The organism is Psychrobacillus sp. PGGUH221, from assembly GCF_042055255.1.
In the GTDB taxonomy this organism is placed as follows: Bacteria; Bacillota; Bacilli; order Bacillales_A; family Planococcaceae; genus Psychrobacillus.
The window spans coordinates 692,056-749,726 of record NZ_JAQMHQ010000001.1; the positions used below are offsets into that span (position 1 = coordinate 692,056).

The following is a 57,671-nucleotide window of genomic DNA, read 5'->3' on the forward strand; positions in this document are numbered from 1 at the left end:
GCCAAAAAGCCGATTTCATGTTAATGACATTACGTCCAACAGTGGATGAACTTCAAGAACTAGAAGCAAAGTTTAATAAATTAACAATTGCGGATTTTACAATCCCTGCTTACTCTTATGTTTCTGTAGTTGAATTGTCTAATTATCTTGCTGGCGAATCTAACGAGGATCCATATCAAAATCCACATGTACGTGCTCGTTTATACCCAGAGCTTCAACGTTCACAATACATTTGCTTCTATCCGATGGACAAGCGTCGCGATGGCAATGATAACTGGTATATGCTTTCTATGGATGATCGCCGTGCATTAATGGCTAGTCACGGGAAAATCGGCCGCGGTTATGCAGGAAAAGTAAAACAAATTATATCTGGTTCTGTCGGATTCGATGATTTCGAATGGGGCGTTACTTTATTCTCAGATGATGTACTTCAATTTAAAAAATTAGTATATGAAATGCGTTTTGACGAAGTAAGTGCTCGTTATGCAGAATTCGGTTCATTCTTCATCGGTACCATTCTTGCAGGAGAAAAACGCTTAGAGTTTTTCAATATTTAATCGTTACAAAAAGCTGCAGCTTATGCAGCTTTTTTTATTTAGCATCCATGCATTTCGGTATGATGATAGATCTCCTTGCATAGTGTAGTGTAGGAGGTGATGCGTTGGCAGTAATCCAATACAATGATAAACAACTGGATTTACTAGCAAGGCTAATGCGTGCTGAGGCAGAGGGTGAAGGCGATCTGGAATGCTTATGGTAGGGAATGTCGGAGTGAACCGAGTTCTTGTCTACTGCCTAGATTTCAAAGATATCCGTAACCTGGAAGAAATGGTTTTTCAAAGTCCTGGTGGATTTGAAGCAATACAAAAATCCTATTTTTATCAACGAGCACGGGATTCTTATAGCTAAACGGGTTGTTCAAGGCGAACGCTTTTATCCTGCAGAACGCTCATTATGAATTTTTGAACCCCCAGGCGATTGTCCTCCCCAATGGTATAACCAATGGAACGCCGGACGTTATAAAGCACATTGCTTCTACTCTCCTACAACTACAGATTGTCCAAATATCTAAAAAGAAAGGATGTATGAATGGTTCAATATTATTGGTACCCTGGAGGCTATCCACAACCACAACCACAACAACAGCAACAAATGACCCCACCAAACATTCAACCAACCACACCCGCAGCCGCTCGTCAGGAAGAATCCTACATTGAAAACATTTTAAGAATGAACAAAGGAAAGCTTGGTACCTTTTATTTCACTTTCGAAAATAATAAGGAATGGAACGCCAAAGTGATTAAAGGCTATATCGAAGCTGCTGGTCGAGATCATGTCATTCTTAGTGATCCTAGCGGAAAAAGATACTTAATGCTTATGATTTACTTAGATTATGTAACATTTGATGAGGAAATCAACTACAATTTATAAAATGAAAAGCTTATCCGTTTTCAAGGATAAGCTTTTTAATTTGAACTCGACTAACGAATTGGTATCTCTTATACAATTATAGAATATCTCACTTTAAGGATAACTATGTGAAATGGTCTCGGTTATGTGGATATTGGTCTTGATTATGCTAGAATTAGTCTCGCTCCTGGACAAATTAGTCTCGTTTATCGGTGAACTTGTCTCGTTCCGCCATTTTCTAATAGTTTCTAGAAAATAATTACAAGCCAAGAAGTCTCGAGAATAAATTCTGAAAATTTACTGCATGTGATGAATTTTTAGATTATGATTACTAACAGGGAGGGAATTACATGGAAACTTTCTTAGCAATTTTGCCATTGATTTTTTGGTTATTGATTTTTGTAGTGATAATTATTGCCATTGTTCGGGCTACAAAAAGATCGAATAGAAGAAGAATCCTTGAATTGGAAGAAGAAAATAAACGACTTAAAGAGAATCAAAATATATAAATAAAAATGGAATATTAAACGGGTCAGCTCATTTAAATGGGCTGTTTTTTGTTGTAAAAAAACACCGCTATAGGCGGTGTTAAAATGAATGTTAAGATAGTATTCAACTTAGCGTTTAAAATTACCTGTCTTTTCAATACATAACGGGGATGATTATTTTTGGCCTTCCAATTAATTAACTTGCATATTTTACTGCAGCAACGATTAACATGATCCATCCGACTAAAAACGCTACGCCACCGATTGGTGTGATGGCACCAAGAACACTAATACCTGATAAGCTCAATACGTATAGGCTTCCGGAGAATAAAATGATTCCTACTAAAATAAGATAACCTGCAGTATTCAAGGATGACACATGACCGATTAATTTTTCACTCATCAATATGCCAATTGCCACTAGTGCAAGTGCATGAAACATTTGATACTGTACAGCAGTTTCCCAAGTAGCTAAATATTTTTCTGATAAAGTTGCTTTTAAAGCATGTGCACCAAATGCCCCTAGTGCAACCGAAAGAAATCCATTGATAGCCCCTGCAATGATAAATAATTTCATATTGACCTCCTACTTTCTATTAAAAATCAAATAATGATTCTCCATTTGCATCGTCTTCTTTTAATACACTCGATTGCGTAGATACTTTTGGAGCTGTTGGAACCGTGCTTAAAACAGGAGGTAAAGTTGCCGAGGAATCTAACACGACATCACATAATGCACGAATCGCAACTAATGCCTCTCTTGTCGATTGTTCATTCGTTTCCATTTTTGCTTTATGCACTTGTTTTTCTATTTGCATTAATATTTGTTCACTAGAAATCATTTCTTATGACCCTCCCCTTGCTTCGGTTCAAATTTCAAGCACTCCATCCCAGATGTACGTTTCACCAATACAGACGGAAGCTCTTTCGTTTTAAACCCATAAGCCCTACAGCCACGTGGATGACCTGCATCCCATGTAGTAAAAAAGTGTCGGCATTTAAAACAGTTTACGGCCAATTCACTCCCCCACTTTCCATTCCATATACTAGCATAACTAGAGGCAAAAATCGATTGGCTTCTCTCCCCATGCTGCTAGCTGTGCATTTATTTTAGAATAGGGCTTGCTTCCAAAAAAACCTCTATGTGCACTGAGTGGGCTCGGGTGTGGGGCTTCTAGAATAACATGCTTACTTGTATCTATCAGTTTCTTTTTTAGTTGTGCCGGCTTACCCCACAAGACAAAAATGATCGGCTCTTCTCTATCAGATAGCTTAGTTATAATGGTATCCGTGAGTACTTCCCACCCCTGTCCTTTATGTGAATTAGCCTCTCCTGCACGAACCGTTAAAACCGTGTTGAGCAATAATACTCCTTGTTTTGCCCAGCTTTCTAAATAACCACTTGTAGGAAGAGGACAACCGATATCTTCCAAAAGTTCTTTGAACATATTGCGTAAGCTTGGTGGAATCGCAACTCCTGGCTTTACAGAAAAACTCATACCATGGGCTTGTCCCGGCCCGTGATACGGATCTTGACCAAGAATTACTACCTTCACTTCGTTAAAAGGCGTGGCACGAAGAGCACTTCCGATATCCACCCGTGCTGGATAAATAGTATGTTCTGTGTACTCCTTGTCTAGAAAGTCGTTTAGTTTTAAGAAGTATGACTTACTACGTTCTTCGTCTAATATTTCTTTCCAAGTTGTCATGACACATCACTCCTTAAATTCAACCTGTACATCAAAATCTACCAATCCGAACATTTCTTTTACAGATGTTGCAGCATTTTCTTCTGCAAGTTGCAATAGACCTTGTCCTGTTGCCTCTTCTATCATCATTTCCTTGGCAGTTTCAGCAAGCTCGTATGCTTCTTCTATATCCGCTTTTTCACGGAATAATCCTTCATAAGAAAATACTTCTACTTGATCAAATAAAATTTCTGGTCCTCCTAAAAATTGAGCTTTAGGTAATGTTAGTTCTGCAGTTTTATTTTTCTCATCCACTTTTATATCAGCATTTGTTACTTGAGAGAAGTCCACTCCTGCTTTTACCGAACCAGGGACAACTACGAGTAATTGTCTTTTTGTTCCTGGCAAATCAATACCGATTTCTTTTCCAAATACCGCGTTATCTTGTCGTTCAATAATTACTTTTGTAAATGCTTGAGCAGTCGATAATTCATTCAAGGCTTGTACCTGCTCCAGAAACGATCCTTTGCTTTCCGTGAATGTACTTCCTTTTATTGCCCAAAAAGCAGCAAATGGTAAGGCAGCTAATAATAGAAGAACAGCAATAACTAAAACCATAAAAGTTTTAAAACGCAGATTGGATAAAACACGCGGTACCTTCCAAAATCCGAATCCTTTTCTAGTTGGATTTTCTACAATGGTAGCTGCTGATTCTTTCTGTGCTTTTAACTCTTCTAATAGTTTTTCCATTTCACGAATTTTTTTATCGTCGTTTCGCATGTCATCCCCTCTTTTCCTCTTAATCTCTTACGTTTAACAGTACCGAAAAGTTTCTATATTAACAACTATCCAATACATGATAGGATAATAAAAAGGAGACATGCAAATGGCCGATTTACATTTTCGTGAAAAACTAAAAAATATAGAAAAAGCTGCTAGTACGTCGAATGAAGTTCCAGAAAAAGCTAAAAATATTGGAATGGGTTGCTTTACTTTGGGAATGATTCTATTAATAGCATTTCTTATCTTTTTAGCATTTTCTTTATTTATAAACGGAATACTCATAGGATCTAGTATTTGTTTTATCATTGCAATTATTTTAGTATTTGTTTTAATTAAATTATGGACTGCTCCAAAACTACCTTAAACAAAATAATGATCTAATCTGTTATAATTAAAAATATTATATAATGCAAAGAAAAAGGAGAAATTACACCATGTCTATCAAAAAAACATTAACGATTGCAGGCTCTGATACTTCAGGCGGCGCTGGAATACAAGCAGATTTAAAAACGTTCCAAGAGCATGGAACTTACGGAATGAACGTATTAACTGTTATTGCTACGATGGATCCTGACAATGGATGGAGCCACGGAGTATACTCTATTCCCGTTGAGGAAATTAAGCGTCAAGCAAAAACAGCATTATCAACAGATGTTGATGCTATAAAAACAGGAATGTTAAGTACAGAAGAAATTATCGAGACAGCTGGTAATATTATTGAAGAATCTGGAGTAAGCAGTGTTGTTATAGATCCGGTGATGGTTTGTAAAGGTGAGGATGAAGTGTTGAACCCTGGTACTGTGGATGCAATGATCGAGTTTTTACTTCCACGTGCTTTAGTTGTGACACCTAATCTGTTCGAAGCTGGACAACTTTCTGGACTTGGCGCATTAAAAACTGTGGAAGACATGAAAGCTGCTGCCGAAAAAATACATGCACTTGGTGCAAAAAATGTTGTAGTTAAGGGCGGTAAACAATTAGCACATGAAAAAGCAGTAGACTTATTCTATGATGGACAAACTCACACATTATTAGAAACAGAAAAAACAGAAACAACTTACAATCATGGTGCTGGTTGCACATTCGCTGCTGCAATTACAGCAAACTTAGCAAATGGACTGACAGTGTCGGATGCAGTATTCGAAGCAAAAGAATTTGTTTCTGCAGCAATTACACATGGTTGGAAACTAAACCAATACGTTGGACCTGTTCTTCACGGAGCGAAAGGTAAATTCGGTGCACCCGAAGTTACCACTACTATCGTTTAATATTATTTCTAATTTCTCGCAAAGTCTCTTTGGCTTTGCGAGTTTTTTGTTTTGATCATTAATAGCTCAATCATTCGCATCAAAAACATTTTTTCATTATACTAATAAAAGACAGTATGCTAGGAGGCTATTTAAAAATGGAACTTGTCCATGTAGAGCAGTTACAAGAGCTTTTAAATAATTTTGCAAACGAAGATGTTTATATACATTTAGAAACAACGAATGGTGCTTATGCAACTCATTTTAATGAGAATGTTTTTAATGCAGGTGCTTTTATTCGCAATGTGGTTATACGTTATGAACTTGGAAAAGTAGCCGGTGAGGCACCACATCGAGTTGGCCTTAAACTTCCGCACGGTTGGGTTTATGCCCAAGGAATCACACATTATGAGTTAGATGAGCATGGTCGATTATTAATGGCAGGTCATGATCAAAGCGGAAAACTTGCAGTTGCACTTCAAATTAGCAGAACACCATTCACTTATTAAGGAGGAATTGAAATGACTTTACCAATGGAACGACACGTTTTGGTCGTATTCCCTCATCCAGATGACGAAGCTTTCGGTGTTTCTGGTACGATTGCTACATATATAAAACAGGGAATTCCCGTAACATATGCTTGCTTAACGTTAGGAGAAATGGGAAGAAACTTAGGCAACCCTCCGTTTGCAACACGCGAAACACTACCTCAAATTCGAAAACAAGAACTTCTTGCTTCTGCAAAGTCTATGGGTGTGACAGACCTTCGAATGATGGGTCTTCGAGACAAAACAGTAGAATTTGAAGATGATGAAAAAATGGTAGAACTGATGGAGAATTTAATAAAAGACACAAACCCCTCTCTAGTTATTACATTCTATCCAAACTATGCAGTACATCCTGATCATGACGCTACTGGTCGTGCGATGATACGAGCTGTCCGTCGTATGCCAGAAGAAAAACGTCCTACAGTGTATGCACTTGCGTTTTCAAACAATTCAAGAGAAGTTCTTGGAGAGCCAGACGTAATTCATAATATTAAAGAATCAAAAGAAGAAAAAATGGGTTCCATGAGAGCACATATTTCTCAAACAGCTTGGATGCTCGAGGAAATGGAGAAACGGTTAGCAGATGGTGAACCAGAAGCAGAAAATTGGCTTCATTATGAACGTTTCTATACGTACAATTTTAGTAAAGATTTCGAATAATGGAACATAACGCAATCCTATAGACTTCCCATATTAAATGAATTAATATGTATGAATGATTACACCAAACGCATATTTATTCATTTACAGAAAGTTGGTCTAACACTTTGAAAAAGTTTTCACTGTCTACTTGGTTTCTATTCCTACTACCTTCTATAGTAGGTGTAATATTATTTATGATTCCTTTGCCAATTGAAGGAGCAACACAAATTCCCATTGCTTATTTTGCTAGTCTTCTTGCAGGAGTATTAGAACCAGTTATTCACTGGGTTTCTCTCGTAACAATGTCGATAGCAGCAATAGGTTCAGTGATGTTTTTATTCGTTCCTAAAAAGAATACATTTATTAATAATCTCTTTAAAGTAACCCCATTTTGGACCGTGACTCGTGTCATTGGAGCTATTTTTGCTTATATGATTGTTTTTGAAGTGGGACCGGAAGTCGTTCGTAATGAAAATACAGGTGGAATGTTATTAAGCCCTGATGGTTTGGTGTCCTTCCTATTTACTATTTTCTTGTTTGCGGGATTATTACTACCACTCTTATTGAATTTCGGATTACTAGAGTTTTTTGGTACGATGATGGTGAAAATCATGCGTCCATTGTTCAAACTTCCTGGTCGTTCTGCAGTTGATGCCTTAACTTCATGGGTAGGCGATGGAACAATTGGGGTTTTACTAACAAGCAGACAGTATGAGGAAGGTTACTACACGAAAAAAGAGGCGGCAATTATCGGTTCTACATTTTCAGTAGTATCCATTACATTTTGTATCGTCGTTCTCGAGGAAGTGGGACTATCCAATTACTTTATCCCTTATTACTTGACTGTTTTATTGTGTGGGGTTGTTCTAGCTTTTATTATGCCAAGAATCTATCCACTTGCTGGCAAGGAAGAAAACCATATTGACGGTCGACCGTTAGATTTAGAGGCGGAAAAGCACCCAGAAAATTATAATGCAATTACGCATGGCTTAGAAAATGCATTGAACACTGCGAATCGTAATAGATCTATTTATAAATTCTTTTCAGATGGCTTTAAAAATGTAATTGATATGTATATTGGCGTGGCACCGGTTGTTTTAGCATTCGGTACGATTGCATTAATGCTTGCGGAATATACTTCTGTCTTTACTATACTTGGTAAACCATTTGAGCCTTTGTTAATGCTATTCGGAATTCCTGAAGCTGCAGCAGCAGCACAAACGATGGTCGTTGGATTTGCTGACATGTTCTTGCCTTCTATTTTAGGTGCATCTATTGACTCTGAGATGACTCGTTTCTTTATCGCAACCATGTCTGTTACGCAGTTAATATACATGTCTGAAGTAGGCGGCTTGTTACTCGGCTCGAAAATTCCTGTTAACTTTAAAGATTTAATCGTTATTTTCTTGCTGCGTACACTTATTTCATTCCCTATCATTGCATTAGTTGCACATTTACTATTTTAAAAATCGTACACTTTCAATATTGGTTTCAATCGTTTCAACTTTGAAGGGTTGATTCGTGACTATCATCGCGACCAACCCTTCTTTTATCTGTAATCTTGTGGCGTACGTCAAAAAAAGCAGCGAGTCCTTTTACAAGGAACCCGCTGCTTTTTTCATTGTCAATTTTTCAAGCATATCTTTCGTCATCGCATCTAAATCATATTTATAAGTGAATCCCCACTCTGCTTCTGCTGCTGATGCATCAATCGAATCTGGCCAGCTATCTGCAATCGCTTGACGTACTGGATCTACCTCGTAGTTGATTGTAAATGTCGGAATAACCTTTTTAATAGATGCTGCAATTTGCTCGGGCTCGAAACTCATTGCCGTAACATTAAAAGCGTTACGATGAATTAACTTAGCCCCATCTGCCTCCATTAAATCCACGATAGATTGAAGCGCATCAGGCATATACATCATATCCATGAATGTCCCTGCAGCAATATAGGAAGTGTATTTCCCTTCCTTTAATGCCTTATAATAAATATCTACTGCATAATCGGTTGTACCCCCGCCTGGTAAAGTTTCGTTTGAAATCAAACCTGGAAAACGGACGCTTCGAGTATCTAAACCAAATTTATGAAAGTAATAGTCACAAAGAAGTTCTCCTGATACCTTATTCACTCCATACATAGTAGTTGGACGTTGCAGAGTATCCTGAGGTGTATTCTTTTTAGGTGTTGAAGGTCCAAATGCACCGATAGAACTCGGTGTAAAAAACTGCATATTTAAATCGCGAGAAGCTTCCAGTGCATTCACCAATCCACCCATGTTTAAGTTCCATGCAAGCAACGGCTTAGCTTCTGCAGTAGCCGATAAAAGTGCTGCCATATGAATCATCGTATCTGCTTGAAAATCTTTTGCCAACTCATGCATTTTTTCTCCATCTGTTACATCGAGAATTTTAAACGGTCCACTTTCGGACACTGCTGATGAAATGTTTCTTACATCGGTCGCCAATACATTATCAGCACCATACTCATTTCGAAGTTTTGTGACTAGTTCCGAACCAATCTGTCCTAAAGCACCAGTAACCATTATCTTTTTCATATAACTTTTCTTCCTTTCAAAAACATTTGTATTTATAGAGAGTACACAAATTATCTTAGGAACGTTGATATAACAATATTTTAATAAATTTTATTATACGCTGTTCGTTGGTGATATACAACAAGTGAATTTATTTAGTTTTGTATGTAGCTTATGCAAAAGGTTTAATTTAGAAACAATAGAAAAAGCAGCCATATCAATGGCTGCTTCCGAATTGTCGACAAAAGGTATCGAAAGGCTTTCCTCTAGATATCTCTTTTGACATTATTTATGTATTTTACCGGTGTAAATATTCCCAAATATGACGCTGCGTCAGCATCTCTAACTGTTCACGGTCATTGATTAGACTTATTGTCTTACTAACCCATCAGCTCTAATGATGTGTTTTTATGTAAATCCTTAACTTATATCATTATGTAATCATCCAATATATTGATTGGAGCGGAGGCGGCGACTCCAGCGGGAAAAGCGGGACAGTCGAGTCCCTGGACTGAGCTTTGCGAAGGAAGCGGCTCGGCCCCGCCCGCGGAAAGCGTCCGCCGGGGGCGGAAATCGCAATTCTATTAATCAAATTTTTTATTTTAGATGAAAAAGACTATAGATAAACTCAAAATCCTTAGAGTTTATCTATAGTCTGAAGCAGCAATATAAATGGCTGCTTTCCTTAGTTTTTTTATGAAATTACCCCAAGCTCTTTCCCTACTTTTTCATATATACCTAATGCTTCGTCGAGCATTTCTTTTGTGTGTGCTGCAGTGGGCATGTTCCGAACTCGGCCTGTGCCTTTTGGTACGGTTGGGAAGACGATAGATTTTGCGTATACACCTTCTTCAAATAATCGTTTGGAGAATTGTTGCGTCAGTTTTTCATCTCCAATGATACATGGTGTAATCGGTGTCTCAGAAGCACCAATATTGAAACCAAGTTTAGATAATCCGGCTTTCAAGTAGTCTCCATTTTCCCAAAGCTTATCGTGTAACTCTGTAGAGTCTATAATCATTTGAACAGCAGCTGTAATTGCTGCTACGTCACCAGGTGGTAGGGCTGTGGAAAATAAAAACGGACGGGAACGAACTTTTAACCAGTCGATTAAATCCTTTTTACCTGCAACATATCCACCTACTACTCCGATTGCTTTAGATAACGTTCCGATTTGGAAATCGATTTCTTTCTCTAAACCGAAATGCTTTACAGTTCCTTTCCCTTTTCCTGTAACACCTGACCCGTGTGCGTCGTCAACATACGTAATGAGGTCGAATTCTTTTGCAATTTCTACGATTTCAGGAAGTTTTGCAATATCCCCGTCCATAGAAAATACGCCATCTGTGATGACCATTACTTTATTGTATAAGCCAGATTCAGTTGCCTCTTTTGCTTTTGCACGTAAATCATCCATATCCGAGTGGTTGAAAGCGATTATTTTCGCTTTCGAAAGTCGGCAACCGTCAATAATTGATGCATGGTTTAATTGATCTGAAAGGATCGCATCATTTTTGTCCATAACAGCTGATATTGCGGCCATATTACAGTTAAACCCTGATTGATAGGAAATTGCTGCTTCCGTTCCTTTAAACTCTGCCAGCTTTTTCTCTAGCTTAATATGAAGATCCAAAGTTCCATTAATTGTACGAACTGCTCCTGCTCCTACCCCGTACTTGTCCACCGCGTCTTTTGCAATACGTTTTAGTTCTGGGTTCGTTGCCAGACCCAAGTAATTATTAGAAGATAGGTTTATCAGTTCAGAACCATTTACAGTTATCTTCGCTCCGTTTGGGCCTTCTACTGGGTCGATTTCGTTATATAGCCCTTGGTTTTTCAATGCATCTAAGTTTTCTTTTAAAAAATTGTTTAATACGTTTGACAAGGTCATCTTCCTTTCAAGCGAAATAGTCTTTTCTATCTTACCATGATTAAAGCAAAAATAAAAAAACCGCTGACTAACATCAACGGTTTTGTGTTTGATAGGGAAATGGTTAGTTAAAATATTCTTCCATATTCCTCAAATATCTTAAGTTGATTGAAGCATGCTAATAAGTACCAACAGTCTCTATCATTTTATTTTGCAATTCTGTCCATTTATCTTCATCAATTGCACTATCGTATAGTTTCTTAATAACCTTTAAATCTCCTGCATACGTCGATATATAGTCTTGTGCTAGTTGCATCTCTTCTGAATATCTATGTTTCACTTCTGCAATCTTTTCTTCATTCACTAAGGATTGGTCTATATGAGGAAAGAAGTCAACTATTTCATCCCCTTCTCTTTCAGGCTCGTAAACGTGTGGACTGGTTGCGTCTACCAAACACATTTGTAACTCTGGAACGACAATTCCGTCTACGCTATTTGAATCCAACCCGCACCAAATAAGACGAGTATCTAATCCATGTTTCGTAGCTTCTTCTCCAAAGCTTTTGATGAAAGAAGACTTTCCACTACCAGGTAATCCCTTTATAAACAAACGAGACTTTAAGTTTTTAGAAATGGATTGTAACGTATCCTTAGCACCTACTGGAGTAAGTGATCCCATTAAACGATGCGTTACTGTTGGTTTCTTTTGTAGTGCTACATTACCAATCGCTGTCTTTTTTAATTGTGTCAGCAAATTGTTTATGCCATCCCATTGAATAGCAGGATGTGTGAGTTGCTCCCACTCATCATGAATTACCTTTGCACGACTTAATGCTTGGAGCCCTTTTGTTAACCATACCTCATTCGCAATTTGCTTATCACGAACGAGTGGACCGATATCATGAAGTTTTCTTTCATCGTAAGCATTATAATAAGGCACCCACTCATGTCCTGCGCCATAATAAGATGGATCTAAAGTATCTGTTTGTATATAAAGGGTTTTAGTATCCGTAATATACACTCCATCCAATACATCCTCTTGAAGGGGATCATAAAACCACTCCATATTATTCCCTCTTCGTAATGCTACATAGCCAATTTCCTTCAATATTTCTGTCAGTCGATAAGAGGTCGGTCCCTTTAAAAAGTAAACTTTTTTAGCTTCGTGTATGATTTCTTTATAAAAACTCTTAACTCCTTGGCCCGTATACGATTTCCCTATATAGTGTGTAATAGTACCGTTCATATCATCATCCTCTCTATCTTTCATTCAATGGATAATGTATGCTCACAAAAGTAGAATTATGAAAAAAAGCACTAAAAATCATTCCTGATTTTCAGCGCTTACTTTTGCGAATGGTAATGTATAGCCACATATTTTAAATAATAACTTTTGAGAGAGGGGCAAAGCATAGTGAACCAATTGTCCGAGTAATAATGCAATAATTACAGTACCTACTCCAACTGGTCCTCCAAGAGCCCACCCGACAAAGCCCACAATCACTTCTATGCCTGTCCGTACTTTTTTTATACTCCATCCCGTTTTTGCCATGATTAACAACATGAGAGAATCTCGCGGTCCAGCCCCCACATTAGGAGATACATAGACACCGACACCAATGGCCATGACAATCACTCCGAGTATGAAAATAATAAGTTGACCTATAAAACTAGTGATGTCTGGCAATAACCAATTAAACATATCTATGAAGGAACCAATGAAAAGTATATTTAGCCAGGTTCCTAATTGGGGCAATTTCTTCGTACCAATCATTGTTACGATCACGATAAATATACCTGTAAGTATAGCCCATGTTCCAATCGATAACCCTAAGTGTCTATATAGCCCAACATGCAAAACATCCCATGGACTTATCCCAAATTGTTGTCCTTTAATTGTCATCGAAATGCCTAACGACATGATCGTAACGCCTGCCACAAAAAATGCCCAGCGCCAAATTAATTCCTTTTTCATCAATAATCAACTCGTTTCATCTTTAAAAAACTATAATTTTAATTATATCTTTCTAGAGATGAAAAGCTAATCTTTTTCATTTTTACTTATTGCAGCAACTTTTCCTTTTGTCATTTTAAGCAAATCGGCTAACGTAAGTTTTACTTGGAGTCCTATTTTCCCACCACTTACAATGATAAACTCCATGTTATTAGCACTTATGTCAACAAGAGTAGGAAATAGTTTTTTCATTCCGAAGGGGGAGCATCCACCTCTTATATATCCTGTAGTCTGTAGCAAATCCTTTAGTGGTAGCAATTCTACTTTTTTCTCCCCTACTACTTTTGCTACTTCCTTTAAATTTAGTTCTTTATCTACTGGTATAATACAAACAAAATATTTTTGTGGTCCTGCGGTGACAATTAATGTTTTGAACACAACAAAAACGGGGTAGCCAATTTTTTTAGCTACAGATACCCCGTCTACTTGATCTCCTGTTAACTCATATTCAATTAAATCAAACGATATTTTTTGCTGTTCCAACATTCGAACAGCATTTGTTTTGTTTTTCTTCACCATATTTTGTTACTCCTAAGCTATTCGAAAGAAACTAGGCTGCATATCTGTAAAACCATTGCGTTTCATTTGTACTTGATAGGAATATTTGGCAATTGCCTGTTCTATTAATCGTTTTTTCTGTAAGTTCTCCAAATCCTCTTCTAACACTTTTGGAGATTGAAAATCCGCTTGAACAGAGCGATTGAAAACAGCTGCTTCATCTTCGATTTGTCTTTTTACTTCCAACTCTATTTGACGGTTTGCTTCTTGATTTAATATAATCTGTGATTGTACTTGCTGAATTTTTGCAGTCGCGCTAGCAGCAATTCTTACATCCTGTGGAGTTGGATTGGCTGGTTCTAGTGCTGAGCTCCGTACTTTTTCTAAAAGCTCAATTGTTCTTTCAGGTGTTGGTCCACCAATCGTTTGCACAGAAAGGCTTGGTCCTTTAATGTCCAGAATATTTTGCTGTTTACTAGTAGCACTCTCTATTTGTTGAAATTCACGGACTGCAGCACTTACTTCTGGTGAATCAAGTTCTCTCTCTTTATTTCCTAGTAATAAATCCTCTAATTCTGACAATGTAGGTACTTTCGGTTTAAAATACTCAGCTTGTCTTCGATATGCATCTCCTGCATCTTTACGTTGTATAGCTCTTTTCCTTTCTTCCAAGTTAGCAATCTGATGAGACATACCATTACCAGTAGATTTAACTATATTCATATAGGGTCACCCCTTTCTTAAAATTCTCCTATTTATCATTCTACCACTTTATCTGAATAATCAATCTTACTATAGTCATAAAGTTGTTCAAGCATATTTCTAGGACGAAAGAATCAAAAAAAGATGTTAAAAAAGCCTCTCTTCGACTTTTTTAACATCTTTTCAAGAAATATTGACTTAAAGACTTCTCATGCGACACGCTTCTGCACATTTTAGGCAAGCTTCCGCACATTTTTTACAATGCTCATGGTCGTGTTTCGCACATTCACGAGCACAGCTTTCACATATATCCGCACAAAGTCGACAAATTTCTTTTACAAAAGGGCTATTTGTAGTCATTGCTTGTATCGCAAATGCACAGGCATCCGCACACGCACGGTCTAATTGTATACATCCCGCCATCATTTTAATGTCATCTTCTCTTAAACAAGCATCAAAACATGTATTGCAAGCCTTGAGACATTCTATACAAGCTTCTAGACATTCATCATATTTAGAATTCATGTACTCACCTCCTAATAGTATAATTTCCTATAAAAAATGAGTTCAAACCGAATATGAAGAGTTATTTTGATGTTAGCTCACTTTCTGTTACCCATTTATGATTTTTTACTTCTTCTCCACCAGTCGTTGGAGTGTAATCTACCATATATACAGTAGTTTTTTCAGATGACTCTATTGTTCCTTTTGCTCCATCCATCCCTTCCATATGACTGGCCTCTATTGTGACTTCGGTTCCTGGTTCTAATGTTTTGCGACCAGCATTTTTAATTTCTTCTTGAATGATCCATTTATGGTTCTCTACTTTTTCACCTCCAGTAGTTGGAGTATAAGAAATTACATAAGCAGTCGTATTATAAGCTCCTACAATCGTCGCTTCTGCATCTTTCATGCCATTCATGTGATCCGTTTTCAAAATTGCTTTACTTTCAACCGGGTAGGTCGGATTATCTGCCTCTTTTAAACCAGCAGGAATCACGCCTGAGCTAGAATGATTCATTTCTGAATGGTTCATCTCATGACCCTCAGTTGTACTTGGCTCCTCTTTGTTATTTCCACATGCCACCAACGTAAATATAGTAAATAGCGAAACTAATCCTAACAAAAACTTTATCTTCATCGTATTCCTCCTTATAGCTATTTTTTACCTTTATTAATTTTAATAAAACAAGAAAACTATTCCTTTTATGGATACGAGTTCTTCACAATAGTAATTGCTCGTTAAATTTATTTCTCTAGCTTGACTCGTTGTAATCGTAGAGCATTGAGAACAACCGATACAGAACTGAAAGCCATGGCTGCACCGGCTACCCAAGGTGCCAATAACCCTACTGCCGCAATTGGAATACCTAAAGTATTATAAGCGAATGCCCAAAATAAATTTTGTTTAATATTCTTCATTGTTTTATGACTCATAATGATCGCATCCGCTATACTGTTTAAGTCTCCACGTATCAATGTAATATCTGCCGCTTCCATCGCCACATCTGTCCCTGTTCCAATAGCCATACCGATATCCGCTACTGCCAACGCTGGCGCATCATTAATACCGTCACCAACCATAGCAACTTTCTTGCCACTCTCCTGCAGTTTTTTTACTTCATCCGCTTTTCCCTCAGGAAGTACTTCTGCAATAACATGGTCAATTCCAACCTCTCTACCAATTGCAGTAGCTGTTCTTTCGTTATCACCTGTCATCATAATAACGTCAATATTCATTTCTTTTAACCGTTTAATGGCTTTTTTAGAAGAGTCTTTAATCGTATCAGCGACTGCAATAAGTCCTGCATATGTCCCTTCTATACTTGCTAACATCGCTGTTTTTCCGTTAGCTTCTAATTCCTCCATAACAATTTGAATACCGGAAATGTCCACATTATATTGATTCATTAGCTTTCTGGTTCCTACAATAATCTCTTTTCCATTTATAGTTGTTTTAACGCCATAACCAGGGATAGCCTCAAAGTGTTGAACGCTTTCAAGCTGTATATTACGCGCTTGAATCCCTTGAACAATCGCTTCAGCAAGAGGATGTTCCGACTGTTTCTCCGCTGCACCAATTAAAGCTAAAAATTCTTCTTCATTTACTCCATCAGCTACGATTACATCGGTTAACTCAGGCTTTCCATTAGTTACTGTTCCCGTTTTATCAACAATGACCGTATCAATATGATGAGTAGTTTCTAAATGTTCTCCACCTTTAAATAGGATTCCAAACTCTGCAGCACGACCAGAACCAGCCATAATCGAAGTTGGCGTCGCAAGTCCTAAAGCACAAGGACATGCAATGACTAGAACTGCAATTAGCGCTTCTAATGCAGGTGTAAATTCACCTGGAACAACCCATATAATCCACACTAAAAAGGTAATAATCGCAATACCGATTACTATAGGCACAAACACACCTGAAATTTTATCAGCAAGTCTCTGAATAGGAGCTTTAGAGCCCTGCGCGTCCTCTACCACTTTAATAATTTGAGCAAGAGCAGTGTCTCTGCCAATTTTGGTTGCTTTCATTTTAAGAAAACCATTTTTATTTATAGTAGAACCAAACAATGTATCCCCAATTGTTTTATCTACAGGAATGCTTTCTCCTGTAAGCATTGACTCGTCAACAGCTGTGTTTCCTTCTATTACCTCACCATCGACTGGAATCTTTTCACCAGGCTTTACTAAAATAATTTCCCCTGTGATCACTTCTTCTAGTGGTATTTCTACTTCCGTTTCATTTCTAATGACTAATGCTGTTTTTGCCTGTAATCCCATCAGCTTTTTAATAGCCTCAGAAGATCGTCCTTTAGCTCTAGCTTCAAACAATTTTCCTAATAAAATCAAGGTAATTAATACAGCACTTGTTTCAAAGTAAAGCTGAGCACTATGATGCTCACCTGCCATAATAATCGCTTGATACACACTATAAAAATAGGCAGCGGATGTTCCCATTACGACAAGTACATCCATATTCGCACTTTTATTTCGCAATGCTTTATACGCGCTGACATAAAACTGTTTACCAATGATGAATTGAACAGGTGTAGCTAGCGCCATTTGAACCCACGGATTCATTAGAATGTCGGGCATATAAATGAACGACGTAAATGAAAAATGTCCAACCATAGTCCACAACAAGGGTAAAGATAAAATAGCAGAAAGGATAAATTTTCTTTTTTGTTTCTGTATTGCCTGCTCTCTATAATCTATTGCTTCCTTTTCATTCTCTTTATTGTGTGCCTCATAGCCAAGCTTTTCGACACGAGAAATAATATCCATAACGGAAACTTGAGATGGATTATATTCAACCGTTGCATTTTCGAGAGCTAAATTGACATTAGCACTAGATACACCTTCCAGCTTACTCAGTCCCTTTTCAATTCTCGTTGCACAGGCAGCACACGTCATTCCTGTAATAGCAAACTCCTTTTTCTCTTTGGCAACACCATACCCAAGATCTTGAATTTTCTTTTCGAAATCTTTGTCATTGAGTTTTTCAGGATTAAATTTAATCACTGACTTTTCAAGTGCCAAGTTTACATTTGCCTCTTCCACTCCATCCATTTTCTTTAAGCCTTTTTCAATTCTTGTTGCACAGGCAGCACATGTCATCCCTGTAATTTGAAGACTTGTTTCTTTTAACCCACTTCTCATCCTTTTTCACCTCTTCTTTATATACGGTTAGGGGGTATATTTTAATGTAAGAAAGAGAGTGCTCCAAGAAGCACTCATAATTTATTGAACATCGTATCCTTGATCGTCGATTGTTTCTTTAATTTTTTCTACAGTTACTTTTTCATCGTTAAATGATACATCTACTTTTCCTGATTCTAAATGAACCTTTACTTGTTCAACGCCATCTAACTTCCCAACACTACCTTCTACTGAGTTAACGCAATGACCACATGACATTCCTTGTACTTGTAATGTAACTTGATTTACCATTTAAATTTCCTCCTTTATTTTTTCATTAGTTTTTGTATTGTTACTAACAATTCATCTAGAACTTCGTCGTCACCCTCAGCTAGCCTATCAACCACACAGCCCTTTAAATGACCCTGTAAAAGTACCTTCGCAACACTGTTTAGAGCCGACTGAGTTGCAGAAAGTTGAGTAATGATATCGTCGCAATAGACATCCTTTTCGACCATACCTTTAATTCCTCTTATCTGCCCTTCAATACGATTCAAACGATTCGTTAAGTCTTTTTTTACATGTTCAGGGTGATGACTTTTTCTACAAGAAATGTCAGATGCATTTGTACTTTCTTCTAATACATTGTCCAACTAAGCAACCTCCTATCCTTGCACTTATTATATGATACCTATAAGGGGTATGCAACAAAAAAGATTTATTTTTTGAAAAATCTTCATAAAATGTGTATCAGCAACTCAGAGAATTGAACACGGGTGTGCGCTTGCCGTACGCTACGCATGAGCCTCCGCAGGATGAGTCGCTCCTTCGTCGCTCCCACATCCTTTACGTGGTCTCATTCTTCGCGCTCTTGCGGCCTGTAAGGCGCACATCCTGAAGACATCAAGATGATTTTGAAATAATTTAGAAGCAAACCTACACCCTATTTTCAGGATTATTGATTAACAATACATTTAAATAGAGTCATACTTAATTCGTTATTAAGAGAATTCACTGGCATTCGCGCCTTGCGAGCCGCATGACGTGCCGTATGAGACAGCGAAATGCGCTTGCGCATACAGCGGCTCATGCGGACGTGCGGCCAGCGCGAATGCCTATAGTCGGTAATGTTTTTTTTCAAGATATTATTGGTACACAGAAATCGGAAACACTGATGTGCGCTTGGCTATCGATTAATACTGTATTCTTACCCATCTTTACGTGTCTACAAATTAAACAGTGCTTTTTGTCTTAATAGATGTATTAACTACAAAAATGGCGTTCATATAGTTAAAGCTTTAACTAAAATGAACGCCATTATTTATAACTATGATTAATTAATTATATGCTGGGCATGATTTGCTCCATATAACGCTTAATGGTTTCTTCACTCATTTCGCCTGTAATTATTTTTTCTATTTTCCCCTCTGGGTTTACTAGAAAGGTTGTAGGTAAAGGATTGATATTATAAGTTTCCATTACACTTTTATTATCATCAATTAATACAGGGAAAGTTAAGCCTTTACGATCTACGAACTTTTGAACCTGAAAATCTGATTCACCAATGTTTACTGCTAATATTTGAAGGCCTTGGTCTTTGTATTCTTGATATTGTTTGTCCATGAGAGGGAATTCTCTTTCACATGGTTTACACCAAGTTCCCCAAAAATTTAGAAAGACACCTTGTCCTTTATATTCCGATAATTGATGCTCTTCTCCATTCATATCAACAAGCGCAAAGTCAGGAGCATAATCCCCTACCTGCAATATAGCATTTTTTTCTTTAGTTAAATTTGAATAAATGGTTAAGCAGATAGCTCCAATCAATAATCCTAATATAACTAGACGCATGTAAAACCTTTTTTTCTTTTTATCCATAGTTATCACTATCCTTTCTGGTTTTCTGAGATGCTCCGGGATTTTCTGAGATACACTCGAGATTTTCTGAGATTCACCCGAGATTTTCTGAGATTCCCTCGGGATTTTCTGAGATACTCCCGTGGTTTTCTGAGATTCCTTGAGATTTTCTGAGATACTCCCTGGATTTTCTGAGATTCACCAAGATTTTATTTCCAAATAAAATAGTTATTTACGTTTCCAAAGCATTAGCATCATAATTGTAATAAAAGTAAAAGCTATGAGTGCCAAAAAAGGAATCGTCACAAACCCGAACCAGTTAATGTATTGACCTGAGCATGGAACTCCGCTCGTACACGAACTAAATTCATGCATGGAAGGTATCTTTTGAAGTGCATAATGATAACTAGAAACCAACATCCCTATAACAGACAAAGGTAAAATATACGTATATATTGTTCTGTCATTTCTATAAAAAGCAATACCTAAAAAAATAACAAGAGGATACATCAAAATTCTTTGATACCAACAAAGTGTACATGGTATAAAGCCCATATGTTCGCTGAAGAACAAACTTCCAACCATCGCTATAATGGAGACAACCCATGCAAACAGTAGAGGCTTATTTACCATCAGAAGCCGCCTCATCCACCATCTTCGCTAAATCGTCCATTGTTCCTCCAGTAAATTCTTTTCCGCCGACAAAGATTGTTGGAGTTGCTGTGACACCTAGGCTGTCTGCTGTACTCATATCTTTATCCCATGCTTCTTTGCCTTTGCCTTCTTTAAATGCAAGCATTACTTTTTCTGTTTCCTCAGGATTTGCAACTTCTGCTAATACTGCCTTTAAGAAGTCTTCTGTCATTAAATTCGTTTGCCCAGTTTCTGTTGTTTGATTTGCAAATAATAGGTGATGGAATTCCCAAAACTTTTCATTTCCAAGCTCTTTGTAAACCGTTTCAGCAAATTGTGCAGATGTCGTTGAATCAGCTGCAATAAATGAATAATTCATAAAGTAAAATTTCGCTTTTCCTGTTTCAACTAATTCTTGATTTATTATAGGAAAGAGACTGTTATTGAATTCCCCGCAATGTGGACATTTGTAATCACCGAATTCAACTATTTCAACTGGGGCAGATTCTTCCCCTATAAACGGCTGTCCTTCGTAATTAATATCGACTGCCTTTTCTTTAGCATCCGTTAACACAACAATCGCTATAAGACATACCGCAACTATACCGATCACCCAAAATATTTTCTTAGACATTTAAAAAACACTCCTGATTCAAACTACATTGTGTAGTGTAATATGGTAAAAAATTTACGCTAAAGCGTAAATAAAAAATATACAGATTAAGATAAAAATAGCTAACGACAGGAACGCTTCCCTCACAGGTACCTTCCACTCAACATCCTTTAAGGGATTTAAAATATATTGAATTCGATAATTTACAGATGTATCCGCAAAGGATGCATAGGTAAAAGGCATTTTTTCTTGCTTTCCAACTTTCAATATTTTTAACAATGCACTCCCTAAGTACACAGATGTCTCTTGTTTCTCGATTGCGAATTCATCTGCCAATACTTCCTGAATGATTCTATATTTTTGATTAAACCACTTAAGAATTGGAATATAGCGAATTGTCGAGGAACATAGTGAGAGTAAAAAAATCTTAAATGGATCACGATTTTCTTGATGAAAATTTTCGTGAGCTATTACAGCTTTTAGTTCTTCCTCGTTTAATAGATTAATCAAACCTGTTGAAACGACAATTTTAGGTCGTATAAACCCCATAGTTATTGCGATTGGACTTGGGTAAGAGATGACTAAAATATCCTCTTCTCTACTACCATACATCTTATTCATTTTGGTTGTCAGCTTTTTCTCTCTGTATTGCTGAAACCTTCTTTTCATTCTGGATGCATGTATTATTTGTGACCCCATTTTCCAAAGGACAAGGAGAACGGTATAAACAACAAGTGCATCAAGGACATATTCAAGTGAGGATAATCCAATTGCTTTTAAGGTACTATGACAAACTGCAACTATATTAAACTTAACGTTCCATCCTGCTAACATCGAGATAATATATAGAGCCATTTGAAGAAAGATTATTCCGGAAATGACAAGTGATACGATGAACATAATTGATGATTGACGTTTTGACATAAATTACTTATCCTTTTTTAATTCTTTAATTTTTTTCTCGAGTTTAGCGACTAAATCGTCATCAACGTCTTCTAGTGCATCTAGCATATGACTAACGACAACAGTTCCAAATTCATCCATTAATTCGTTCGTCATTTCCTTTGACTGCGTATGTAAAAACTGATCTCTCGATAGAACTGGTTTATATAATGAAGATCTTCCTTCAGTCCTCTTTTGAAGAATCCCCTTTTCGACCAGTCGATTCATAACAGTCATAACCGTGTTAAAATTGGTCCCCTTTTCACGGTCCAGAACTTGTTGAACATCTTTTATTGTCATTTCAACATCGTTCCATAAGATATCCATTATTTTTGCCTCAAGCGGTCCGAAAAAGCGGTTCAACCCACTTTCATTTTTGTTAAACTTTCGAATCAACACGATTTTATCACCTCACATTACTCATTGTAGTGCAAATATCTTTCGAATGAAAGTGTTTTATACTCAAAAACATTGTAAGATCAACAATTTTATGAATTACATTATAATCTTGATTTTCGTTTACCATCGAATATAATCGATTGTTTGGGGGAACTCCAGAAGCCGCTCAATATGCTATCGATAACATTGTGTTCGATTGGAAAGAAAACGCATTAAAAACGGCACAATCATATGCAGAAACTATGAATATGTCAGATTCAGCTATTTATGATCAATTGATTTCGGAATACGGGGAAAAATTCACTCCGGAAGAAGCACAATACGCAATAGATAATTTATAATAAAAACAAAAACAAACCACCTTCCATATCACTGGTTGGTGGTTTTTCTTTATTCTAATACTACATTTCCATTTACTAAATATCTCTCTACATTAATCAATGTGTAATAATCATCTACCTTTAAAACTCCTGGATTTACTCTCTTAGGTTTTTTATTTGTCTTAAATTCTCTAGCGTAACCTTCTATATACTCTACCAAGACAGTATACTTTTTATCCATCATCTCACCCCTGCTGAATACTATTCGAGATGAGTGTTCTATACTTTAGACCTACACTCTGAATTATCCCTCCACGAAGAATAATTTCCCCTTCCTTCCACATCTTTATAGTTACCTCAGAATTTCTTTTAATCGCTATGTTTATTGTTTCTTCTATTGCGTGTAAATCCCATTCATCTAATTGTGGACGAGGTACTTTCTTTTGTTCTTCATTATAACTTCTTAATCATCTTCAAATGTTCTAGCATCATTATGGTATCCACTTTTTACTTCCTCTATCCTTCACATTGGATAAATCTAATTGGTGATTATCCATCATCTTATCGAAAAATTCTATTTGGATCACCCTATTTTCTAATTGATAAAATATGTAATTAGCAATTCCTCCGAACGATCACGGAGTTGTGTATTCAAATATGAGTTTCGTTCTTCCCATCCCATGTGGATGAAAACATAATCTGATTGTTCTTTGTTCATATTCTCTCGTATCAGTTTCATGTTATGTCGTTTCAAATAAATTTCCGTTTTCTTTAATTCAGATCTAACATTTTTTAAGGCATCTTCAACCAAAGCGATATATGGACGATACAGTTTAAATGGTAGCTTCATTATCAATTTAAGGTAATGTTCTAATCCCTTATTCAACATAGGAAGGTCATACAAAAGAGGTAGGGAATCCTCTTATTTAATACTCATTTCGACGCAATATGTTCCGTATAGGTTTTATGAATACTTGAAAGTCTTTTAAAATATGCTGATACATGTTAGCTCATAATGAAGGAGGATGTTTAATGACAAAATTTGCTTTAAGCCACAAAACACCTAACAAATATGAATCGTACTTCATTACCAATGGACCTCAGGAAGACGGTACCTATATAGTAAGCTACCAACAAACTAATTTTGAAATTCTTCATTTGTCCAACTGTAGTAGTTTAAATGAATGCAGAATAACAATTTCGAATTTTATACTCGAAATATTAAATGAAACTACAAACACTGTTTTTAATCAGCTTTGTAAAAAACCCGGACGTGAAAAAGACCGATGGGACCAATGGAGAGTTTCCCAATTTATATAAACAGGGTCAGCCCCTGTTTAGTTTATGCTGCGTTTAATGTTGTTATTTAACTGCATTTAATATTATTCGAATCCAACCGAAAATTGAAATCCATAATATTATGCTAAAAATTAAGCCATTAAAGAGCCCCACGAAAAACCTGTTCTCCATATTTAACCCACTCCTTATAATGTAAAGGATTGGCAAATGTTTAAGTTTTTAAGCACCTTGGCTAGTTAAATTTTATAACTACTTCACACTTATCAAATATAATTTTCTTGTTTGCAAAAGCCGTCTCATTTCTTGGTGCCAGTAAACTGTGGATGGCACAACTGAGACGGTTGGATTTTCCCTTTGAAGAAAAAGATAGTTACATACTTGTAAAAGATCCATCAGGAAATACCCTTGAAATTATAGCTAAATAAATCATAAGAACGTTATCCCTTTCTACAAAATAACTCGTTCTGTGCTATATTTAAATTCAATGGTTACCCCCGAAAGGATGTATTAAAATGAAGAAAAGTGTAGTAATCGCAGAAAAACCTTCAGTTGCTCGTGACATAGCACGAGTATTGAATTGCCATAAAAAAGGAAACGGCTTCCTAGAAGGCGACAAATACATTGTGACTTGGGCATTAGGACATCTCGTAACACTTGCTGATCCTGAAGCATACGACAGTAAATATAAAACATGGAACTTGGAAGATTTACCTATGCTCCCTAACGACTTAAAGCTTGTCGTGATTAAGCAAACGGGCAAGCAATACAATGCCGTGAAAAGTCAATTAGTCCGTACAGATGTGAGTGATATCATTATCGCAACAGATGCCGGTCGTGAAGGTGAATTAGTAGCAAGGTGGATAATCGACAAAGCTAAAGTAAATAAGCCCATTAAACGTCTTTGGATTTCATCCGTAACAGACAAAGCAATTAAAGAAGGCTTTCAAAATTTAAAACCAGGTAAGGCTTATGAAAACCTTTATCACGCTGCAGTTGCCCGCTCAGAAGCAGATTGGTACATTGGATTAAATGCAACAAGAGCACTTACGAGTAAATTTAATGCACAGTTATCATGTGGACGCGTACAAACCCCAACCGTTGCAATAATAGCGCAAAGAGAAGAAGAAATAAAAAACTTCAAACCCAAAACCTATTATGGAATTGAGGCTCATACAGATCAACAACTAAAACTCACTTGGGTCGATAGTAAAACAAACGATACGCGAACATTTACGAAAGAAAAAGTAGAACAAATAATAGCAAAAATAAATAAGAAGCAAGGTACAGTTGTGGAAGTGGATAAAAAACACAAAAAAAGCTTTGCACCGCAACTCTATGATTTAACCGAATTACAACGCGATGCCAATAAAATATTTGGCTATTCTGCTAAAGAAACGCTTGGTATTATGCAAAAATTGTATGAGCAACATAAGGTGCTAACATACCCACGAACGGATTCCAGATACCTTTCAAGCGATATTGTAGAAACTTTACCAGAACGCTTAAAGTCATGTGGCATTGGACAATACAGACAACTAGCAAACAAAGTTTTACAAAAACCAATTAAAGCAAATAAGGCTTTTGTAGATGATAGTAAAGTATCCGATCATCATGCAATCATCCCAACAGAAGAAATTGTAAATCAAGCAAACTTTACGGACAAAGAACGAAAAATTTATGATTTAGTTGTAAAACGCTTTTTAGCAGTTTTGTTTCCTCCTTTCGAATATGAACAAATCACAGTGAAAGCTGCTATTGGAGATGAAGCATTTGTAGCAAAAGGGAAAACAATTCTCTCATCAGGCTGGAAAGAAGTATATGAAAATCGTTTTGAAGAAGATGACAATGCAGATGATATGAAGGAACAAATACTTCCTCGCATGGAAAAAGGCGATAAATTATCCATTAAATTTGTGACAGAAACTTCTGGTCAAACAAGACCTCCAGCTAGATTTAATGAAGGAACTTTACTTACAGCTATGGAGAATCCAGCAAAATATATGGGTACCCAAGATAAAGAATTGGCAAGAACACTCGATAAGACGGGTGGTCTTGGAACTGTTGCGACAAGAGCAGATATTATTGAGAAGCTGTTTAATTCTTTCCTTATGGAGAAAAAAGGAAAAGATATATATATCACATCAAAAGGGAAACAATTGCTTGATTTAGTTCCAGAGGACTTGAAAACCCCAGCCCTTACTGCGGAGTGGGAGCAAAAGTTAGAAGCAATCGCAAAAGGAAAATTAAACAAAAATGTCTTCATCAGTGAAATGAAAAACTATACAAAAACAATTGTCAGTGACATCAAAAAGAGTGAGAAGAAATTTAAGCATGACAATATCTCCTCGAAGACATGTCCTGATTGCGGTAAACCTATGCTTGAAGTGAATGGTAAAAAAGGTAAAATGCTCGTATGTCAGGATCGTGAATGTGGTCACCGTCAAAATGTAGCAAGAGTGACAAATGCTCGCTGCCCACAATGTAAGAAAAAGCTTGAACTTCGCGGTGAAGGCGAAGGGCAAATTTTCACATGTAAATGTGGCTATCGCGAAAAGCTCTCTGCTTTCAACGAACGTCGTAAAAAAACCTCCGGAGGAAAAGCAGATAAACGAGATGTACAAAAGTATCTGAAAAAGCAAAACAAAGAAGAAGAGCCTGTAAACAATGCGTTAGCAGAAGCTTTAAAGAATTTGAAGTTGTAGTTTAAAAAGAGAGTGACTTTTAAGTCACTCTCTTTTCTTTAGGTTTGTAATTGGTCTCGGTTGTTCTTATTTTGGTCTCGTTATTTAAAAATTGGTTGCGATATTGCATGAATTAGTCTCGGTTTTATTGAAATTAGTCTCGTTCATGCATTTAATGCCAATTTTATTACTTTATCTTAATTGATACAGAACCATCTAAGTAATTAGGATATGCAGTAAAATCCAATCTTACTGGATTTTTGACATCCTTTGCTTCTAAAGTTATTTCTGAAAAATGATATTCTCCATCGCCCGAGGTACCTTGCGTTGGTATATCGACTACTTCTCCGAGTGCGTTCTCACCATCTGTAAAAAGAGAATACATATGGTTTTCCCGTATAGGAGCATATTTTACCTCAAATGAATTACTATGAATCCCCGTAACTTCAATTTTACCTTCGGATGGCTGTTTCAAAACTTTCTTCTTTCCAAAGTCGATTAATAAATAACTATCGTCCTTAGGGAGCGCCTGCACTTTATCGAATTTAAAATAAAGCTCTTTTGGCTCTTTAAAATAATTGCTTTGTATAAAGTAGGTTCTTTCTTTGTTTCCTACTCCCCCAAAACCACTTGTTCCATTTTGAATGGAACTCCAAACTTCACCGTTTTCATCTTCGATTCGCATATCCTCAAACTGTAAGATTTCCATATCATTTTGTTCGTCAAACTCTATAGAAACTGCTACACGTAGAGGATAAACCTTTATTTCTTTCACGAGTATTTTCTGACCATCCATCTCTACTTCTTCATTTAATGAATATACTTTTCCATTCTTCCATTCATTTTTAACAGTGAACGGAACTTGGAAGGTTGTATTTTTACTATCCATTTCTACTTGAAACGTAATCTCAAACTCATTAGAAGTAAATTTCTCTGTCTCTGTAAAAACAAAGCTGAATTTATCTTCCTTCCGGTTTGCATGCTCCTGATTTGGTGAATCGTGTCCAATAGAACCAATTAGACTTCTATCGTCATTTAACAAATCAATTTTATTATAGTTAATATTTTCAATAGAATGAGGGGCTTCTAACGTATAGAAAATCTCTGCTCCCGTTTCATCTATAATCACTCCATCAATCGTAAACGTCATATTGTCTTTTATTTGGCTAACGCCGATTGGCTCGTAATAGTCTTTTTCCATAATTGCTTCTAACCCTTTATCAAACTGAATTAAATGAACAAATCTCTCCATTCCAGGAATAGATGAAACTGCGTTAGCAAATGCAGGAGATACTCGGATAGATGTCACTAATGTAAGCATTAGAATTGCTACTACAGAAAGCATTGAGATTGTTTTTCGACGATTTCTTTTTTTGTTTTTTGCCTTTTCGATGCCTTCTTGTATGGCATCGTTTACCCGCTGTTCAGGAATCTCAATTTGCTCCAATCGCTGTTTTGATTGTATGAGCATTTCTTCTTCTTTTTCATACATGATCTATATCCCCTTTCTCTGTCAGGAAATTTCTCAATGACTTTAGCGCTTTATGAAGTCTCGATTTTACGGTTCCTTCTGGAATTTTTTTTATCTCAGCTATTTCTTTAATTTTTGTATCTTGGAAGTATTTAAGGAATATTAACTGCTGCTCTGCACTAGACAAGGAGGCAATGGCTTCCTCCATTTCTAGATTAGTATTGTCTGTGTAGTAGCCCATTTCTTGTAGAAATTCATTGGAAATATATCGTTTGTTCTTTTTTAAATGATCCTGGCAATAGTTCATCATGATTCGAATAAGCCATGTTTTCATATATTGCGGCTCTTTTACTGTATGTATTTTTTGATAGGCTCTAAATGTAACTTCTTGCAATGCTTCCACTGCGTCATGTTCATTTTTTAGAAAGGCAAATGCTGTATGATATAGTACCTTTTTATGCATCTGTATTAACTGTATAAATGCTTGTTCTTCCCCTTGAATAGCTTTACTCGCTATGTCTAAATCCTCCACGCCAACACCCCATTTCATCCCCTCTTATACATTAGACATTTGAACACCAAAAAAGTTCATTTGTTTTAAAATAAAAAAAACGGATGCCCCAAAAGCTTTGGAGACATCCTTCTATCTAATTCATCAATGCGTATCGATTGGTTCTTTACAAAGTGTTTTACTCATTTCTACGTATTGTACAAATACACGAGCGAGTTCTCGGAGACGTTCATGTACGTCTTCTTCAACAATGACGTTATTTTTGTCAAAATGGCTAGAGTGTGTGTACACATAATTTGGGGTGACAAGGCATCGGAAGTAGTCCAAAATTGGTTTAAGCTGATTTTCGATTACTAGGTGATGTTGGTATGTCCCGCCATTCGCTACAATAGATACTGGTTTGTAGCGCATTGTTTTTGGATGTAAAAAGTCAAATGTATTTTTCAATACTCCAGGGATAGATCCTTGAAAAATAGGTGTTGCAATAATATATCCGTCAGCTTGTTCAAACTTACTAACAAGCAGCTTCATGTCATCGTTATAGTTTTCAAATGGTCTACCATCCACAAATTGATGTTCATAATTCGCTAGACTTACAATTTCTAACGTATAATTCTTGTTGAGATTTTCTATATAGTCTTTCACTTGTTCTAAAATAACTCCTGTTTTCGTACCAATAATTGTTCCGTCTACAAGTAGAATTTTCATTTTACAGAACCTCCTTTATCCGCTTCTCATTGTATCAAAAAAGGAGGTCTAATTTCGAAATAAACTTTCATTTTGACAAAGTTCATCCTTTTGACTGAACCCCTCTTTCCTCGACTTTCTAATTAATACAGTATATGCATGAACCCAATGAGCTGTAATTTGCTTTAATCTTCTATTTTTTCCTTTTCTACAAATATATCTTTTCGATTTTCCCAATTAAACAATTCTTCTCGCGGAATCGGCTGCTCATCCTCTTCTATAATTGGTTTTGCTTCTAAAATAGGTAAAGCTTTATATATATTCACTTTATTTTTATTTCCATGGACTGCATAATGGTATATTGCAAAAGCTAATTGTTTACCTTCAATAGAACGAAAGCGCTTAAAGGGGCCAATCAATAGTGGATTGAGTAGTTGGAATACTCCTTCCGCAAGCCTTTCCCCAAATCGAAATTCTCCTCGATCCCCTGTAAGTAAGGTCGGACGGAAAATGGACAGCTGCGGAAGATTTAAGTCCATAAGTTCTTGCTCCATTTTCCCTTTTATACGGCTATAAAAAAACGGAGATTTTTTGCTAGAACCCGCTGCAGAAATGACAAGCACATGCTGTATCCCCCTTTTTTTTGCCAACGAAGCAATTTGAAGAGGATACATAAAATCCACTTTTTCAAAGTTCTCCTTCGTTTTCGCTTTTTTCATCGTTGTTCCTAAACAACAGAATAGATCATCTGCAATTTCTAAATCCTTTTCTTCCAACATATCAAAATCCTTAATTGTTACATCCAGTTTTGGATGCTTATATGTAATGTCTCTTCTAGCAATAATTGAAACTGCAACATATTCTTCACTTTCACATAACTGTTTTACTAAAAAGCTTCCAGTAAATCCCGTTGCACCAACAACGATAGCTGTTCTTTTTTCCATTTCACTATGCCACCCATCCAGTAATAAGTAGAGATCTGAGCCTTTCGTTATTCTTGCAGTCATACACACCTGTCCCTTTCCATACAATAAAAAGTATAGTAAGGAAAGGATGATGAAAATTGAAACTAGCTTATCTTTTAAATACACTTCCTCACCGCGGATTATATCCTGCTGATCGAGCAAAAACACTGCTCCCTGCTTTAAATACTACAGATTGTAAATTTTTTGTACCTAGTTCGAATACAAGCCTAATTGCATATTTAGAAACGCTAAATATTAAAGCTGTTTTATTTAGAAATAATGCTAACCTATTAGAAGAAATGAAACTTTTTAGTCCTAATTGTATTATTCATGATAGTGGGAACTCTGAAAAAGATTTGATTCGCCATTTAAAAACATTTAACTGTCCACTTATCCATTTCGATGATCATGGGGATGGTGGAGCATTAGCTGACATTGTTTTTCAGGCATTATATGAGAATCCAAAGGACATTTCCAAAGAAAATTATGTATATGGACCTACTGGATATATTCCAGCACATAAAATTGTCTATAAAAATAATAACATGTTACAAGATCCGCCACATATTGTGGTAGCCTTCCCTCATGAAGATCCGGAGAATTTGACGTATCGCACGTTAAGGCATCTTGTCCAGCTGCACATCCCTTTACAAATTAGTGTAATTGTTGATGAAAATTATAAGCATGACATAACAGAGCTGAAGCGGTTTGCGCTTACTCGAAAATCCATCAAAGTTATTTCCACCAAAGAACCAGAATCTTATATATATACTAGTGATATCGTCATTACTTCTGGTGCTTACACCCCCTTCCTTGTAGCACAACTTAAAATTCCTTGCATTATTTTGTGTGCACATGAGGAAGAGATGAATTATGCATTCCCACAAGAAGTAAATGGCTTTGCCAATTTGGGATTAGGACGCAAAATCAAGCAATCCTACCTTCAAAATGCTGTGATGGAAATCATTTTGCATGACAATAGAAGAAAAGCATATATACAGAAGCAGCAACATATTCAATTTAGTTCTAATTTAGAAGATGTTGTAAATCTTATCAATGAAACTATAACGAAAAAAATAGAACAAGAAGAAATAGCGCGTTAAACAACTTTTTATGCTACAATTAGGCAAAAAGCTGAAGGTGATTTTTCATGACAAAACAACAACTACAAGCGCAGATAGCTGAGTTAAAAATGGATTACATCCGTTTACAAGGAGACATGGAAAAACTGGAATCAAACGGCCATCCCACTCAAATAGAAAACGCCGAACGTAGACTAGCCAAAATGGAAGAAGACCTTGCAGAACTAAACAAACAGCTCGCGGAATTGTAAAACGTTAATTATTCAGATTCTGGCAGATAAATTTCGAAGCTAGGTTCCCAGACTGACTTGAAAACGCTTGTCAGTCGAGGCAACTTAAGTTCGCGTCATCCTTGTCGCAACGGTTGCATGACCCAATCCTATGGGACTGCACGCCGGCTCGAGAAGGAAGCTCGATATAGTTTTTATGAGCTTACAATGGTGTGCCAGCAAATGTTCTTTCTGCGACGAGCTTTGCGCAGGAGTAACGAAGAATGAGAGCGTTTGACAACAGTCTAGCGAGCTTTCTTTATGGAGGAAACAATAAATGAGCTTATTAAACGTAGAAAATTTGGGACATACATTCGGAGATCGCACGCTTTTCAAAGAGGTTTCTTTTCGTTTAGTGGAAGGAGAACATGTTGGACTAGTTGGTGCAAACGGGGTTGGTAAATCCACTTTGATGAATATACTGACAGGCGAAATCATTTATGATGAGGGCCGTGTAGAATGGTTGCCTGGCACTCATTACGGTTATTTGGATCAGCATACCCGTTTACAACAAGGACGCTCCATGTTCGACACACTTCGAGATGCCTTTTTGCCTCTTTATAAAAAAGAGGAAGAGTTAAATGAAATCATCGCAAAAATGGCGGATGCCACTCCAGAGGAATTGGAAGAATTACTAGAACAAATGGCGGAAATCCAAGATGCTTTAGATGCTGGTGATTTTTATTCATTAGACATGAAAGTGGAAGAGGTCGCTCGTGGTCTTGGGTTAGATGCTATCGGATTAGACCGTCCAGTTGAAGCACTATCTGGTGGGCAGCGTACAAAGGTGCTTCTAGCTAAGCTTTTATTAGAGAAGCCAAAAGTATTGCTATTAGATGAGCCTACCAACTATTTAGACGAAGAACACGTTTCTTGGTTATCTAACTATCTGAAAAACTATCCATATGCGTTTTTATTGATCTCGCATGATACAGAATTTATGAATGGTATTGTTGATGTCATCTTCCACTTAGAGTTTTCAAAGTTGACTCGTTATACAGCATCCTATGAAAAGTTCTTAGAGCTTGCGGAGTTAAACAAAAGACAGCATATTGATGCTTATGAAAAGCAACAAGACTTCATAAAAAAACAAGAAGAGTTTATTGCAAAAAATAAAGCGCGCTATTCTACAACGGGACGCGCAAAATCTCGCCAGAAACAACTTGATCGCATAGAGCGTATAGACCGTCCAGAAACAGCAGCAAAGCCTGAATTTAGTTTCAAAGAGTCTCGTAGCTCTGGTCGTTACGTGGTAGAAGCGGAACATTTAGAAATCGGTTATGATAAGCCTTTACTCCCTCCTTTAACGTTCACTATTGAACGCGGAGAAAAAATTGCACTTGTTGGAATGAATGGTATTGGTAAATCAACTTTACTTAAAACGATGTTAGGCAAAATTCCTTCACTGGGTGGAAAAGTAACTCGTGGGGATTTCTTATTTCCTTCTTACTTTGAACAAGAAGTAAAAGCGGGTAATATTACACCAATCGAAGCCATTTGGGAAGTTTACCCAAGCATGGAACAAAGCCAGGTACGTGCGGCTTTAGCTCGAACTGGTTTAAAAAGTGAACATATTTCCCGTCCACTTTCTAGTTTAAGTGGTGGCGAGCAAGCAAAAGTACGTTTATGTAAACTGATGATGGAAGAAAGTAACTGGTTAATTTTTGACGAACCAACAAACCATTTAGATATCCATGCAAAAGAAGAATTAAAACGTGCAATGAAAGAATTTAAAGGAACTATCGTACTTGTAAGTCATGAACCTGAATTCTACGAAGGCTTAGTAACAAAAGTATGGAACGTAGAAGAATGGTTCTCCACTGGAAAAGAAGTAATAGAAGAATAAGTATGTTCGATTGCCCTGAGTTTAGTTAGCTCAGGGCTTTTTATTACATTGGCTCTGTAATTTTTGTTCTTTAATAAATTTGTACATATACTACACGAATATGAGCAAATGTATTCTTCATATACTTCATTCGAGCAATTTGGTACTGCAATCTCTCGAGCTTATATATTTTCTCTTGTGTTTCTAATCATGATATACCTGGATATTTCCAACCCAAGCTATTACCCCAAAATCATCTGCACCAGTACCATTGATAGGCATTTTACCTCTACCAAACCAATAATCTAAATAAATATCTAACTGAAACAATTGAGTTCCTATTATTTCTATCTTTCAACACAGATCAACATAGTTGGTTATTAACTCCAATAAAAATATCACACCTATCTTTTCTAATATTTGACTTCTATAGGTAACATTAAAAAATAATATTCATTTACTTGTTTCCAAACAAATTTATGTTGATTATTAAAATTTATTTTTACACTTGCTCGACTTTTTAACTTGGGTATTAATTCAAAATTGGATTTAGTTATATAATTGTTACACATTGAAAAGCTATATGCTGTACTGTCTAATTTTTTTGATTCTTTTGTGTAAGAACCGTTATCAGTTATCATAAAAAAATAAGCTAGATCATAACCCGCGTTTAAACACCCTTCAAGTGATTGTATGTCAGAGTATGCATCAATCCTAGCCTCATCGTCTGCACCTTGTGACTTCTTTTTAAATTTCAGTTCAATTGCTGATTTTGAGATAATTACCCCATTTTCAAGTAGGTTACATGTAATATCAATATACTTATTTCTTCCATTAATATTTATTTCTCTTACTTCTAAATCTACATAAAATTGCTCTGTACGAGAGAAACAATGTAAATCTCCAACTTGCCGCAATATGTTGCCAAAATTATGCTGAAAAGGCGCTTCTTTAGAGACAATTAACCTACCGTTAGTAAATTGACTTATAAATATTTCCCAAGACTTCACTATTATCATTTTGAGTTTTTCTGTTGCGTTTGATGAATACATCGTAAAACACTCCTACAAAGATTTTTTTCGATTATAGTATCTTTGATATTATATCTTTTTTTTATTTTACCTCTATCTATTTAATAGATTATTAATGTTCCTAAATACCCTTCTCCACATTACACTTTTTTTATTCACTTTTAAAACTAGAGCGGAAAATCATCGTCCGACACTTCAATTGGTCCCTCGCTATTTGCAAAAGGATCTTTACCCACCCTTCTATACTTCTGGTGAAGCTGAGTTGTCGGAGCATTGTTTTGTGAGCCTGTCCATTCCTCGGTCCTAAGAATTGAACGCTATTTGTAATAAAATAAATGGACAATGGGAACCAATTCGTACTGAGAGCGTCCAATATATTAAGTAAAGCAAAAAAAGCCCCCATCACTGGAGACTCTCCTCTTTATTATGCTAAAACTAATGATTCTTTTGCTATATCATCATTCATAATTAATTCTTTCAAGCGTTGTTTCGCTCTAAATAGTCTTGATTTTACCGTACCAATAGAAACCTTCATCACTTCAGCAATTTCAATCAATGAATACTGGTGAACATAAAAGTATAAGACAGTTTTTTGATAGATACCATCTAATTCGGCAACTTTAGAACGAATGATTTCACCTACGTCCTCTTTCTCCAGTTGCTCTTCTACCGATAAAACATCGGAAGCGATTAAATCTAGAATAGAAACATCCAATTGCTCGGGTTGGTTTGCAACATATTTGCTACGTCGCACTTGTTTACGATAACGATCACGGAACGTATTCATACAAATAGTTGTTAACCACGCTTTTAAATGGTCAACCTCTTTCATATAAGATTCGTAACGTACGACCTTCATCCAAACTTCTTGCATTAGATCTTCCGCATCTATTTGATTTTTAGTTAATTTTAAACATAAGTAGTATATGTAACGGTTATATTCTTCATAAACATTTTCTAATTTGACTTGCATGGTTATTCCTCCGCTCAGCTTTTGTTGATACCTTTATAATGCCAAATATCAACCTTTCACTCCATCGGATTCTCTTTCAACTCTATTACAAACGTGTAAGAATAAAAAACGCAAGGAGTAATTAACTCTCTTGCGTTTCTGCTTCTATCGCTTCAGTTATAATTTCTTTTTTAATAATCGTTAATTTAGCAATACGGCTCCGATCCATTTCGTTTACCTCGAAAAGAAGATTTTCATATGTAAACTGTTCATTTTCTTCCGGAACATGCCCTAGCTGATCTAGGATAAAACCACCGATTGTATCATTTTCATTTATGATGTTAATATTAAACATTTGATTCACTTCTTCGATTTCCAAACGTCCTGCGCAGATTAATTGATTCTCTGTCATTTCGTGCACTAATATTTCTTCATCATGATCGGTTTCGTCTTCAATTTCCTGCCCAATCATTTCTTCTAATAAGTCTTCATGTGTCACAATTCCAAGTGTTCCACCATATTCATCCAATACAATCGCCATATGCTTTTTGTGCGTCAACATCAGTTTAAAGACTCTTTCGACACTCAATGTCTGCACTACAAATAATGGCTCTTTATCAATTATTTCCTCTAAACTTGTAGATGGAACCATCGACCATTCAATCAGCTTTTTCGAATAAAACATTCCCACTATTGTATCCATATCCTCATCGTATACAGGATATCGTGTATAAAAGTGTTCTAATATCGTATCTCGTACTTCTTCATATGTGGCTTGTAAAGGAATTGCAACCACTTCCGTTCGGTGGGTTGATAAAACGTCCGATACATCTTTATTCGGAAAATCGAGTATACCTTTTAAACGCTCTGATTCTTCTTCTTCGAATGTCCCATTTGTAGAAGCTATATCTACCATATTTAATAATTCTTCTTTTGAAATGGTTGTTTCCCTTACAGCCCCATTAGAACCAATACGAATAATCATATTGATTAGTCCCGCTATTAAAAACGTTATTGGTCTTAGCAGTTGAACTAGAAGGCGTATAAAAGGAGCAATTATGTAAACAATTGATTCTGAAAAAGTACCAGCAATTGTTTTTGGTAAAACTTCAGCAAACAGTATTATCAAAACCGTTAAAGTGACAACTGACCAAGCAATATTCCATTGGTAATTCTCTGCTATCAGGATTAACAAAACAGTTGCCGCTATATTTGCAATCGTGTTTCCAACTAAAATTGTTATGATCATTCGGTCCGGTTTCGATAAAAGAACAAGTAGTTTCTCTGCTGCCCTCTCCCCTTGTTCAGCTCGTAACCGAACCTTCGTCCTATTAACTGTCGTTAAAGCTGTTTCACTTCCTGATAAAAAAAATGAAACAAGCAGTGCAAAACCTAATAGTACAAATTCTATGTACAAGTGTGTTTCCTCCTAAAATGATTAACTCGAACAGTATTTCTTTATAACTATAGCATACTGTGATTTTAGTTGTCACAAATCTTATGCTATACTATTTCTATTCACGAAATTTTATGAAAAGAGGGGTTTTAGTGAGCCAATTTTCAGTTTTAGATAGTTACTTTACAGAAAAAAGAGAAGCACATTTAGAAGAACTAAAGCAATTCTTGCGCATACCAAGCATTTCTTCTTTATCAGAGCACAAAGAGGATATGCAAAAAGGTGCACAGTGGTTAGCAGATTCCTTTACTAACGCAGGATTAGAAAATGTCGTTATTGATAAAACAAGTGGTCATCCTGTTGTTTATGCAGATTGGTTACACGCTGAGGGCAAACCAACTATCCTTGTTTATGGTCATTATGATGTGCAGCCTGTTGATCCCTTAAACCTTTGGGAATCAAAACCATTTGAACCACAAGTGAGAGACAATAAATTGTACGCTCGTGGCGCTAGTGATGACAAAGGACAAGTATTTATGCATGTAAAGGCAGTGGAAGCACTTCTTCAAACAGAAGGATCACTACCTGTTAATGTAAAATTTTTGATAGAAGGCGAAGAAGAAGTCGGTAGCCCTAATTTAGAAGAGTACATTGAAAATAATAAAGAAAAACTTGCTGCTGATGTGATTGTCATTTCAGATACTGGTATGCAAGGTCCTGGTCAACCGGCAGTTTGCTACGGCTTACGCGGGCTTTGTGGCGTACAAATTGATGTAAAAGGTGCAAAAGGTGATCTTCACTCTGGACTTTATGGTGGTGGAGTTCAAAACTCTATTCATGCACTAGTTTCTATTTTAGATTCATTCCGAGATGCAGAAGGTACAATCGAAGTGGAAGGATTCTACGAAAATGTCCGCCCTCTTCTAGATGAAGAAAGAGAAGCATACAAAGCACTTGGTTTTGATGAAGAAGAACTGAAAAAAGAAGTAGGTGTAGATGAACTTTTTGGTGAAAAAGGATACTCTCATTTAGAACGCGTGTGGGTCCGCCCTACTTTAGAAATCAATGGTGTATTCGGGGGATTCTCTGGAGAAGGCATTAAAACAGTCTTACCAAGTGAAGCAGGAGCAAAAATCACTTGTCGTTTAGTACCAGACCAAGATCCAGACGAAATCGTTGCTAAACTAAAAGCTCATATTGAGAAAAATAAACCAGCTGGTGTCACAGTAACACTAACTGAGTTTGACAAAGGAAAACCATTTATCACCCCATTCGATCACCCTGCAATTCAAGCAGCTGGTCGCAGCTATGAAAAGGTATATAAAGTACCTACAGCATACACTCGTGGTGGAGGATCTATCCCGATAGTAGCAGCATTCGATGAAATTCTAGGATTACCAGTAGTATTAATGGGCTTTGGTCTATCTACTGAAAATTTCCATGCACCAAACGAGCATTTCCATCTAGAAAACTTCGACCAAGGCTTACGTGTAATCGGCGACTACTATTACGAATTAGCAGAGCTTTCTAAAGAAAACTTAAAAAAATAATAATTCTTCTAAAACACATGGGTTTATAAAATCCATGTGTTTTTTTCACAAAGAATGGTTTATTTGAATATACGAGAAATAACACCAGATGATGCAGAGAAATTTGTTGAGTTAATAAGCTATATAACAAATGATAAAGATATCAACTCTACTTTTGTTTCTTAATTAATATTCTATGAGAAATGGTCTCGTATATCGTGGAATTGGTCTCTCTTATGAGTAATTTGGTCTCGGTTACACTGCGATTTGTCTCGGTTCCCTCTGAATTGGTCTCGTTTAGACATTTAGCGACATTATAAGTAAAATAATTCCAAACTAATTTTACCTATTTCACACAAAGACAGCTATCAATTACGATGAATGGTTGCTCACTTTAATGAAATGGCTACCCTTTCGCCATTTTCTCTGTTCCACTGAATTTCACTTCAGAGTAAATAAAAAAGCTATCTCGAAGTGAGATAGCCATCTAAATATTATGCTTGTTTTTCAAATACTGTAACGAACTCTTCTATACTGTTTCGTGGTCTTGGCTTAGGCATTTCATCAAAGTAACCGACCTGTAGCATGCTAATGATTCGTTCACCATCTTTTATTCCAAGTGCTTCGCGGAATTTAGGGTTGTCTAGAAATCCAGGTGTTTTCCAGCACGATCCGATGCCTCGGTCCCAAGCTAGTAATTGCACATTTTGTACAAGCATACTAGCTGCCGCATAGTCTTCCAGTCTTTCCTTTTGGCGTGCATCTTCAGGAACGATAACAAATACATAACCGCCAGCTAATGTATATTTTTTCATTTGTTTCTCTAAATCTTCGTCTGAAAGCTCTTTCCACTTTGGTAATCCAAATTCTTTTAATACATCGTATAAATCTACTAGTTCTTTTCCGCAAGCAACAACAAATCTCCATGGTTGTCTTAGCTGATGATTTGGTGCCCATAGAGCATCTTCTAAAATAGATAATAATACTTCTCGCTCTACTGGCTGTCCATTATATAACTTGATAGAACGTCGCTGTATAATGGCGTCGCGAATACTTAATGATTGATTCATCATTTTTTGAAAAACTCCCTTTTAATAAACATGAATGATTATTATTATCATACCAATTATGGCATTACAATAAAAGCCTTGTCTTTCTTAAAGCAGTGTTACTCGATTTTTCCCATTTTTCTTTGATTGGTAAAGTGCTTTATCTGCACGATCAATCAGTTCGTCCTTCTTTTTAAAAGCATGCTGCTCGGTAGATGAGGCCCCAATACTTACAGTCACATAACTATTGTCTTTACCTAGACTAAATTTCTGTTCCTCGATCAATAAGCGGATATCCTCTGCAAAATTTAAAGCATTTTGTATAGATGAGTTTGTTAAAACAACAGCAAATTCTTCGCCACCATATCTTGCAACAAACGTATCTTCGGGACACATCTCTTTTATTAGCTGAGAGCTTTTAATTAATAATTCATCTCCTGCTACATGCCCATAATTATCGTTATACACTTTAAAGTTATCAACATCGATCATTAAAATGGATAACGGACTATTATTCTTAAATGATTCCTCAAAATATTTACTCATATATTCATCAAAGTATCTACGATTATAGATTCCTGTTAACCCATCAATTAATGTCAATCGTTTCAATTCATCGTTTTTTTGCTTCAATTCCTCTGTTCTCGCTTTTATTTTCTCATCTAAAGAGGAATTCAGAACTTGTAAATCACTAGATAATCTTTCTGCTTCTTCAAATTTTCTTGCATAGTCTTTACTTAAGTTAAATGACTGAATTAAAACATATAAAAAGAATCCACTTGTAGATAATGGTATAGAAACAATCCAATTAAGCGTAAGTAACACATCATTGAGTACTGTTACAAAGTAAACAAGATTAGCTATTAAATTGACACGAGCAGTCGGACGTTTTCTTTTGTACGCTACAATAAGAACATATAAACCATAAAGGACATAAAGTATTATGATTTTAAAGATCAAATCTAATAATGGTCTGAACACCAATGGTTGCTCAATTAAGGTAAAAATTATTGAACAGAATGCTATGATAATTCCAACTAGAGTTGGTATTTTTTTCATTTCCTTCGGATACATCGCTTTTATAAAAAGTAAATAGAATAAGAATAAAAGATATATACAAATAATTTCAATTCGATATACCCATATCCATTCCATGGAAGGAAAAATTTTATTTAAATAAAAAGGTGATTTCACCATTGTATAGATGGAAATTAGGATACTAATTAAACCAAAGTAAAAAAAGACAATCTCTTTTCTTCTAAAGAAGAAGATAATAAGTTCATATATTCCCATTACTAAAATGGCACCAATAGAAAACATTGTATACGCAAGCGTCGTACTATTGGTTTTAGAAATTTGTTCAGATGTCCCTAAAAATATAGGCTTCGTGGCTCCTCCTACTGGATGGTCAAAATTAGCGACATGTAAAACAATATTTAATTCCCTGTTTCTTGGTGTAAAATAAACTAGTTGGTTGGAATATTCGGGTTCACTCGTTTTGGCACTAGTTCCTACAAACCCATTCGATGCTACTCTTACCCCGTTTACCAATAAAGTGTAAGAGGTGTTTTGATTTGTAGTTGTAAGTGCAAGCGTGTTCCCTACTTTTTCTTCAGGTATAGTAACCTTTAAATAGTATGTACCGTAACCCAGAGATGTACCCAATGTATTCTCCCAATCGGATGGTACCAAGAGGTTGGCATAATCTCTTTCTATTAATCTCTTTTTAATTTCATTTTCAGAAAGCAATTCTTGCCAAAAAAACTTCCATTCCCCATTTAATTGAACTGGGCCAGAACTTGCAAAATCTTCAATCGTCAAGTTTAACTTCCCGTTTTGTGCAGTAACAGGAGGAACTGTCTCATTTGAACAAGATGATAGTATAAATAAAAAAGGAATCAGTAGTAGTAAAAAGCATTTTTTCATACTTTGCAGCCTTTCTACTTTCACAATCAAACCTAATTGAGGTGATGTAATGTTTCTGTATTGGATTATTTGTTATATAGTTGGCACCTTCCTAACCGCTTGGTGGGTAGGAAAATGGAAAAAAACTGATTTACGAACACTTCGAAGTGGTAACCTAGGTGCAAGAAATGCTGGTGCAGTTCTTGGAAGATCAGCCTTTTTAGTTACTTTTTTAGGTGATGCCTTTAAGGGTGTTTTCGTTATCTGTATTGGCTTTTATTTTCAATTTTCCTATGAATACATTGCAATCGGAGGATTATTTGTTATATTAGGTCATCTTTTTCCATTTTGGTTAAAATTTAAAGGTGGTAAGGGGATAGCTACATTCATTGGTGTCGCTCTTACTTATAATACACTATTATTTGGAATATTTGCGTTACTTTTTCTTTTATTAATATTAATTCTTCGAAGTGCAACCTTGAGCATGATCGTTGCCTTTTTCGCATATGCTTGCATTTGTTTGTTGTACCCAGCTTTTCAAGATGCTTGGCCACTTTCTATAGCTATTTTTATTATCTTGATACGCCATCGATTTGACATGATTGAGTCATGGAATGAAAGATGGTGGAAAAAGACTATTTAATGTTATTAATATTATAACAATTTCCCAAGAAGTTCTGAGTATACTATTAATCTGTATGCTATAATTATTATCATTTAAATAATTTATTGAATAGGATGTTTAATATGACGAAGAAAAAAATAGCATGGGTTGTAGATAGTAGTGCATATGTAAGTGAAACATTAAAAAACCATCCAGACGTTTATGTGATCCCGCTTAATATCCATTTCGGTCAACAGGAATTTATAGATGGTGTTGACTTAACTTCAGCACAATTATACGACCGACTTCGTATAGAAACGGAGTCCATCAAGACATCTCAACCGTCCGCTGGCCAGTTTGCTGAGCTATATTCAAAATTAGACAAGGAATATGAGTCAATCATAGCAATCCACGTTACCAACAAATTAAGTGGAACAATTTCAGCCTCGATGAGTGGTGCTCAAATAGCGAAAGTAAATGTGGAATGTGTTGATTCCCTTTCATTATCTGCTGGGATTACTGGTCTTGTTGATAAAGGACTACTTTTACAAGAACAAGGATTATCCTTTGAAGAAATAGCCATCCAATTAAGAACATATGCTACTAAGTTTCGAAATTATATTCTAATAGGTAATTTAACTCGCCTTTACAAAAGTGGAAGACTAAGTAGTGTCCAGTTTTATCTTGGTAATCTTTTGAAAATAAAACCTGTTATACAAATTAACAATAAAGGTGAGCTTCAAGAATTAGATAAGGTTCGTTCTCATAAAAAAGCAATACAGTATTTGATAAATAAAGTAGTGGAATCCGTACAAACAGAAGGAGCAGAAATAGTTTATATTATGCATGCTAATGCTTTGGAGCAGGCAGAGAGCTTAAAAGATGCCATTCAGATGCAAGTACCTAACTTACAGATCACTATTGGAGAAATAAGTACTTCACTTGCTGTGCATGCTGGAGAAGAAACACTTGCTGTACTTTGGTACGCTACCTAACAAAAAAGAGGGTCACCAATCCATCCTGGTCACCCTCCTTTGTTATGATTAAAAATTGTCTTTAACGTGGAAGAAAATATAACTAGTTTTTGAAGTATGCGCATAGGAATCTGCATAATTCCAATACCTATTTCGACTGTTATTCGTATGAGCGTTAACATATGGCATTCCATTTTGAATACTTGTAACTATAGTAGAGTGATCGTATCTTCCGTCCCCTTGAAAATCATAAAAAATTAAATCACCAGGAACAAGTTTTGAAGGTGAATTTACTTGTGTTGCCTGTAATCCCTTTGTAGATCCCGCTAAGTACCAACGTAACGAATGTGGGGTACTCCAACTTAAACTCCATGAATTACTACTTAACCACCAGCCTCTCTCTCTGTTTGGCTGTCCTCTCATCGGGGCACCTCCCGCAAATAGACATTGTGAAATGTAATTTGTACAATCCACATCAAATTTTGGAAATTTCGGATTATAACTATTCCACCACTTTTGTGCATATGCCACAGCTGCATCACGATCATACTTAACCAATTTTCAACCTCCCTATACTTTGTTTATATGATTTCAATGAAAATATATGCTAGTATTGATTCAATGAATCCTTTTTTTAAGCAAACAAATAGAAACTGAGTAGAAAAAGTGGACTGAAGCTCGGTTTTAGAAAGGAAGATGGCTGATGCCACAACATGCAGAGAAAGAAATTACAGTACCTACCCTGCTTTGCGATGATAAGGGGAACTTGAATCCTAAGGCAATTGGATATGCTAAAAAACCAATTATTGAAAGCAATCTAAAGGGGCACTATATGCGGAAAAAGAAGTGGAATTATTGGTGCGTGTTCGGGGATGAAATTCTCTTTTCTGCAACAATTAGTCATTTAGATTACGCAGCAGTTTGCTTTGTTTACTTTTTAAATTACGAAACGCAACGATTTGTGGAGAAAACGGTAACCATTCCTTTAGGAAATAAAGTCAAAATGCCAACACAAATTCTAGAAACTGTTCAATTACATTCAAAAGAAATGTCCATCCAGCTTTTATATATACAGAATGAGACACATATGACTGTGACTATCCCTAACTTTGATGGAGATCTCTTGCATGCTGACTTACATATTTCACATCCTGTAGAAGATGAATCATTAAATGTTGTAATTCCATGGAGTCGTACACAATTTCAATTTACGGCAAAGCATCATCTATTACCTACAAATGGTTTTGTGAAAATTGGTGAGGCTCGTTATTCTTTTCAAGGAGAGGATAATTTCTCGGTGCTTGACTATGGAAGAGGAGTTTGGCCACGAGAGGCCACTTGGAACTGGGGATTTGCATCCCAACGTGTAGGTCTAAAAAGAATCGGGTTAAACTTTGGCGGTAAATGGACCGATGGTACAGGGATGACGGAAAACGCTATTTTTGTAGATGGGAAGATGACAAAAATACATGAAGATTTATTGTTTTCTTATAACCCACATGATTTCATGCAACCTTGGACTATTAAAACTAAATTTTCCAATGAAGTGAATTTAACCTTCACCCCATTCTCCCACCGTATTGCTAAAACTGATGCAAAGCTAATTTCCTCCGAAGTCCATCAAATGACAGGTTATTATAATGGGAAAATCCAACTCGAAAACGGCCCAACTCTGAATATTCGGGAATTGCTCGGTTGTATTGAAGAGCACAAGGCCAAATGGTAATAATTATATGAAACGCTGTTTCCTGAGGCATTGTCTACTCAGGAAGCAGTGTTTTTTTGGCTGTGTTGACAATGGATGGTTAGTTGGAATAACCCTTTTCCTTAAATCAGTTGTTTAATCAATTCTTTATTTCTCTCCTTAAATACTTCGTTATGAGAGGAAACCATTGCAATTTTACTTGCATCTGGTTGAATATATTGTTTTGCACAATTGACTGCATTAGCAGCATCATGGAAAGTTCCTGCAATTAAATGTAGTTTACCAGGATGATGAAGAATGTCCCCAGCCGCAAAAACACCTTCAACAGAAGACTCACTTAAACTATTTCCAGCAACATAAAAATTCTCTGCAATGTTAATATCTACGTTACTATTCTTCAATAAATCTGCATCTTGTTCATACCCATGATTGATGACCACTTCATCAATTGTTAAATACGTAACCTCTCCAGTTTCATGATTTGTTAAAGCAACGCGCTCAATTACGTCATGATTATCGTTAGCTATTAGCTTTGATATAGTTGTATTAAAATAACACGTTACGGAGCTCTCGAGAAGTTGACTTATTTGTGCCTCATGACCATTCAACGCATCTTTTCGATAAGTAACATAAACTTTTTTAGCAATTGGCTCTAGTTCATTTGCCCAATCTATCGCTGCATTTCCTCCTCCTGAAATGACAACCGTTTTATTTTTAAATCTTTGTCGAGATTTCACCGTGTAATTTAAATTACTCACTTCATATCTTTCTGCCCCTTCAATCTCTAGCTTAATAGGATTGAGTATTCCACTTCCAACTGCAATAATAATGGTTTTAGAGAAATGCTGCTGCCCAGATGTAGTATGCAAAACAAATAATCCATTTTCTTCACGAGAAATCGATTCTACCTTTTCATTTAATACGACCTCTGGATTAAACGTTAGTCCTTGCTGCACCAATTGACCAATTAGCTTTTCACCCGAAATTGGCGTTTGTCCTCCAACATCCCAAATCATCTTCTCTGGATAAACATGTATCTTCCCTCCTAAATGAGGCTGATATTCGATAATCTTTGTTTTCATCTCTCGCAACCCACTGTAGAAAGCAGAATAAAGTCCTGCTGGACCTCCACCAATAATCGTTACATCAAAAATATTATCCATTCGATCCCGTCCCTCACTAAAAATTATTGTTGACATCGTTCATAAAGTTACATATAGTTGCATATATGATAATGATAATCGTTATCAATTATAAAAGCAATCTTTAGTTTGGAGGTTAACATATGGTTCGTCTATATACAGATGATTTGTCTATTGGCTATGGCGATCGATTAATTGTGAAAGAATTATCTGTTGAAATACCCGACCAAAAAATTACAACTATTATTGGGCCGAATGGATGCGGTAAATCTACTCTTCTAAAAGCTATTACTCGTATTATTTCGCACCAGTCTGGCGCAATCGTCTTAGATGGAAAAAGCGTTTCAAAAGAAAACACGAAGAATCTAGCAAAGAAGTTGGCCATTTTACCTCAAACACCTGAAAGCGCTGCTGGTCTAACTGTTGGTGAGCTCGTTTCGTATGGTCGATTTCCCTATCAGACAGGATTTGGACGTCTTTCTAAGAAGGATTTTGAGGTAATCGATTGGGCACTAAGAGTTACAGGTACAAGTGAATTTAAGCACTACCCCGTTGATGCTTTATCTGGAGGTCAACGCCAACGAGTTTGGATAGCAATGGCGCTTGCTCAAGAAACAGAAATTATTTTCTTAGATGAACCTACCACCTATTTGGACATGGCCCATCAGCTAGAGGTCCTTGAGCTTTTACAAAAGCTGAACAAAGAAGAAAAACGAACAATTGTCATGGTATTACACGATCTCAATCAAGCTGCTCGATTTGCCGACTATATAATCGCTTTAAAAGCAGGGCAAATTGTTAAGGCAGGAAGCTGCAATGAAGTGATTACAGAAAAAGTATTACAAAATGTGTTCCAAATTGATGCTGAAATTGGTATTGATCCACGAACAAGCAAACCTATGTGCATTACATACAATTTACTCAGAGGAGAATAAGAACATGAAAAAATTATTATTATCTATTTTATTTTTGACCGCCTTCGTATTAGGGGCATGTAATAGCGAACCTACAGAAACAAAAGCAAGTGAAGAAAAAGAAGAGCCTACTACTATTACTTATCAATCTGAAGAAGGTCCAATAGAAGTTCCCGCTAATCCGAAGAGAGTTGTTGTTGTATCTTCATTCGCCGGGAATGTTGCAGCGCTTGGAGTTAATTTAGTAGGAGTAGATTCTTGGTCTAAAGAAAACCCTAGATACGAAAGCTATTTAGCAGATGTGGAGGAAGTATCAGAGGAAAATCTTGAGAAAATTATCGAACTAAATCCAGACTTAATCATCGGTCTTTCAACCGCTCAAAATTTAGATAAATTAAAAGAAATTGCACCAACTGTAACATTCACTTATGGAAAAGTAGATTACTTAACACAGCATTTAGAAATTGGAAAACTATTAAACAAAGAAAAAGAAGCACAGGATTGGATCAATGATTTTAAAGAACGCGCTAAATCAACTGGGGATGAAATAAAAGGAGTAATTGGTGAAGATGCAACCGTTTCAGTAATTGAGAATTTCGATAAACAACTATATGTATTTGGTGATAACTGGGGTCGTGGAACGGAAGTACTTTATCAGGAGATGGGCTTAAAAATGCCGGAGAAAGTAAAGGAAATGGCATTAGAAGCTGGATACTATGCTTTATCTTTAGAAGTATTACCAGAATTCAGTGGAGACTATGTCATTTTTAGTAAAACAGCAGATCAAGACAACTCTTTCCAAGAAACAGATGTATACAAAAATATCCCAGCTGTGAAAAATAATCGGGTTTTTGAAGCAAATGCAAAGGAATTTTATTTTAATGATCCAATCTCATTAGATTTCCAACTTGAATTCTTTAAAGACCACTTCATAAGCAGTAAGTAATAATGACGGAGGATCCTAGTAATGGATTCCTCCCTCTTTCATGAGAAAGGATAAGTAGTATGAAAACTTCTGTTCAGTTTGGTATAAAGTTTTTCATAGGGTTGGCCATGCTTCTGACTATGTTTATCATTTCTGTGGTGTTTGGTGCAGCAGAAACAACAATGCAAGATGTGTGGAGTGCTATTTTTACAAATATGAAGAGCGATGAAATTAATATTCTTCGAGAAATTCGTTTACCTCGGGAAGTTGCGGCAATAATTGTAGGTGCTGCTCTTGCTGTTTCTGGAGCCATTATGCAAGGTATCACCCGTAACCCTCTTGCTGATCCTAGTTTATTAGGATTAACTTCGGGAGCCAACGCAGCACTGGCTATTACAATCGCTCTGTTACCTGTTACCAACTATTTAGGGATAACAATTGCATGTTTTATAGGAGCTGCTATTGGTGCATTAATGGTTTTTAGTCTCGGTGCTGTAAAAAAAGGCGGTTTTTCTCCATTTCGAATCGTTCTTGCAGGTGCGGCAGTTTCCGCTTTTCTATATGCTATCGCAGATGGTGTCGGAATTTACTTTAAAATTTCAAAGGATGTTTCGATGTGGACAGCAGGAGGTTTAATCGGTACCTCTTGGAAACAACTTGCAATCATAAGTCCTTTTATTGGTGTAGGCATTTTAATCGCCCTACTACTCTCTAGACAACTTACTATTTTAAGTCTCAATGAAGAGGTTGCAGTTGGACTCGGACAAAAAACTGTTCAAATAAAGATTATCTTATTCATTGCCGTTATTTTACTAGCCGGTGCTTCAGTTGCAATTGTCGGTAATATGGCGTTTGTGGGATTAATGGTTCCTCATATTTTACGCGCTGTTGTTGGCACCGATTACCGTTACATAATTCCTATGTCCATTGTTGTAGGAGGCATTCTCATGTTGATAGCGGACACGCTAGGACGAACAATAAATATCCCTTATGAAACACCTGTTGCTGCAATTATTGCAATAATGGGATTACCTTTCTTCTTAATAATAGTCCGTAAAGGAGGAGGCATATTCCGATGATTCAATCTGAACTAATAAAAAAACAACGTATAATTCTGTTTAGTTTACTTACTCTACTTTTATTTACAGCTTTTGTAAGTGCTGGACTTGGGTACTCTTCTTTATCATTTGATCGTCTTGTACAGACTATCTTAGGGAATGGGACATTCAAAGAAGAATTTGTATTATTTTCTATACGATTACCAAGAATTATTATAACAATTCTTGCCGGAATGGCATTAGCACTTTCTGGAGCAATATTACAAGGAATTACACGAAATGATTTAGCAGACCCAGGTATTATTGGCATAAACTCAGGGGCAGGAGTAGCAATCTCTTTATTTTTCTTATTCTTTCCCATTGAACCAGGTTCTTTTGTTTATTTACTACCTGCTGTTGGGTTTATTGGAGCATTACTTAGTGCAGGTTTTATTTACCTTTTATCTTATAATCTCAAAGAAGGTTTGCAACCAGTAAGATTAGTTCTTACCGGAGTAGGTTTTTCCATGGCATTATCTGGTTTAATGATTGTGCTTATCTCCTCTGCCGAGAGCCAAAAGGTAGATTTTATCTCAAAATGGATAGCGGGTAACATTTGGGGGGCTGATTGGCCATTTATTTTTGCCCTCTTACCATGGTTAATTATTTTAATCCCCTTCACTCTTTATAAAGCCAATAAGTTAAACCTTTTAGGGTTAAGTGAGCCTGTAGCGGTCGGTGTTGGCGTCTCCATAGAAAAGGAACGTATTGTTCTGTTATTGGCAGCTGTCGCTTTGGCAGCCTCTGCTGTTTCTGTTACTGGAGGTATTGCTTTTATAGGTTTAATGGCGCCACACATAGCTAAGTCATTGGTTGGTCCTAGACATCAATTATTCGTACCAATAGCGCTTTTAATAGGCGGTTGGCTTTTACTCTTTGCAGATACAATTGGTCGAAATATTATTGAACCAAATGGAATTCCAGCAGGAGTCATGGTCGCCCTCATAGGTGCTCCATATTTCATGTATTTGTTATGGAAGAAATAATTTGGAAGAAAAAAACACGAACGGCTGTAGCCGCTCGTGTTTTTACTTTATTGTCTAATAATTCTCTCGTCCTGTTTTATATGTTTAACATTTGATGATCAATAAATTGAATTATATTACTTGAGCAGTGTCTAATGTATTTGCTATCATCAAATAGCTTGCTTAGCATTACACCACCTTCTATCACTGCAATAATATAGGTAGATGCCTCTTCTGTATTTATATCTTCTCTAAATTCTTTATTCTCTATCCCTTTTTGAATAATCATAGTTAATTTTCCGATAAAAGTTTTCATTGCTTGCTGAGCCTTCTCTTTAAGGAAAGGGTGTCCATCGTCGCTTTCAATGGCTGTATTTAATATCGGACATCCTCCTTCCAAAGAGTCGTTTTCAATGACATCGATATAGACGTTGCAAATTGCTAACAAACTTTCTTTAGAATTACTTGCATTCTCTAGTGCTTTGGTAAGGAAAGACAGAATTTGCGAAAATGAATAATCAAAAGCCGCCAGAGCTATTTCATCTTTGTTTTCAAAGTGATTATAAATGCCACCTTTTCTTATACCACAACGCTCTATAATCTCTGAAAGAGAAGCGCCTGTATATCCTTTTGTATTAAATAAACCGGCCGACTCGCGGATTATATGTTCTTTTGTAATTTGTCCCTTTCGCATTTATCATACCTCCCATAAAAAAGTACCGTTTAGTCTCAAGACATTATACTACGTTTTGAATAACAATCAATAAATGCGTAAATTTTCCGGTAATTAAAAATTGTCTTGCAGTCTAGTTTGCAATATGATAAATTAAAACAGACCGGTCGGTACTAAAATAGAGAGAGGATTTGTTTATGCAAAAGAAATGCTTAACAATTCGAGGCAGAGAAGTGTACTTTTTGGATGATGGTTTGATAAATGCCCCTGCTGTACTTTTTTTACATGGTTTCCCGGAATCTTCATTGCTTTGGGGAGAAATAGTCACGTCTGTACAGAAGGCTGGTTACAGAGCGATTGCCCCAGATTTACCTGGCTTTGGTCAAAGCGAAGCTTTTAATGAACCTTCTACCTGGGAGAGATATATGGAATTTATAAGTGACTTTTCAGAAGAGCTTTCTCTAGAACAATTTCATCTTGTCACCCATGACTGGGGAAGCCTTATAGGAACAAGATGGGCATGTAGCAATCCTGAACGTGTTCAAAGTTTAATCATTGCAGATGCTACTTTTAGTCCTGATTTTGTTTGGCATAAAGACGCATTAATTATGCGTTCTCTTGGTGGTGGAGAGCAATTTATTGAATATCTAAAAAATAAATCAGTATTTGAGGGTTTTATAAAAAAATCAGTTCCAAACCTTTCTCAAGCAATTGTGGAGGATTTTTATAAACTATTTTCAGATCCAACAAGAATTAAAATCGCTCTAGAATTATACCGTTCGGGTGATATGGACAAACTAGAAATTTATCGTGGACGTTTAGCAGAATTTCTTTCAATGCCGGTTTCCATCATTTTCGGCGAGCACGATACTTATATACTCCCGGAATATGGTCGAAAGTTAAAAGATGAAGAGTTACACCATGCCAATTATCACATCATTTCAGGGGCAGGTCATTTCACTCCTTTGGAAGCCCCAAATGAATTTATAGCTATTCTCACAAAACATTTAAAAAGCGTATAACTGTAATTCCCATAAACATAAATAATGGACTGCATTATGCCGCAGTCCATTCTAACTTTATTTATTCAAATAATTATACATTTTTTCTGGGTAATCTGTAAAAATCGCGTCCACTTTGACAGCTCTAAGCATATCTGCATATGCTTCTTCATTCACTGTGAAAACACGAAGCTTTCTTCCGCTAGCAACCGCTTCTATTCCCATCGGTCTTAGCGCAGTCGGGAAAAAGGCATGAAGCGCATCAGCTCCAACTATACGCGCATAATCATGTGGAGCGATCATTACTTCCATAAATAAAATGGCCGTTTCTATTTGAGGAGCCAACTTCTTAAAAATTCTGACCATTTCATGATTGAAAGACGAGATTACAACACGGTCCTCTAATCGATAATCCTTCAACATTTCCAGAACCTTTCGTTCCATCCCCTCATATGGAAAAACATCTGATTTCAATTCAATATTTATATGATGATGTGTATCTTTAAATACATATAATACTTCTCTAAGTGTCGGAATTTGTTCTCCCTTAAACTTAGAAGAAAAACTCTTACCAAAATCATACTTTTTCAGCTCTGCCAGTGTCATGTCCTTGACGAAGCCTTTTCCGTTAGATGTACGGTCAATTGTCTCATCATGAATGACAACTAGCTCCCCATCCTTTGTCATATGAACATCAAATTCTACCCCATGTACTGGAAGAGCTGCAGCTGCTTTGAACGAAGCAATCGTATTTTCTGGATGTGTCCCTGCCGAACCCCTGTGTGCATACACTTTCAAGTGAAGACCTCCCATCAATATTCTTCCTTTTATATACTTCCTATTATACACAGTTAGAACCTAATAATAAAAACGCCATCTCCAAAAGGAAATGACGCTATATAAATTAATCCCTTGGTGGGATAGGAATATATTTTAACTTAGGTGGTCGTGCTTTTTTAAGAATAGTCCATTGTAGACTTGTTTGAACCATTTGTCTTAAGTGAGTGAAAGGCAAAGATTTTAATCGTTTATTCGAAATTCTCAATGTTACATTGCGTTCGTTTAAACCCAATATGTATCTCTCCTTTTCGATTGAACGATGTCTTCATCATTCATCATATAGATAGTTTATGAAAGAGATGTGAATGTTATGTTTAGAGTTTGTTAATCTAGTGGCTTTCCAATATATTTGGTAGATTTCGTAAGGGGATTGGTTGCTTTGCTTTCCTCCAATTCGACTTCTGTTTTTAAGAAATGCGCTTGTAACGCACTTTAATAGCCACCTGTTTTCAATCGTTTTCCGGAGTGCTATGGACAGACTTTGGCACCATTATTACCGTAGAATTATTTTGAAAGGGTGGTCGTGACTGTCGTCACGACCACCCCTTCTTTTTTCGGTAATCTTATCGCTATCTTCTGTCCGTCGCCCTCGTGCAACATTTGGAGACTGGTTTTGAAAATAAGAGAATAGATGCTGCCTATTTATATTGTAAGCTCCCGAAGATGCCGTTTCGGTCGATATCGTTCTCCTCTATTAGGTGAGTGCTTACTATTTTTCTATATTCAACATGATAGTAATTCCCTTCTTTAGGATATTTATTAGTGACTGATTTATACCTCAAACCTTATCGATACTTTGTTTAGTGTTATCTCTGCAGGATAGTAGCATGGCACTGAAAAAATCTATAGAATTTGACTTTACTAAAAAATGTCGTCAGATAAATAAGAAAATCGTTGAAACGGCTCCCTTTCCGCGGGCGTTGCCTTAGACTCCTAGGCCAACACGATGTTGGTCATGCAATCGTTGCCGCAGGATGCGGCGAACTTAGATTGCCTTCCCCTCAACTGCGGGGTCTTCGGCCAACGCTATTCCAGCAGGAGTGTCGCCTTTTTCAACGATTTTCTATAAATACTAATTGAAAAAATTCACATGATAAAAACATGCTCTTTTAATGGCATGATCGTTTTCTAATTGAAAGGGGGTAATAGAAATTGTAGTGTAAGGCGGCGACTCCAGCCGGAATAGCAAATGTTTTCTGCACCGAAAGCGAAGCGTCAGGTGCATGAGCTGAAGACCCTGGACTGAGCGTAGCGAAATTAATTTTTGCGACGAGCTTTGCGCAGGAGCATTGTTTTTTGCGACGAGCTTTGCGCAGGAGCAAGGGAAGAGGCTGAAGCCATGCCGGCGTAAAGCGTCCGCCTGGAACGGAAATTAACGGGTCCAAAATAAAAATTGAGAATGTGAACAACTTGTCGATTGAGGACTTTTTCAGTGTCCTCAGCGTAAGAAAGGAAAGCTAATTGCTCCTCGTCAAATGGAAGGTAAACTAGTTACTAAATTAATATTCTTTCCTACTCTTTAAAAAAAGGATGACCCAATTGGGATCATCCTTTTCTATAAAAATGAGTATGCTGGATGGTTTGAAATCCTGCTTTCATATAGATAGATAATGCAGTTTCATTATCTGTTTCTACGTCTAAATATACGAATGTTTTTCCTAAGAGATATGCTTCGTTTTTGGACCAGTTTAATAATGCAGTTGCTACCCCTAGACCTCGTGCTCTTTCATGAACAGCTAGTCCAGTTACCCATAACTTATCAGAATCATCTACTAAAGAAACAGTGCCTACAACGTTATTATCCATTAATGCTACGATGAGTTGTCGATTTGGCGTGATTGTATTAAATGCAATTAGTTCTCTAGCTTCCTCTTCAGTGTCTCCAAAAGCACTTACTAACACTTCTATTACTGCGGATTCTTCGTCCTTGTAGGGAATAATTTTAATATCATTTGAAACGGAAGTAATTTCTGCATTTGCTCCCATCGTTCTCTCCGAAAAGTCATGGGTGTACCCAAGCTTCGTTAGCAAATGTTGACCTGCTTCTGCAGTTTCTGGAGTTATTGCTAAATCGGTCTCTGCTCCTCTAAGCTCTAAGTTTCTTATCAGTTCCTTTACAAGTTGATCCCCAATTCCTTTACGACGGAAGCTCGGTAAAACTACTGCACTCCACTCGAAATCCGATGTAGCGACGCGGTCTATAGCAGTTGCTAACCCAATTAACCTATCTGATTCGTCGTTGTATGCTAACACGCAAAAACCTTTTAAATGATAATCCGTCAGTTCATCTATACTTAACAAAGAAGTATAGTTTTCTTTATCTTCCATAGATACTTCTTGTATCAATGCTTTTATTTCTAGCATCGTATCAACATCTAATGGTATTGAAACAGTCATAAAAGAAATATGCATATTTCCTCCTTAAATTTTCGCATTGGTCAACATATTGTAATAGCGACCTTTTTGTTTTAATAGATCTTCTTGACCTCCAGCTTCTACTAGCTCTCCACCTTCCATTACGAATACAAGGTCAGCTTTTCTAACTGTATTTAATCGATGGGCAATAACAAAGCTCGTTCTACCTTCCATTAACCGCTCGAGCGCTTCTTGGATCTTTAGTTCCGTGACTGTGTCAATACTAGAAGTTGCTTCGTCTAATAAAAGTAAGGCCGGATCCGCTACTAATGCTCGTGCGATCGATAATAGTTGTTTTTGTCCCTGGCTAATCTCTCCACCATCGGCCGTTAATATCGTATCATATCCATTTGGCAGCTTCATAACAAAGTCATGTGCATTAGCTTCTTTTGCTGCATTTATTACTTCTTCATCTGTTGCATTTAATTTGCCGTACCGAATATTTTCTTTTACCGACATCTCAAAAAGAAAAGGATCCTGTAATACAAATGCTGTTTGGCTACGTAATGTATGTCTAGGTAATTGATTCATAGGAATCCCATCAATCAATATCCGCCCATCATTCACTTCATAAAAACGTGCTAGAAGCTGCATTATAGTAGTTTTACCAGCACCAGTTGCACCAACTAAGGCAGCAGTTTTCCCTGCTTCTACATGGAAAGACACATGCTGAATAGTTGGTTTTTCTTCCTCTTGGTTGTATCGAAACGTTACATCCTCGAAAGTGACATTTCCCATTAGTTTATAGTCCTTATTATCTACAGCAGCATCTAATTCTTCCGGTTCATCCATAATTGTAAAAACGCGTTCCGCCCCAGCAATAGCAGAAAGAACCGTATTAAATTGATTGGCTAAATCATTTAAAGGTCGAGTAAATTGACGAGCATACTCCGTAAAGATAACAATTTCGCCAATCGTCACATAGTTATAATATGCTAAGACACCACCTGCTGCGGCTACAAGTGTAAAGCTTACATTATTTAATAGGTTCATCACTTTTGGAATAAAACCCGAGTATGTAAGTGCCCAAAATCCAGTTCTTTTCAATCGATCGCTTTTCACTGAAAATTCTTCTAGCATACGACTTTCTTGTGAGAATGCCTTGACGATTCGTTGACCAGAAATAGTCTCTTCAATCATTCCATTTAATTCGCCGACCGCTTGCTGCTGCTCTTTAAACAATTTAGATGTTCGTCTCGTAATCCATCTCATTGCAAAATACATAAATGGAACAATTGTTAACGTGATTACTGTAAGTAAAGGGCTTAAAAAAAGCATGACAGCGGCAGTGCCTACTAGTGTTAATATACTTGAGAACACCTGGATGAAGGAAGAATTCAACGTTTGGCTCACATTTTCAATATCATTTGTCATTCGGCTCATTAGCTCGCCATGCTGTCTTCTGTCAAAAAATGATACCGGTAATTTTTGTAGCTTATTAAATAGGCCAGTTCGCATTCGATAAATCGTTTGTTGAGAGATTCCAATCATCCAATAACTTTGCAAGTACATCGTGATCGATAAAAAAACATATACAATGACAAGAATTCCAATTATCTTTGCGAGACCTGCAAAATTACTTTTAGTTAAGTATTCATCTATTATGACACCAATCAAATAAGGACCTAGTAATGCTAAAGCGGAGCTTGCAACTACCAATACAAGCACGATTATTAATAAGAATCGCTGTTCATCAACTAATTTCCATATACGTGAGAGTACACCTTTCCAGTCGGATGCTTTCTCTACTTTCTTCTTATTGCTTTTCTTCAAATCTTCCTTAGTTACTATAGGTTCATAACCAAAAGGCTTACGAATGAAGTTCAACATAATTGTCTCCCTCCTGCTGTGATTCTGCTATTTCTCTATATAGAGATGAGCTCTCCATCAACTCATCATGGGAACCATATGCTGAAACTTTTCCTTCTTCTAATAATAGTATTTGGTCTGCACCTTTAGCAGTCCTAATTTTTTGAGTAATCACTAGCATAGTGGCTTTTTCATCCTCTAATGCTTCCCATAAAGCATTTTCTGTCGATACGTCTAATGCACTTGTGCTATCATCTAACAATAGAATTTCTGGTTTTCGAACTAAAGCACGTGCAATCGAAAGTCTTTGCTTTTGTCCCCCAGAAAGATTCACTCCCTTTTGACCAACTCTCGTATCATATTGATCGGGGAATTGCTCAATCGAATGATGAATTTGAGCTTGCTTTGCCGCCTCTCTTAATAACTCCTCCGTTGCTGTAGAGTCTCCCCAACCTAAATTTTCTTCAATACTCCCGGTAAATAAAATCGATTGCTGTGGGACAAGCCCTATTACCTGGCGAAGCTCCTTTAATGGCCATTCCTTTACATCTACTCCATTAATTAAAATTTCTCCTTTTGACACATCAAAAAAGCGGGGAATTAAATTTAACAGAGTTGACTTTCCAGAACCGGTTGCCCCCATAATTGCTAGTTTTGATCCAGGTCTGACAGTAAAAGATACATCCTTTAAAACGGGAACATCTGTTGTAGGATAGTGAAATGATACATGATTAAATTCAATTTCCCCTATTCCAGGGAGAGAATCAGGAGTATCTGTCTCAATTTCTTCTATTCCTTCCTTCACTAATAGCACTTCTTCCATACGCTCGGACGATGCCTTAGCACGCGAGAAGAAAATGATGATAAAGGCAAACATGGAAAAAGCACCAGTCATACGCGTTGCATAGTTCACGATCGCAACCACTTCACCCATCTGGGCATTTCCGACTTGTATTTCCTTTGCACCAAACCATAGAACTGCCATTAAACTTACATTCATCACAAACAGAAGGACTGGTAAGATTAACTCCATTATGCGAAAGGCAGTTATATTATCTATTTTGAGACTATCTGCTACTTTGGCAAATCGAGTGGCTTCGAAATTACCACGTAAATATGCCT

General features: G+C 36.6%; 61 protein-coding genes and 3 pseudogenes (2 of these 64 only partly in view). 24 read left to right on the forward strand and 40 right to left on the reverse strand.

What is annotated here, in order from left to right:
• The 4 genes and pseudogenes from hemQ to PGC35_RS03190 form a co-directional block, all read left to right on the forward strand.
• Window positions 1–557, forward strand: the 3' portion of a protein-coding gene (gene hemQ, locus PGC35_RS03175) for a hydrogen peroxide-dependent heme synthase (protein ID WP_053590579.1). It extends 193 nt beyond the left edge of the window; the window shows 557 of its 750 coding nt (coding positions 194–750); its start codon lies off the left edge, out of view; the stop codon is at window positions 555–557.
• 104 nt (window positions 558–661) lie between these two features.
• A pseudogene (locus PGC35_RS03180) lies at window positions 662–1,072 on the forward strand (cell wall hydrolase).
• Window positions 1,073–1,089: 17 nt separating this feature from the next.
• The gene (gerQ, locus tag PGC35_RS03185; RefSeq protein ID WP_053590580.1) at window positions 1,090–1,431 is read left to right on the forward strand and encodes a spore coat protein GerQ; all 342 of its coding nucleotides are present in this window, start codon (window positions 1,090–1,092) and stop codon (window positions 1,429–1,431) included.
• Window positions 1,432–1,760: 329 nt separating this feature from the next.
• Window positions 1,761–1,919, forward strand: coding sequence for a hypothetical protein (locus PGC35_RS03190; RefSeq protein ID WP_275789203.1), 159 nt, complete (start codon window positions 1,761–1,763; stop codon window positions 1,917–1,919).
• Window positions 1,920–2,094: 175 nt separating this feature from the next.
• On the opposite strand, the gene PGC35_RS03195 is transcribed toward PGC35_RS03190, so the two are convergent.
• From PGC35_RS03195 to PGC35_RS03210, 4 genes are all read right to left on the reverse strand, one after another.
• The gene (locus PGC35_RS03195) at window positions 2,095–2,475 is read right to left on the reverse strand and encodes a DUF423 domain-containing protein (protein ID WP_275789201.1); all 381 of its coding nucleotides are present in this window, start codon (window positions 2,473–2,475) and stop codon (window positions 2,095–2,097) included.
• Between the two features lie 19 nt (window positions 2,476–2,494).
• Window positions 2,495–2,740: a YwdI family protein gene (locus PGC35_RS03200; protein ID WP_375218164.1), complete on the reverse strand. Its 246-nt coding sequence runs from the start codon at window positions 2,738–2,740 to the stop codon at window positions 2,495–2,497.
• 213 nt (window positions 2,741–2,953) lie between these two features.
• Window positions 2,954–3,607 carry a uracil-DNA glycosylase gene (locus PGC35_RS03205; RefSeq protein ID WP_375218165.1) on the reverse strand — a complete coding sequence of 218 codons (654 nt, stop codon included), beginning with the start codon at window positions 3,605–3,607 and terminating at the stop codon, window positions 2,954–2,956.
• A gap of 6 nt (window positions 3,608–3,613) precedes the next feature.
• Window positions 3,614–4,366 carry a DUF4230 domain-containing protein gene (locus PGC35_RS03210; protein ID WP_053590585.1) on the reverse strand — a complete coding sequence of 251 codons (753 nt, stop codon included), beginning with the start codon at window positions 4,364–4,366 and terminating at the stop codon, window positions 3,614–3,616.
• Between the two features lie 106 nt (window positions 4,367–4,472).
• On the opposite strand from PGC35_RS03210, the gene PGC35_RS03215 reads away from it, so the two are divergent.
• The 5 genes from PGC35_RS03215 (at window position 4,473) to PGC35_RS03235 (ending at window position 8,272) form a co-directional block, all read left to right on the forward strand.
• Window positions 4,473–4,733: a hypothetical protein gene (locus PGC35_RS03215; RefSeq protein WP_056828147.1), complete on the forward strand. Its 261-nt coding sequence runs from the start codon at window positions 4,473–4,475 to the stop codon at window positions 4,731–4,733.
• Window positions 4,734–4,803: 70 nt separating this feature from the next.
• On the forward strand, window positions 4,804–5,637 hold the full coding sequence (gene thiD / locus PGC35_RS03220; RefSeq protein WP_056828150.1) for a bifunctional hydroxymethylpyrimidine kinase/phosphomethylpyrimidine kinase: 834 nt from the start codon (window positions 4,804–4,806) through the stop codon (window positions 5,635–5,637).
• A gap of 137 nt (window positions 5,638–5,774) precedes the next feature.
• The gene (locus tag PGC35_RS03225; RefSeq protein ID WP_053590588.1) at window positions 5,775–6,125 is read left to right on the forward strand and encodes a YojF family protein; all 351 of its coding nucleotides are present in this window, start codon (window positions 5,775–5,777) and stop codon (window positions 6,123–6,125) included.
• Between the two features lie 12 nt (window positions 6,126–6,137).
• Entirely contained in the window at window positions 6,138–6,824 is a 687-nt protein-coding gene (gene bshB2 / locus PGC35_RS03230; protein WP_375218166.1) for a bacillithiol biosynthesis deacetylase BshB2, read from the forward strand.
• Between the two features lie 107 nt (window positions 6,825–6,931).
• Window positions 6,932–8,272: a YjiH family protein gene (locus tag PGC35_RS03235; protein ID WP_056828152.1), complete on the forward strand. Its 1,341-nt coding sequence runs from the start codon at window positions 6,932–6,934 to the stop codon at window positions 8,270–8,272.
• A 129-nt stretch (window positions 8,273–8,401) separates the two neighbouring features.
• Here the strand turns inward: PGC35_RS03235 and PGC35_RS03240 are convergent, their stop codons facing one another.
• The 16 genes from PGC35_RS03240 to PGC35_RS03315 all read right to left on the reverse strand — a co-directional run bounded on the left by PGC35_RS03240 (window position 8,402) and on the right by PGC35_RS03315 (window position 22,513).
• A complete protein-coding gene (locus PGC35_RS03240) occupies window positions 8,402–9,361 on the reverse strand; it encodes an L-threonine 3-dehydrogenase (RefSeq protein ID WP_375218167.1) in 960 nt (319 codons plus the stop codon).
• Between the two features lie 673 nt (window positions 9,362–10,034).
• Window positions 10,035–11,225, reverse strand: coding sequence for a glycine C-acetyltransferase (locus PGC35_RS03245; RefSeq protein WP_053590592.1), 1,191 nt, complete (start codon window positions 11,223–11,225; stop codon window positions 10,035–10,037).
• 163 nt (window positions 11,226–11,388) lie between these two features.
• Entirely contained in the window at window positions 11,389–12,456 is a 1,068-nt protein-coding gene (locus PGC35_RS03250) for a hypothetical protein (RefSeq protein WP_053590593.1), read from the reverse strand.
• 78 nt (window positions 12,457–12,534) lie between these two features.
• Window positions 12,535–13,185, reverse strand: a complete 651-nt coding sequence (locus tag PGC35_RS03255) for a YczE/YyaS/YitT family protein (protein ID WP_375218168.1) — start codon at window positions 13,183–13,185, stop codon at window positions 12,535–12,537.
• Between the two features lie 66 nt (window positions 13,186–13,251).
• Entirely contained in the window at window positions 13,252–13,743 is a 492-nt protein-coding gene (gene ybaK, locus PGC35_RS03260) for a Cys-tRNA(Pro) deacylase (RefSeq protein ID WP_375218169.1), read from the reverse strand.
• Between the two features lie 12 nt (window positions 13,744–13,755).
• The gene (locus PGC35_RS03265; protein WP_056828161.1) at window positions 13,756–14,445 is read right to left on the reverse strand and encodes a hypothetical protein; all 690 of its coding nucleotides are present in this window, start codon (window positions 14,443–14,445) and stop codon (window positions 13,756–13,758) included.
• A gap of 177 nt (window positions 14,446–14,622) precedes the next feature.
• Complete coding sequence (locus tag PGC35_RS03270) at window positions 14,623–14,949, reverse strand: four-helix bundle copper-binding protein (protein ID WP_053590597.1); 327 nt, start codon at window positions 14,947–14,949, stop codon at window positions 14,623–14,625.
• A 61-nt stretch (window positions 14,950–15,010) separates the two neighbouring features.
• The gene (locus PGC35_RS03275) at window positions 15,011–15,565 is read right to left on the reverse strand and encodes a YdhK family protein (RefSeq protein WP_375218170.1); all 555 of its coding nucleotides are present in this window, start codon (window positions 15,563–15,565) and stop codon (window positions 15,011–15,013) included.
• Window positions 15,566–15,672: 107 nt separating this feature from the next.
• Window positions 15,673–18,090, reverse strand: coding sequence for a heavy metal translocating P-type ATPase (locus tag PGC35_RS03280; RefSeq protein WP_375218171.1), 2,418 nt, complete (start codon window positions 18,088–18,090; stop codon window positions 15,673–15,675).
• An 81-nt stretch (window positions 18,091–18,171) separates the two neighbouring features.
• Window positions 18,172–18,381 (reverse strand): copper chaperone CopZ, encoded by a 210-nt coding sequence (gene copZ / locus PGC35_RS03285; protein ID WP_056828163.1) that lies wholly within the window; start codon window positions 18,379–18,381, stop codon window positions 18,172–18,174.
• A gap of 14 nt (window positions 18,382–18,395) precedes the next feature.
• On the reverse strand, window positions 18,396–18,722 hold the full coding sequence (locus PGC35_RS03290) for a metal-sensing transcriptional repressor (RefSeq protein ID WP_053590601.1): 327 nt from the start codon (window positions 18,720–18,722) through the stop codon (window positions 18,396–18,398).
• A gap of 688 nt (window positions 18,723–19,410) precedes the next feature.
• A complete protein-coding gene (resA, locus tag PGC35_RS03295) occupies window positions 19,411–19,947 on the reverse strand; it encodes a thiol-disulfide oxidoreductase ResA (protein ID WP_375218172.1) in 537 nt (178 codons plus the stop codon).
• A 207-nt stretch (window positions 19,948–20,154) separates the two neighbouring features.
• A complete protein-coding gene (locus PGC35_RS03300) occupies window positions 20,155–20,559 on the reverse strand; it encodes a disulfide oxidoreductase (RefSeq protein ID WP_375218173.1) in 405 nt (134 codons plus the stop codon).
• On the reverse strand, window positions 20,549–21,193 hold the full coding sequence (locus tag PGC35_RS03305; protein ID WP_375218174.1) for a DsbA family protein: 645 nt from the start codon (window positions 21,191–21,193) through the stop codon (window positions 20,549–20,551). Before PGC35_RS03305 ends, PGC35_RS03300 begins: the two co-directional genes overlap by 11 nt.
• Before the next feature lie 54 nt (window positions 21,194–21,247).
• Window positions 21,248–22,096 carry a M56 family metallopeptidase gene (locus tag PGC35_RS03310; protein ID WP_375218175.1) on the reverse strand — a complete coding sequence of 283 codons (849 nt, stop codon included), beginning with the start codon at window positions 22,094–22,096 and terminating at the stop codon, window positions 21,248–21,250.
• 3 nt (window positions 22,097–22,099) lie between these two features.
• A complete protein-coding gene (locus PGC35_RS03315; protein WP_275789166.1) occupies window positions 22,100–22,513 on the reverse strand; it encodes a BlaI/MecI/CopY family transcriptional regulator in 414 nt (137 codons plus the stop codon).
• 146 nt (window positions 22,514–22,659) lie between these two features.
• On the opposite strand from PGC35_RS03315, the pseudogene PGC35_RS03320 reads away from it, so the two are divergent.
• Window positions 22,660–22,854: pseudogene (locus PGC35_RS03320) on the forward strand (Ltp family lipoprotein); the annotation flags it as partial.
• 49 nt (window positions 22,855–22,903) lie between these two features.
• Here PGC35_RS03320 and PGC35_RS03325 read toward each other — a convergent pair.
• From PGC35_RS03325 to PGC35_RS03335, 3 genes and pseudogenes are all read right to left on the reverse strand, one after another.
• Window positions 22,904–23,074, reverse strand: a complete 171-nt coding sequence (locus tag PGC35_RS03325; protein ID WP_375218176.1) for a hypothetical protein — start codon at window positions 23,072–23,074, stop codon at window positions 22,904–22,906.
• Window positions 23,075–23,078: 4 nt separating this feature from the next.
• A pseudogene (locus PGC35_RS03330) lies at window positions 23,079–23,288 on the reverse strand (YolD-like family protein); the annotation flags it as partial.
• 140 nt (window positions 23,289–23,428) lie between these two features.
• Window positions 23,429–23,722 carry a YhjD family protein gene (locus tag PGC35_RS03335; RefSeq protein ID WP_375218177.1) on the reverse strand — a complete coding sequence of 98 codons (294 nt, stop codon included), beginning with the start codon at window positions 23,720–23,722 and terminating at the stop codon, window positions 23,429–23,431.
• A gap of 143 nt (window positions 23,723–23,865) precedes the next feature.
• On the opposite strand from PGC35_RS03335, the gene PGC35_RS03340 reads away from it, so the two are divergent.
• On the forward strand, window positions 23,866–24,153 hold the full coding sequence (locus PGC35_RS03340) for a hypothetical protein (protein WP_375218178.1): 288 nt from the start codon (window positions 23,866–23,868) through the stop codon (window positions 24,151–24,153).
• A gap of 491 nt (window positions 24,154–24,644) precedes the next feature.
• Complete coding sequence (locus tag PGC35_RS03345) at window positions 24,645–26,834, forward strand: DNA topoisomerase III (protein WP_375218179.1); 2,190 nt, start codon at window positions 24,645–24,647, stop codon at window positions 26,832–26,834.
• 166 nt (window positions 26,835–27,000) lie between these two features.
• Here the strand turns inward: PGC35_RS03345 and PGC35_RS03350 are convergent, their stop codons facing one another.
• From PGC35_RS03350 to PGC35_RS03365, 4 genes are all read right to left on the reverse strand, one after another.
• Entirely contained in the window at window positions 27,001–28,305 is a 1,305-nt protein-coding gene (locus PGC35_RS03350; protein WP_375218180.1) for a DUF4179 domain-containing protein, read from the reverse strand.
• Window positions 28,298–28,834 (reverse strand): sigma-70 family RNA polymerase sigma factor, encoded by a 537-nt coding sequence (locus PGC35_RS03355; protein WP_375218181.1) that lies wholly within the window; start codon window positions 28,832–28,834, stop codon window positions 28,298–28,300. The genes PGC35_RS03350 and PGC35_RS03355 overlap by 8 nt, the downstream gene beginning before the upstream one ends.
• 105 nt (window positions 28,835–28,939) lie before the next feature.
• Window positions 28,940–29,503 carry an NADPH-dependent FMN reductase gene (locus tag PGC35_RS03360; protein ID WP_053590609.1) on the reverse strand — a complete coding sequence of 188 codons (564 nt, stop codon included), beginning with the start codon at window positions 29,501–29,503 and terminating at the stop codon, window positions 28,940–28,942.
• Between the two features lie 164 nt (window positions 29,504–29,667).
• Complete coding sequence (locus tag PGC35_RS03365; RefSeq protein WP_375218182.1) at window positions 29,668–30,489, reverse strand: NAD(P)H-binding protein; 822 nt, start codon at window positions 30,487–30,489, stop codon at window positions 29,668–29,670.
• Window positions 30,490–30,545: 56 nt separating this feature from the next.
• On the opposite strand from PGC35_RS03365, the gene PGC35_RS03370 reads away from it, so the two are divergent.
• The 3 genes from PGC35_RS03370 (at window position 30,546) to PGC35_RS03380 (ending at window position 33,644) form a co-directional block, all read left to right on the forward strand.
• Window positions 30,546–31,550, forward strand: a complete 1,005-nt coding sequence (locus PGC35_RS03370) for a hypothetical protein (protein ID WP_375218183.1) — start codon at window positions 30,546–30,548, stop codon at window positions 31,548–31,550.
• Between the two features lie 47 nt (window positions 31,551–31,597).
• Entirely contained in the window at window positions 31,598–31,780 is a 183-nt protein-coding gene (locus PGC35_RS03375; protein ID WP_053590611.1) for an SE1832 family protein, read from the forward strand.
• A 295-nt stretch (window positions 31,781–32,075) separates the two neighbouring features.
• Entirely contained in the window at window positions 32,076–33,644 is a 1,569-nt protein-coding gene (locus PGC35_RS03380) for an ABC-F family ATP-binding cassette domain-containing protein (RefSeq protein ID WP_053590612.1), read from the forward strand.
• 183 nt (window positions 33,645–33,827) lie between these two features.
• On the opposite strand, the gene PGC35_RS03385 is transcribed toward PGC35_RS03380, so the two are convergent.
• The 4 genes from PGC35_RS03385 to PGC35_RS03400 all read right to left on the reverse strand — a co-directional run bounded on the left by PGC35_RS03385 (window position 33,828) and on the right by PGC35_RS03400 (window position 37,023).
• On the reverse strand, window positions 33,828–33,953 hold the full coding sequence (locus PGC35_RS03385; RefSeq protein WP_375218184.1) for a hypothetical protein: 126 nt from the start codon (window positions 33,951–33,953) through the stop codon (window positions 33,828–33,830).
• A gap of 83 nt (window positions 33,954–34,036) precedes the next feature.
• Window positions 34,037–34,675, reverse strand: coding sequence for a hypothetical protein (locus tag PGC35_RS03390; RefSeq protein ID WP_056828179.1), 639 nt, complete (start codon window positions 34,673–34,675; stop codon window positions 34,037–34,039).
• Between the two features lie 403 nt (window positions 34,676–35,078).
• On the reverse strand, window positions 35,079–35,627 hold the full coding sequence (locus PGC35_RS03395) for an RNA polymerase sigma factor (RefSeq protein WP_275789123.1): 549 nt from the start codon (window positions 35,625–35,627) through the stop codon (window positions 35,079–35,081).
• Window positions 35,628–35,748: 121 nt separating this feature from the next.
• The gene (locus tag PGC35_RS03400) at window positions 35,749–37,023 is read right to left on the reverse strand and encodes a hemolysin family protein (protein ID WP_375218185.1); all 1,275 of its coding nucleotides are present in this window, start codon (window positions 37,021–37,023) and stop codon (window positions 35,749–35,751) included.
• 113 nt (window positions 37,024–37,136) lie between these two features.
• Here PGC35_RS03400 and PGC35_RS03405 point away from each other — a divergent pair, with 113 nt between their 5' ends.
• Window positions 37,137–38,552: a dipeptidase gene (locus tag PGC35_RS03405; RefSeq protein WP_375218186.1), complete on the forward strand. Its 1,416-nt coding sequence runs from the start codon at window positions 37,137–37,139 to the stop codon at window positions 38,550–38,552.
• A gap of 473 nt (window positions 38,553–39,025) precedes the next feature.
• Here the strand turns inward: PGC35_RS03405 and PGC35_RS03410 are convergent, their stop codons facing one another.
• Both PGC35_RS03410 and PGC35_RS03415 read right to left on the reverse strand, forming a co-directional pair.
• A complete protein-coding gene (locus PGC35_RS03410) occupies window positions 39,026–39,604 on the reverse strand; it encodes a nitroreductase family protein (protein WP_375218187.1) in 579 nt (192 codons plus the stop codon).
• Between the two features lie 84 nt (window positions 39,605–39,688).
• Window positions 39,689–41,506: a sensor domain-containing diguanylate cyclase gene (locus PGC35_RS03415; protein WP_375218188.1), complete on the reverse strand. Its 1,818-nt coding sequence runs from the start codon at window positions 41,504–41,506 to the stop codon at window positions 39,689–39,691.
• A 49-nt stretch (window positions 41,507–41,555) separates the two neighbouring features.
• Here PGC35_RS03415 and PGC35_RS03420 point away from each other — a divergent pair, with 49 nt between their 5' ends.
• Together PGC35_RS03420 and PGC35_RS03425 are read left to right on the forward strand one after the other, a co-directional pair.
• Window positions 41,556–42,128, forward strand: coding sequence for a glycerol-3-phosphate acyltransferase (locus PGC35_RS03420; RefSeq protein ID WP_375218189.1), 573 nt, complete (start codon window positions 41,556–41,558; stop codon window positions 42,126–42,128).
• Window positions 42,129–42,232: 104 nt separating this feature from the next.
• On the forward strand, window positions 42,233–43,084 hold the full coding sequence (locus tag PGC35_RS03425) for a DegV family protein (protein WP_375218190.1): 852 nt from the start codon (window positions 42,233–42,235) through the stop codon (window positions 43,082–43,084).
• A 48-nt stretch (window positions 43,085–43,132) separates the two neighbouring features.
• Here PGC35_RS03425 and PGC35_RS03430 read toward each other — a convergent pair whose 3' ends face one another.
• Window positions 43,133–43,621: an amidase domain-containing protein gene (locus PGC35_RS03430; RefSeq protein WP_053590622.1), complete on the reverse strand. Its 489-nt coding sequence runs from the start codon at window positions 43,619–43,621 to the stop codon at window positions 43,133–43,135.
• 145 nt (window positions 43,622–43,766) lie between these two features.
• On the opposite strand from PGC35_RS03430, the gene PGC35_RS03435 reads away from it, so the two are divergent.
• Window positions 43,767–44,789, forward strand: coding sequence for a DUF2804 domain-containing protein (locus tag PGC35_RS03435; RefSeq protein ID WP_056828192.1), 1,023 nt, complete (start codon window positions 43,767–43,769; stop codon window positions 44,787–44,789).
• Window positions 44,790–44,890: 101 nt separating this feature from the next.
• On the opposite strand, the gene PGC35_RS03440 is transcribed toward PGC35_RS03435, so the two are convergent.
• On the reverse strand, window positions 44,891–45,931 hold the full coding sequence (locus PGC35_RS03440) for an NAD(P)/FAD-dependent oxidoreductase (RefSeq protein WP_056828194.1): 1,041 nt from the start codon (window positions 45,929–45,931) through the stop codon (window positions 44,891–44,893).
• Window positions 45,932–46,053: 122 nt separating this feature from the next.
• Between PGC35_RS03440 and PGC35_RS03445 the strand changes: the two genes are divergently transcribed.
• From PGC35_RS03445 to PGC35_RS03460, 4 genes are read left to right on the forward strand one after another with little or no spacing between them, the layout of a single operon-like run.
• The gene (locus PGC35_RS03445) at window positions 46,054–46,845 is read left to right on the forward strand and encodes an ABC transporter ATP-binding protein (RefSeq protein ID WP_053590625.1); all 792 of its coding nucleotides are present in this window, start codon (window positions 46,054–46,056) and stop codon (window positions 46,843–46,845) included.
• Window positions 46,846–46,849: 4 nt separating this feature from the next.
• Window positions 46,850–47,770, forward strand: coding sequence for an iron-hydroxamate ABC transporter substrate-binding protein (locus PGC35_RS03450; RefSeq protein WP_375218191.1), 921 nt, complete (start codon window positions 46,850–46,852; stop codon window positions 47,768–47,770).
• Window positions 47,771–47,829: 59 nt separating this feature from the next.
• Window positions 47,830–48,828 (forward strand): FecCD family ABC transporter permease, encoded by a 999-nt coding sequence (locus PGC35_RS03455; protein ID WP_375218192.1) that lies wholly within the window; start codon window positions 47,830–47,832, stop codon window positions 48,826–48,828.
• A complete protein-coding gene (locus PGC35_RS03460; protein ID WP_375218193.1) occupies window positions 48,825–49,832 on the forward strand; it encodes a FecCD family ABC transporter permease in 1,008 nt (335 codons plus the stop codon). Before PGC35_RS03455 ends, PGC35_RS03460 begins: the two co-directional genes overlap by 4 nt.
• Before the next feature lie 76 nt (window positions 49,833–49,908).
• On the opposite strand, the gene PGC35_RS03465 is transcribed toward PGC35_RS03460, so the two are convergent.
• Window positions 49,909–50,505, reverse strand: coding sequence for a TetR/AcrR family transcriptional regulator (locus PGC35_RS03465; RefSeq protein WP_375218194.1), 597 nt, complete (start codon window positions 50,503–50,505; stop codon window positions 49,909–49,911).
• 176 nt (window positions 50,506–50,681) lie between these two features.
• On the opposite strand from PGC35_RS03465, the gene PGC35_RS03470 reads away from it, so the two are divergent.
• A complete protein-coding gene (locus PGC35_RS03470; protein WP_375218195.1) occupies window positions 50,682–51,506 on the forward strand; it encodes an alpha/beta fold hydrolase in 825 nt (274 codons plus the stop codon).
• Window positions 51,507–51,563: 57 nt separating this feature from the next.
• Here the strand turns inward: PGC35_RS03470 and PGC35_RS03475 are convergent, their stop codons facing one another.
• The 4 genes from PGC35_RS03475 to PGC35_RS03490 form a co-directional block, all read right to left on the reverse strand.
• Window positions 51,564–52,283 carry a glycerophosphodiester phosphodiesterase gene (locus PGC35_RS03475; protein WP_053592195.1) on the reverse strand — a complete coding sequence of 240 codons (720 nt, stop codon included), beginning with the start codon at window positions 52,281–52,283 and terminating at the stop codon, window positions 51,564–51,566.
• Window positions 52,284–53,870: 1,587 nt separating this feature from the next.
• Window positions 53,871–54,737, reverse strand: a complete 867-nt coding sequence (locus PGC35_RS03480) for a GNAT family N-acetyltransferase (protein WP_375218196.1) — start codon at window positions 54,735–54,737, stop codon at window positions 53,871–53,873.
• A 9-nt stretch (window positions 54,738–54,746) separates the two neighbouring features.
• Window positions 54,747–56,570: an ABC transporter ATP-binding protein gene (locus PGC35_RS03485; protein ID WP_375218197.1), complete on the reverse strand. Its 1,824-nt coding sequence runs from the start codon at window positions 56,568–56,570 to the stop codon at window positions 54,747–54,749.
• Window positions 56,551–57,671, reverse strand: the 3' portion of a protein-coding gene (locus tag PGC35_RS03490; protein ID WP_375218198.1) for an ABC transporter ATP-binding protein. It continues 616 nt past the right edge of the window; 1,121 of the gene's 1,737 nt are visible here — the last part of the coding sequence; the start codon falls outside the window, past its right edge — the gene reads right to left on this strand; its stop codon occupies window positions 56,551–56,553. The genes PGC35_RS03485 and PGC35_RS03490 overlap by 20 nt, the downstream gene beginning before the upstream one ends.

Coding starts and splice junctions, on each gene's coding strand:
- gerQ (WP_053590580.1), top strand. CDS start 1,090: ATGGTTCAATATTATTGGTACCCTGGAGGCTATCCACAACCACAACCA.
- PGC35_RS03190 (WP_275789203.1), top strand. CDS start 1,761: ATGGAAACTTTCTTAGCAATTTTGCCATTGATTTTTTGGTTATTGATT.
- PGC35_RS03195 (WP_275789201.1), bottom strand. CDS start 2,475: ATGAAATTATTTATCATTGCAGGGGCTATCAATGGATTTCTTTCGGTT.
- PGC35_RS03200 (WP_375218164.1), bottom strand. CDS start 2,740: ATGATTTCTAGTGAACAAATATTAATGCAAATAGAAAAACAAGTGCAT.
- PGC35_RS03205 (WP_375218165.1), bottom strand. CDS start 3,607: ATGACAACTTGGAAAGAAATATTAGACGAAGAACGTAGTAAGTCATAC.
- PGC35_RS03210 (WP_053590585.1), bottom strand. CDS start 4,366: ATGCGAAACGACGATAAAAAAATTCGTGAAATGGAAAAACTATTAGAA.
- PGC35_RS03215 (WP_056828147.1), top strand. CDS start 4,473: ATGGCCGATTTACATTTTCGTGAAAAACTAAAAAATATAGAAAAAGCT.
- thiD (WP_056828150.1), top strand. CDS start 4,804: ATGTCTATCAAAAAAACATTAACGATTGCAGGCTCTGATACTTCAGGC.
- PGC35_RS03225 (WP_053590588.1), top strand. CDS start 5,775: ATGGAACTTGTCCATGTAGAGCAGTTACAAGAGCTTTTAAATAATTTT.
- bshB2 (WP_375218166.1), top strand. CDS start 6,138: ATGACTTTACCAATGGAACGACACGTTTTGGTCGTATTCCCTCATCCA.
- PGC35_RS03240 (WP_375218167.1), bottom strand. CDS start 9,361: ATGAAAAAGATAATGGTTACTGGTGCTTTAGGACAGATTGGTTCGGAA.
- PGC35_RS03250 (WP_053590593.1), bottom strand. CDS start 12,456: ATGAACGGTACTATTACACACTATATAGGGAAATCGTATACGGGCCAA.
- PGC35_RS03255 (WP_375218168.1), bottom strand. CDS start 13,185: ATGAAAAAGGAATTAATTTGGCGCTGGGCATTTTTTGTGGCAGGCGTT.
- ybaK (WP_375218169.1), bottom strand. CDS start 13,743: ATGGTGAAGAAAAACAAAACAAATGCTGTTCGAATGTTGGAACAGCAA.
- PGC35_RS03265 (WP_056828161.1), bottom strand. CDS start 14,445: ATGAATATAGTTAAATCTACTGGTAATGGTATGTCTCATCAGATTGCT.
- PGC35_RS03270 (WP_053590597.1), bottom strand. CDS start 14,949: ATGAATTCTAAATATGATGAATGTCTAGAAGCTTGTATAGAATGTCTC.
- PGC35_RS03275 (WP_375218170.1), bottom strand. CDS start 15,565: ATGAAGATAAAGTTTTTGTTAGGATTAGTTTCGCTATTTACTATATTT.
- PGC35_RS03280 (WP_375218171.1), bottom strand. CDS start 18,090: ATGAGAAGTGGGTTAAAAGAAACAAGTCTTCAAATTACAGGGATGACA.
- copZ (WP_056828163.1), bottom strand. CDS start 18,381: ATGGTAAATCAAGTTACATTACAAGTACAAGGAATGTCATGTGGTCAT.
- resA (WP_375218172.1), bottom strand. CDS start 19,947: ATGGATAAAAAGAAAAAAAGGTTTTACATGCGTCTAGTTATATTAGGA.
- PGC35_RS03300 (WP_375218173.1), bottom strand. CDS start 20,559: ATGGTAAATAAGCCTCTACTGTTTGCATGGGTTGTCTCCATTATAGCG.
- PGC35_RS03305 (WP_375218174.1), bottom strand. CDS start 21,193: ATGTCTAAGAAAATATTTTGGGTGATCGGTATAGTTGCGGTATGTCTT.
- PGC35_RS03310 (WP_375218175.1), bottom strand. CDS start 22,096: ATGTCAAAACGTCAATCATCAATTATGTTCATCGTATCACTTGTCATT.
- PGC35_RS03325 (WP_375218176.1), bottom strand. CDS start 23,074: ATGGATAAAAAGTATACTGTCTTGGTAGAGTATATAGAAGGTTACGCT.
- PGC35_RS03335 (WP_375218177.1), bottom strand. CDS start 23,722: ATGTTGAATAAGGGATTAGAACATTACCTTAAATTGATAATGAAGCTA.
- PGC35_RS03340 (WP_375218178.1), top strand. CDS start 23,866: ATGACAAAATTTGCTTTAAGCCACAAAACACCTAACAAATATGAATCG.
- PGC35_RS03345 (WP_375218179.1), top strand. CDS start 24,645: ATGAAGAAAAGTGTAGTAATCGCAGAAAAACCTTCAGTTGCTCGTGAC.
- PGC35_RS03350 (WP_375218180.1), bottom strand. CDS start 28,305: ATGTATGAAAAAGAAGAAGAAATGCTCATACAATCAAAACAGCGATTG.
- PGC35_RS03355 (WP_375218181.1), bottom strand. CDS start 28,834: ATGAAATGGGGTGTTGGCGTGGAGGATTTAGACATAGCGAGTAAAGCT.
- PGC35_RS03360 (WP_053590609.1), bottom strand. CDS start 29,503: ATGAAAATTCTACTTGTAGACGGAACAATTATTGGTACGAAAACAGGA.
- PGC35_RS03365 (WP_375218182.1), bottom strand. CDS start 30,489: ATGACTGCAAGAATAACGAAAGGCTCAGATCTCTACTTATTACTGGAT.
- PGC35_RS03375 (WP_053590611.1), top strand. CDS start 31,598: ATGACAAAACAACAACTACAAGCGCAGATAGCTGAGTTAAAAATGGAT.
- PGC35_RS03380 (WP_053590612.1), top strand. CDS start 32,076: ATGAGCTTATTAAACGTAGAAAATTTGGGACATACATTCGGAGATCGC.
- PGC35_RS03390 (WP_056828179.1), bottom strand. CDS start 34,675: ATGTATTCATCAAACGCAACAGAAAAACTCAAAATGATAATAGTGAAG.
- PGC35_RS03395 (WP_275789123.1), bottom strand. CDS start 35,627: ATGCAAGTCAAATTAGAAAATGTTTATGAAGAATATAACCGTTACATA.
- PGC35_RS03405 (WP_375218186.1), top strand. CDS start 37,137: ATGAAAAGAGGGGTTTTAGTGAGCCAATTTTCAGTTTTAGATAGTTAC.
- PGC35_RS03410 (WP_375218187.1), bottom strand. CDS start 39,604: ATGATGAATCAATCATTAAGTATTCGCGACGCCATTATACAGCGACGT.
- PGC35_RS03415 (WP_375218188.1), bottom strand. CDS start 41,506: ATGAAAAAATGCTTTTTACTACTACTGATTCCTTTTTTATTTATACTA.
- PGC35_RS03420 (WP_375218189.1), top strand. CDS start 41,556: ATGTTTCTGTATTGGATTATTTGTTATATAGTTGGCACCTTCCTAACC.
- PGC35_RS03425 (WP_375218190.1), top strand. CDS start 42,233: ATGACGAAGAAAAAAATAGCATGGGTTGTAGATAGTAGTGCATATGTA.
- PGC35_RS03435 (WP_056828192.1), top strand. CDS start 43,767: ATGCCACAACATGCAGAGAAAGAAATTACAGTACCTACCCTGCTTTGC.
- PGC35_RS03440 (WP_056828194.1), bottom strand. CDS start 45,931: ATGGATAATATTTTTGATGTAACGATTATTGGTGGAGGTCCAGCAGGA.
- PGC35_RS03445 (WP_053590625.1), top strand. CDS start 46,054: ATGGTTCGTCTATATACAGATGATTTGTCTATTGGCTATGGCGATCGA.
- PGC35_RS03450 (WP_375218191.1), top strand. CDS start 46,850: ATGAAAAAATTATTATTATCTATTTTATTTTTGACCGCCTTCGTATTA.
- PGC35_RS03455 (WP_375218192.1), top strand. CDS start 47,830: ATGAAAACTTCTGTTCAGTTTGGTATAAAGTTTTTCATAGGGTTGGCC.
- PGC35_RS03460 (WP_375218193.1), top strand. CDS start 48,825: ATGATTCAATCTGAACTAATAAAAAAACAACGTATAATTCTGTTTAGT.
- PGC35_RS03465 (WP_375218194.1), bottom strand. CDS start 50,505: ATGCGAAAGGGACAAATTACAAAAGAACATATAATCCGCGAGTCGGCC.
- PGC35_RS03470 (WP_375218195.1), top strand. CDS start 50,682: ATGCAAAAGAAATGCTTAACAATTCGAGGCAGAGAAGTGTACTTTTTG.
- PGC35_RS03480 (WP_375218196.1), bottom strand. CDS start 54,737: ATGCATATTTCTTTTATGACTGTTTCAATACCATTAGATGTTGATACG.
- PGC35_RS03485 (WP_375218197.1), bottom strand. CDS start 56,570: ATGTTGAACTTCATTCGTAAGCCTTTTGGTTATGAACCTATAGTAACT.